The organism is Microbacterium sp. 10L49 (assembly GCF_056395125.1).
This window is the reverse complement of sequence record NZ_JBFTIW010000002.1, coordinates 1-56637: the sequence shown is the minus strand read 5'-3', so window position 1 is coordinate 56637 and position 56637 is coordinate 1. Positions and strand designations below refer to the sequence as shown.

At 70.4% G+C, this 56637-nt stretch carries 56 protein-coding genes and 1 riboswitch (1 of these 57 only partly in view); of the genes, 51 read left to right on the top strand and 5 right to left on the bottom strand.

Annotation, left to right across the window (positions count from 1 at the left end; all coding sequences use genetic code 11):
• From AC1DCT_RS04895 to AC1DCT_RS04860, 8 genes are all read left to right on the top strand, one after another.
• Positions 1-99, top strand: the end of a protein-coding gene (locus AC1DCT_RS04895; RefSeq protein WP_441976193.1) for a MarR family winged helix-turn-helix transcriptional regulator. The gene continues 351 nt to the left of window position 1, outside the view; the window shows 99 of its 450 coding nt (coding positions 352-450); its start codon lies off the left edge, out of view; the stop codon is at positions 97-99.
• Positions 100-177: 78 nt separating this feature from the next.
• Complete coding sequence (locus tag AC1DCT_RS04890; protein WP_477427811.1) at positions 178-1353, top strand: CpaF family protein; 1176 nt, start codon at positions 178-180, stop codon at positions 1351-1353.
• Entirely contained in the window at positions 1350-2204 is an 855-nt protein-coding gene (locus AC1DCT_RS04885; protein ID WP_441976191.1) for a type II secretion system F family protein, read from the top strand. The genes AC1DCT_RS04890 and AC1DCT_RS04885 overlap by 4 nt, the downstream gene beginning before the upstream one ends.
• Complete coding sequence (locus AC1DCT_RS04880; RefSeq protein WP_441976190.1) at positions 2201-3127, top strand: type II secretion system F family protein; 927 nt, start codon at positions 2201-2203, stop codon at positions 3125-3127. Before AC1DCT_RS04885 ends, AC1DCT_RS04880 begins: the two co-directional genes overlap by 4 nt.
• Before the next feature lie 38 nt (positions 3128-3165).
• A complete protein-coding gene (locus AC1DCT_RS04875; protein WP_441976189.1) occupies positions 3166-3363 on the top strand; it encodes a hypothetical protein in 198 nt (65 codons plus the stop codon).
• A 7-nt stretch (positions 3364-3370) separates the two neighbouring features.
• Positions 3371-3784, top strand: a complete 414-nt coding sequence (locus tag AC1DCT_RS04870; RefSeq protein ID WP_441976188.1) for a TadE family protein — start codon at positions 3371-3373, stop codon at positions 3782-3784.
• Positions 3785-3815: 31 nt separating this feature from the next.
• Positions 3816-4250, top strand: a complete 435-nt coding sequence (locus AC1DCT_RS04865) for a TadE family protein (RefSeq protein WP_477427810.1) — start codon at positions 3816-3818, stop codon at positions 4248-4250.
• A complete protein-coding gene (locus AC1DCT_RS04860; protein WP_477229370.1) occupies positions 4247-4747 on the top strand; it encodes a pilus assembly protein TadG-related protein in 501 nt (166 codons plus the stop codon). The genes AC1DCT_RS04865 and AC1DCT_RS04860 overlap by 4 nt, the downstream gene beginning before the upstream one ends.
• A 6-nt stretch (positions 4748-4753) precedes the next feature.
• Here the strand turns inward: AC1DCT_RS04860 and AC1DCT_RS04855 are convergent, their stop codons facing one another.
• Entirely contained in the window at positions 4754-6250 is a 1497-nt protein-coding gene (locus tag AC1DCT_RS04855; protein ID WP_477427808.1) for a bifunctional phosphatase PAP2/diacylglycerol kinase family protein, read from the bottom strand.
• 120 nt (positions 6251-6370) lie between these two features.
• On the bottom strand, positions 6371-7633 hold the full coding sequence (locus tag AC1DCT_RS04850) for an MFS transporter (RefSeq protein ID WP_477428432.1): 1263 nt from the start codon (positions 7631-7633) through the stop codon (positions 6371-6373).
• 28 nt (positions 7634-7661) lie between these two features.
• Between AC1DCT_RS04850 and prfB the strand changes: the two genes are divergently transcribed.
• The 5 genes from prfB (at position 7662) to smpB (ending at position 12209) form a co-directional block, all read left to right on the top strand.
• The gene (gene prfB / locus AC1DCT_RS04845) at positions 7662-8771 is read left to right on the top strand and encodes a peptide chain release factor 2 (protein ID WP_477427806.1); all 1110 of its coding nucleotides are present in this window, start codon (positions 7662-7664) and stop codon (positions 8769-8771) included.
• A 95-nt stretch (positions 8772-8866) separates the two neighbouring features.
• Positions 8867-9499, top strand: coding sequence for a C40 family peptidase (locus AC1DCT_RS04840; RefSeq protein WP_477427804.1), 633 nt, complete (start codon positions 8867-8869; stop codon positions 9497-9499).
• A gap of 275 nt (positions 9500-9774) precedes the next feature.
• Positions 9775-10770 (top strand): cell division ATP-binding protein FtsE, encoded by a 996-nt coding sequence (gene ftsE / locus AC1DCT_RS04835; RefSeq protein ID WP_477427803.1) that lies wholly within the window; start codon positions 9775-9777, stop codon positions 10768-10770.
• Positions 10767-11681 (top strand): permease-like cell division protein FtsX, encoded by a 915-nt coding sequence (gene ftsX, locus AC1DCT_RS04830; protein WP_440734479.1) that lies wholly within the window; start codon positions 10767-10769, stop codon positions 11679-11681. The genes ftsE and ftsX overlap by 4 nt, the downstream gene beginning before the upstream one ends.
• Positions 11682-11732: 51 nt before the next feature.
• The gene (smpB, locus tag AC1DCT_RS04825; RefSeq protein ID WP_045272294.1) at positions 11733-12209 is read left to right on the top strand and encodes an SsrA-binding protein SmpB; all 477 of its coding nucleotides are present in this window, start codon (positions 11733-11735) and stop codon (positions 12207-12209) included.
• A 26-nt stretch (positions 12210-12235) separates the two neighbouring features.
• Here smpB and AC1DCT_RS04820 read toward each other — a convergent pair whose 3' ends face one another.
• A complete protein-coding gene (locus tag AC1DCT_RS04820) occupies positions 12236-14137 on the bottom strand; it encodes a S9 family peptidase (RefSeq protein WP_477427801.1) in 1902 nt (633 codons plus the stop codon).
• A gap of 103 nt (positions 14138-14240) precedes the next feature.
• Between AC1DCT_RS04820 and AC1DCT_RS04815 the strand changes: the two genes are divergently transcribed.
• The gene (locus AC1DCT_RS04815; RefSeq protein ID WP_477427799.1) at positions 14241-15251 is read left to right on the top strand and encodes a methylenetetrahydrofolate reductase; all 1011 of its coding nucleotides are present in this window, start codon (positions 14241-14243) and stop codon (positions 15249-15251) included.
• Between the two features lie 36 nt (positions 15252-15287).
• Positions 15288-17609 (top strand): 5-methyltetrahydropteroyltriglutamate--homocysteine S-methyltransferase, encoded by a 2322-nt coding sequence (metE, locus tag AC1DCT_RS04810; protein WP_477229362.1) that lies wholly within the window; start codon positions 15288-15290, stop codon positions 17607-17609.
• A 118-nt stretch (positions 17610-17727) separates the two neighbouring features.
• On the opposite strand, the gene lexA is transcribed toward metE, so the two are convergent.
• Entirely contained in the window at positions 17728-18414 is a 687-nt protein-coding gene (lexA, locus tag AC1DCT_RS04805; RefSeq protein ID WP_477229361.1) for a transcriptional repressor LexA, read from the bottom strand.
• A 322-nt stretch (positions 18415-18736) separates the two neighbouring features.
• Between lexA and AC1DCT_RS04800 the strand changes: the two genes are divergently transcribed.
• From AC1DCT_RS04800 to AC1DCT_RS04775, 6 genes are all read left to right on the top strand, one after another.
• A complete protein-coding gene (locus AC1DCT_RS04800; RefSeq protein WP_441976177.1) occupies positions 18737-19093 on the top strand; it encodes a LysM peptidoglycan-binding domain-containing protein in 357 nt (118 codons plus the stop codon).
• Positions 19094-19265: 172 nt separating this feature from the next.
• Positions 19266-20351, top strand: a complete 1086-nt coding sequence (locus tag AC1DCT_RS04795) for a histidinol-phosphate transaminase (protein ID WP_441976176.1) — start codon at positions 19266-19268, stop codon at positions 20349-20351.
• On the top strand, positions 20348-20968 hold the full coding sequence (gene hisB / locus AC1DCT_RS04790) for an imidazoleglycerol-phosphate dehydratase HisB (RefSeq protein WP_477427797.1): 621 nt from the start codon (positions 20348-20350) through the stop codon (positions 20966-20968). The genes AC1DCT_RS04795 and hisB overlap by 4 nt, the downstream gene beginning before the upstream one ends.
• On the top strand, positions 20965-21615 hold the full coding sequence (gene hisH, locus AC1DCT_RS04785; RefSeq protein WP_440734470.1) for an imidazole glycerol phosphate synthase subunit HisH: 651 nt from the start codon (positions 20965-20967) through the stop codon (positions 21613-21615). Before hisB ends, hisH begins: the two co-directional genes overlap by 4 nt.
• A 110-nt stretch (positions 21616-21725) precedes the next feature.
• Entirely contained in the window at positions 21726-22472 is a 747-nt protein-coding gene (gene priA / locus AC1DCT_RS04780) for a bifunctional 1-(5-phosphoribosyl)-5-((5-phosphoribosylamino)methylideneamino)imidazole-4-carboxamide isomerase/phosphoribosylanthranilate isomerase PriA (protein ID WP_477428430.1), read from the top strand.
• On the top strand, positions 22456-23277 hold the full coding sequence (locus AC1DCT_RS04775) for an SseB family protein (RefSeq protein WP_477427795.1): 822 nt from the start codon (positions 22456-22458) through the stop codon (positions 23275-23277). Before priA ends, AC1DCT_RS04775 begins: the two co-directional genes overlap by 17 nt.
• An 18-nt stretch (positions 23278-23295) precedes the next feature.
• Here AC1DCT_RS04775 and AC1DCT_RS04770 read toward each other — a convergent pair whose 3' ends face one another.
• A complete protein-coding gene (locus AC1DCT_RS04770; RefSeq protein ID WP_477428428.1) occupies positions 23296-23598 on the bottom strand; it encodes a DUF1844 domain-containing protein in 303 nt (100 codons plus the stop codon).
• Between the two features lie 366 nt (positions 23599-23964).
• Between AC1DCT_RS04770 and infC the strand changes: the two genes are divergently transcribed.
• The 30 genes from infC (at position 23965) to argH (ending at position 56105) form a co-directional block, all read left to right on the top strand.
• Positions 23965-24612: a translation initiation factor IF-3 gene (gene infC / locus AC1DCT_RS04765; RefSeq protein WP_440734731.1), complete on the top strand. Its 648-nt coding sequence runs from the start codon at positions 23965-23967 to the stop codon at positions 24610-24612.
• 91 nt (positions 24613-24703) lie between these two features.
• Positions 24704-24898 carry a 50S ribosomal protein L35 gene (gene rpmI, locus AC1DCT_RS04760; protein WP_440734468.1) on the top strand — a complete coding sequence of 65 codons (195 nt, stop codon included), beginning with the start codon at positions 24704-24706 and terminating at the stop codon, positions 24896-24898.
• Between the two features lie 33 nt (positions 24899-24931).
• Entirely contained in the window at positions 24932-25318 is a 387-nt protein-coding gene (rplT, locus tag AC1DCT_RS04755; protein WP_045272308.1) for a 50S ribosomal protein L20, read from the top strand.
• A gap of 87 nt (positions 25319-25405) precedes the next feature.
• Entirely contained in the window at positions 25406-26206 is an 801-nt protein-coding gene (locus AC1DCT_RS04750) for a TrmH family RNA methyltransferase (RefSeq protein ID WP_440734467.1), read from the top strand.
• Positions 26207-26208: 2 nt separating this feature from the next.
• A complete protein-coding gene (locus AC1DCT_RS04745) occupies positions 26209-26877 on the top strand; it encodes a response regulator transcription factor (protein WP_440734466.1) in 669 nt (222 codons plus the stop codon).
• Positions 26878-26880: 3 nt separating this feature from the next.
• The gene (locus AC1DCT_RS04740) at positions 26881-28260 is read left to right on the top strand and encodes a sensor histidine kinase (protein ID WP_477427793.1); all 1380 of its coding nucleotides are present in this window, start codon (positions 26881-26883) and stop codon (positions 28258-28260) included.
• Positions 28257-29285, top strand: coding sequence for a TAXI family TRAP transporter solute-binding subunit (locus tag AC1DCT_RS04735; protein ID WP_477229357.1), 1029 nt, complete (start codon positions 28257-28259; stop codon positions 29283-29285). Before AC1DCT_RS04740 ends, AC1DCT_RS04735 begins: the two co-directional genes overlap by 4 nt.
• Before the next feature lie 174 nt (positions 29286-29459).
• Positions 29460-30224: an amino acid ABC transporter ATP-binding protein gene (locus tag AC1DCT_RS04730; protein WP_440734463.1), complete on the top strand. Its 765-nt coding sequence runs from the start codon at positions 29460-29462 to the stop codon at positions 30222-30224.
• A gap of 42 nt (positions 30225-30266) precedes the next feature.
• The gene (locus tag AC1DCT_RS04725; RefSeq protein WP_440734462.1) at positions 30267-31175 is read left to right on the top strand and encodes a glutamate ABC transporter substrate-binding protein; all 909 of its coding nucleotides are present in this window, start codon (positions 30267-30269) and stop codon (positions 31173-31175) included.
• Positions 31176-31265: 90 nt separating this feature from the next.
• Positions 31266-31922: an amino acid ABC transporter permease gene (locus AC1DCT_RS04720; RefSeq protein ID WP_440734461.1), complete on the top strand. Its 657-nt coding sequence runs from the start codon at positions 31266-31268 to the stop codon at positions 31920-31922.
• Positions 31919-32845: an amino acid ABC transporter permease gene (locus AC1DCT_RS04715; protein WP_441976170.1), complete on the top strand. Its 927-nt coding sequence runs from the start codon at positions 31919-31921 to the stop codon at positions 32843-32845. Before AC1DCT_RS04720 ends, AC1DCT_RS04715 begins: the two co-directional genes overlap by 4 nt.
• Positions 32846-32922: 77 nt before the next feature.
• Positions 32923-33561 carry a hypothetical protein gene (locus AC1DCT_RS04710; protein ID WP_477427791.1) on the top strand — a complete coding sequence of 213 codons (639 nt, stop codon included), beginning with the start codon at positions 32923-32925 and terminating at the stop codon, positions 33559-33561.
• Positions 33562-33613: 52 nt separating this feature from the next.
• Positions 33614-34684, top strand: a complete 1071-nt coding sequence (gene pheS / locus AC1DCT_RS04705) for a phenylalanine--tRNA ligase subunit alpha (protein ID WP_477427789.1) — start codon at positions 33614-33616, stop codon at positions 34682-34684.
• A complete protein-coding gene (gene pheT, locus AC1DCT_RS04700; RefSeq protein ID WP_477427787.1) occupies positions 34684-37206 on the top strand; it encodes a phenylalanine--tRNA ligase subunit beta in 2523 nt (840 codons plus the stop codon). Before pheS ends, pheT begins: the two co-directional genes overlap by 1 nt.
• Positions 37207-37236: 30 nt before the next feature.
• Positions 37237-39096, top strand: coding sequence for a substrate-binding and vWA domain-containing protein (locus AC1DCT_RS04695; RefSeq protein WP_477427785.1), 1860 nt, complete (start codon positions 37237-37239; stop codon positions 39094-39096).
• A 10-nt stretch (positions 39097-39106) separates the two neighbouring features.
• Complete coding sequence (locus AC1DCT_RS04690; protein WP_477427784.1) at positions 39107-40171, top strand: hypothetical protein; 1065 nt, start codon at positions 39107-39109, stop codon at positions 40169-40171.
• A gap of 125 nt (positions 40172-40296) precedes the next feature.
• Positions 40297-40983 (top strand): urease subunit gamma, encoded by a 687-nt coding sequence (locus AC1DCT_RS04685; RefSeq protein ID WP_477229352.1) that lies wholly within the window; start codon positions 40297-40299, stop codon positions 40981-40983.
• Positions 40983-42683 (top strand): urease subunit alpha, encoded by a 1701-nt coding sequence (locus tag AC1DCT_RS04680; RefSeq protein WP_477229351.1) that lies wholly within the window; start codon positions 40983-40985, stop codon positions 42681-42683. Before AC1DCT_RS04685 ends, AC1DCT_RS04680 begins: the two co-directional genes overlap by 1 nt.
• Before the next feature lie 2 nt (positions 42684-42685).
• Positions 42686-43387: an urease accessory protein UreF gene (locus AC1DCT_RS04675; RefSeq protein WP_441976163.1), complete on the top strand. Its 702-nt coding sequence runs from the start codon at positions 42686-42688 to the stop codon at positions 43385-43387.
• Complete coding sequence (gene ureG / locus AC1DCT_RS04670) at positions 43380-44135, top strand: urease accessory protein UreG (RefSeq protein WP_477427782.1); 756 nt, start codon at positions 43380-43382, stop codon at positions 44133-44135. The genes AC1DCT_RS04675 and ureG overlap by 8 nt, the downstream gene beginning before the upstream one ends.
• On the top strand, positions 44132-44875 hold the full coding sequence (locus AC1DCT_RS04665; RefSeq protein ID WP_477427780.1) for an urease accessory protein UreD: 744 nt from the start codon (positions 44132-44134) through the stop codon (positions 44873-44875). Before ureG ends, AC1DCT_RS04665 begins: the two co-directional genes overlap by 4 nt.
• Positions 44865-45836, top strand: a complete 972-nt coding sequence (locus AC1DCT_RS04660) for a HoxN/HupN/NixA family nickel/cobalt transporter (RefSeq protein ID WP_477427778.1) — start codon at positions 44865-44867, stop codon at positions 45834-45836. The genes AC1DCT_RS04665 and AC1DCT_RS04660 overlap by 11 nt, the downstream gene beginning before the upstream one ends.
• Positions 45837-45892: 56 nt before the next feature.
• Positions 45893-45986: riboswitch (TPP riboswitch) on the top strand.
• Positions 45977-46843: a hydroxyethylthiazole kinase gene (gene thiM / locus AC1DCT_RS04655; RefSeq protein WP_477427776.1), complete on the top strand. Its 867-nt coding sequence runs from the start codon at positions 45977-45979 to the stop codon at positions 46841-46843. It overlaps the preceding riboswitch by 10 nt.
• Positions 46840-49047 (top strand): bifunctional hydroxymethylpyrimidine kinase/phosphomethylpyrimidine kinase, encoded by a 2208-nt coding sequence (locus AC1DCT_RS04650; protein ID WP_477427775.1) that lies wholly within the window; start codon positions 46840-46842, stop codon positions 49045-49047. The genes thiM and AC1DCT_RS04650 overlap by 4 nt, the downstream gene beginning before the upstream one ends.
• Positions 49048-49375: 328 nt before the next feature.
• Positions 49376-50428, top strand: a complete 1053-nt coding sequence (gene argC / locus AC1DCT_RS04645) for an N-acetyl-gamma-glutamyl-phosphate reductase (protein ID WP_477427773.1) — start codon at positions 49376-49378, stop codon at positions 50426-50428.
• On the top strand, positions 50425-51582 hold the full coding sequence (argJ, locus tag AC1DCT_RS04640; protein ID WP_477427771.1) for a bifunctional glutamate N-acetyltransferase/amino-acid acetyltransferase ArgJ: 1158 nt from the start codon (positions 50425-50427) through the stop codon (positions 51580-51582). Before argC ends, argJ begins: the two co-directional genes overlap by 4 nt.
• A complete protein-coding gene (gene argB, locus AC1DCT_RS04635; protein ID WP_440734444.1) occupies positions 51579-52478 on the top strand; it encodes an acetylglutamate kinase in 900 nt (299 codons plus the stop codon). Before argJ ends, argB begins: the two co-directional genes overlap by 4 nt.
• Complete coding sequence (locus tag AC1DCT_RS04630) at positions 52475-53722, top strand: acetylornithine transaminase (RefSeq protein ID WP_477427769.1); 1248 nt, start codon at positions 52475-52477, stop codon at positions 53720-53722. The genes argB and AC1DCT_RS04630 overlap by 4 nt, the downstream gene beginning before the upstream one ends.
• Complete coding sequence (gene argF, locus AC1DCT_RS04625; RefSeq protein ID WP_477427767.1) at positions 53719-54669, top strand: ornithine carbamoyltransferase; 951 nt, start codon at positions 53719-53721, stop codon at positions 54667-54669. The genes AC1DCT_RS04630 and argF overlap by 4 nt, the downstream gene beginning before the upstream one ends.
• Positions 54666-56105, top strand: coding sequence for an argininosuccinate lyase (gene argH, locus AC1DCT_RS04620; protein WP_477427765.1), 1440 nt, complete (start codon positions 54666-54668; stop codon positions 56103-56105). The genes argF and argH overlap by 4 nt, the downstream gene beginning before the upstream one ends.
• The last annotated feature ends 532 nt before the right edge of the window (positions 56106-56637 follow it).

Sequence of the window (56637 nt, the reverse complement as noted above, 5' to 3'; positions counted from 1 at the left end):
CATGACGAGACGCTGGAGCGGGTGCTCGCCGATGCGGCCGAGCAGCCGGAGCTGCTGCCGATGGTGGAAGCTCTGCACGACGTCGCGCGCGTCGGCTGACATACCTCCCGCGCCGTGCAGGGGCGGGTCTGTGGATAACTTCCGAGGCCGGCCCTCGGTTCCTGCGACGATGCGGGGGTGAGCCTGTCGACCGCTGCCGTCACCGAGAGGGTGCGCGCCCGGCTGCGTGCCGAGCGGACGGATCCTTCGGTCCATCCGGATGAGGCGCGGCGGATCGCCCAGTTCGAGGTGCGCCGTCACAACGATCAGGCGCTGGCTCGCGGCACGGCCACGATCGACGACGAGGCGGCGTGCGTGAGGGACATCCTCGCGGGGGTTGCCGGATACGGTCCGCTGCAGCCGCTGCTCGAGGATGACACGATCGAGGAGATCTGGCTGAACGGCCCCTCCCGCGTTTTCATCGCCCGAGAGGGGCGCAGTGAGCGTGTGCCGATCACGCTGACCGAGGCGCAGCTGCGCGATGTCGTGGAGCGCATGCTGCACTCCACGGGCCGGCGTGTGGACATCGGGCAGCCGTTCGTGGATGCGTCCCTTCCGGACGGCTCCCGTCTGCACGTCGCGATCGCGGATGTGGTGCGGGGCTCGTGGGCGGTGAACATCAGGAAGTTCGTGCCGCGGTATCGGAGTCTGGAGTCGCTGGTCGCGCAGGGGATGGTGCCCACTCCGGTCGCGGCGATGCTCTCCGACGCCATGCGCGCAGGGCGCAGCGTCGTCGTATCGGGGCCGACGCATGCGGGTAAGACCACGCTGTTGGCGGCCCTGGTCGCCGAATGCGCCGAGCAGCGCGTGATCACGGTGGAGGAGACCTTCGAGCTGGGCGTGCAGGCACCGGATCTCGTGGCACTGCAGGGGCGTCAGGCGAGCCTCGAGGGAACGGGCGAGATCACACTGCGCCGTCTCGTCAAAGAGGCGCTGCGCATGCGGCCGGATCGGCTGGTGGTCGGCGAGGTGCGCGATGCCGAAGCGCTCGATCTCGTGCTGGCGCTGAACACCGGCATCCCCGGTGCGGCGACGGTGCATGCGAACTCGGCGGCGGAGGCGCTGGACAAGCTGACCATGCTGCCGCTGCTCGCCGGCCGCAACATCGATCGTGCGTTCATCGCGCCGGCGCTCGCGGCATCGGTCGATCTCGTCGTGCACTGCCGTCGGGAGTCCGATGGAAGCCGGCTCGTCGCCGAGGTGATCGAGCCGCTCGGCGTCGATGCGGACGGACGCATCACCCACCGGGTGCTGCATGCGGAGTCGGCCCCGTATTCCGTTTCGCGCATGGTCGCCGAAGGGGACCTCGCATGACGGTGCTGATGGGGGCGCTGCTCGCCGCGGGCATGGTTCTGGCGGCGTCACCGTGGCTGTGGCCCGCCGGGAGCCGCGTGGTGCGCACTCCTCGCACCGGAGCGGCGACCCGGCTGCTGCGCGAGGCCGGGTTCCGTGCGGATGCGCGTGTGCTCGGGGTGAGCATGGTCGCGGGTGGTCTCGTCGCGGGTTCGGTGGCGTGGCTGACGACGGCGACCGCGGCGTTCGCGCTCGTGATCGCGGTGACGGGGGCCGCGATACCGCTGGTGTTCCTGCGGTCGCGGCGACAGCGCCTGCTGCGGCTGCGGCGCGGTCTGTGGCCCGATGTGTGCGATCTCCTGATCGCGTCGATCAGGGTCGGCATGCCGCTGCCCGACGCGGTCGCCGGCTTGGAGGAGGCTGCGCCTGCTCCGCTCCGCCCGGCGTTCGCCGCCTTCGCGCGTGATCTGCATGCGACGGGGCGGTTCGATGCGGCGGCGGTGAAGCTCAAGGAGGCGCTCGCGGATCCGGTCGGGGATCGGATCGTGGAGACGCTGCGCATGGCGCGGGAGGTCGGCGGCACCGAGCTCAGCACCGTGCTGCGGGCGCTCTCGAGCTCCGTGCGGGCGGAGGCCGCGCTGCGTGCCGAGGTGGAGGCGCGGCAGTCCTGGATTCGTGGCGCGGCCGTGCTCGGCGCGATCGCGCCGTGGGTGATCCTGGCCCTGCTCCTGCTGCGTCCCGAGGGAGTCGAGGCGTACTCCAGTCCCGAGGGCGTGGCGCTCATCCTGGGCGGCGCCGCAGTGTCGTTCGTCGCCTTCCGGGTCATGCTGCGCATCGGCCGGCTGCCGGAGCCGCGGAGATGGTTCCGATGAGCGCGCTGTCGGACGTCGCCGTCGCCGTGCTGCTCGGCGGGCTGCTGGCCGCGGGTCTGCTGCTCGTCCTGGCCGCCTTCCCGCGCTGGCGCTGGGCGAACCTCAGCACCCGCATCGCCCCGCACGTCCGCGATGTCGCCGATCTCACGGATCCGGCCGAGCGCCTGCCGTGGCGGATGCCGGCCGGCGGATCCTGGGCCGCGCGTGTCAAGGGCGCGTTCGGATTGTTCGGCGGCGGCGACGCCGGAGTCGCTTTGCGGATGACGCAGGCGGGCTTGCCGGGCGGACCCGGCGCCTTCCGCAGTCGCCAGCTGGTCTGGGTTCTCGTCGGACTGGGCGTCGGTGCTGCGGCCACGGTCGCGCTCGTGATCGCCGGACGCATGTCCGCGCCGGTCGCGCTGCTGCCCGTACTCGCCGCGATCACGGCGGGCGTCGCCTGCGATGTACTGCTCGGCGCCCGGGCGAAGGCGCGCGTCGGGCGGCTCACCGAGGAGCTGCCGACGGTGCTGGAGTTCCTCGCCCTGTGTCTGTCCGCAGGGGAGGGCTTGCCGGATGCGCTGCGCCGGGTCGGGCAGGCCGGATCCGGCGAGCTCAGCGGGGAGCTGCGCGGCGTGATTCTCGCGGTGAACACCGGATCGTCTCTCGCCGATGCGCTCGGCGACTGCGCGCAGCGGCTGCAGATCCCCCCGCTGACACGCGCCGTGGATCAGATCATCGCCGCACTCGAGCGGGGAGCCCCGCTGGCGGCGGTGTTGCAGGCGCAGGCGTCGGACGCCCGCGAGGAGACCAAGCGCGGCCTGATCGAACAGGCCGGACGCAAGGAGATCCTCATGCTGCTCCCGCTGGTGTTCCTGATCCTGCCGCTCTCCGTCCTGTTCGCCGTGTTTCCCGGCGTGTTCATCCTGCGGCTCGGCATCGGCTGACCGCGCTTCCTGCTTCGGCCTCCACGAAAGGAACCCACATGTTCAGCGATCGCACCTCCGCTCGGCTCGAGCCGCCCCTCTTCGACGACCTCGACGATCCGGAACGTGGTGACGTCCCCGGCTGGGTGCTGATCACGCTCATGACGGCCGGACTGGTGGTGCTGATCTGGGCCGTCGCCGGACCCGCCCTCACGAACCTGTTCGAGCAGGCGATCGCGCGCGTGAGCGGACTCTGACGCGACCATGGGCGGCGTGCGGCGGCTGAGCGACGTGCTCGAAGACGACCGAGGGTCCAGCCCGGTCGAGTTCGTGCTCGTCGGTGCGCTGCTGACGGCGCTCACGCTCGGCGTGCTGCAGTTCGCATTGGCGGTCTATGTGCGCAACGTCGTGCACGATGCGGCTGTCGAGGGCGCGCACGTCGCGGCCCTCGCCGACACCGAGCCCGGCGAGGGCGTGCAGCGCACTGTGCTCGTGATCGGGCGTGCCGTCGGTGCCGACTACGCGAAGGACGTGACCGTGCACGAGACGGCCGCACTGGGCGTGCCGACCATGGAGATCACCGTGCAGACGACGCTGCCGCTCATCGGCCTGCTCGGGGTGCCGTCGGGGTTGGAGGTGACCGGCCGTGCTCCCGTGGAGTCGTTCACCGAGCGCTGACCGCATCGACTGTCCGGCGCCTGACGTCGGGATGTCGGGTGAGACCGGATCCGCAGCGCTCGAGTTCATCGGTCTCGGCGTGATCCTGCTGGTGCCGCTGGTCTATCTCGTGCTCGCGCTCGGCGCGATCCAGTCTCAGATGCTCGGCGTCGAGTCGGCGGCGCGGCACACGGCCCGCACGATGAGCGCGGCGATGGATGGCGCCGATGCGAGCGCCCGTGCCGACGCCGCGGTGCAGTCCGCGATCGAGGAGTACGGGATGGATCCGGCCACCGTCGACGTCGACATCCAGTGCGCGCCGCTCGGCGCGGAGTGTCCGTCGGCCGGTGCGACCGTCGTGGTCACGGTCACCGCGAAGGTCGCGCTTCCGTTCGTGCCGCCCGTGTTCGGACTCGATCGCGTCGGCAGCATGCCGGTGCAGGCGTCTTCGGCGTACAAGGTCTCGCGCACCTGGACCGGCGGATGAGCGCGATGCGGAGCAGGGGCCGAGTCGGCGAACCCGGCGAACTCCGAGGAATCGGTGGACTGGGCGAGCCCCGCGGACGGCGCACCCCGCTGCTCGACGACGAACACGGCAGCACGATGCCGCTCATCCTCGGCTACCTCGTCCTCGCGATCGCGCTGATCTACGTGTGCGTGTGCGCGACGGATCTCTACATCGCGCAGAAGCGCCTGGACTCGGTGGCCGACGCCGCGGCGCTCGCCGGAGCCGACGGCTTCCGGGTGCAGATCGACGGCGAAGCGATCCGTGCCGAGCTCGACGACGTGGAGATCGCCGACCAGGCGCGCGCCGTGATCGGGATCATCGACGACGGCACTGAGCTCGTCTCGGCCGGCAGCCCCGATGGGCTCTCGGCCCGCGTGACGGTGCGTGCGTCCTGGGCCCCTCCGCTGCTCAGCGACTTCGTGCCGAGGATGCTCACGATCCAGTCCACCGGCACCAGCCGCACCGCGCTCGAGTAGCGACCCTCAGCCGTCGGTCCGCACGCGATAGACCGTCAGCGCCCGCCGCACAGCCTTCACCCGCAGCACCTCGCTCGCCTCGCCGACCTCGCCGTCGCGGGTGATGCGCTCCGGCCCCTTCGGGAGGGTGATCTCGAGTTCGGGGGCCGCGACCTCGTGATACTGCTTCACCCGTTCCAGCTGACCGGTAAGTGTCGCGAGCAGGACCACGAAGCGCGACCAGCGGTTCGACACGTCGAGGATCCGGACGTCGAGCAGCCCGTCCTGGAGATCTTCGCGCGCACTCGGGGCGAACCCGTGCGGTTCGTACTGACCGTTGCCGATGAACAGCAGACTCGAATCCCGGGTCGTGCCGTCGACGGTGATGGAGACCGTGCGATCCTTCTTCATCGTCCGCCACCCGGCGACGAGCGCCGCCAACGGCTTCCCGATCCGCTTCTCCAGGCCCTCGCGGATGCGCACGAAGTCCGTGTAGGCACCCACGCTCGCCGTGTTGAGGAAGATCCTGTCGTTCAGGTAGGCGACGTCCACCTTGTCGGCGGTGCCCCGCCTGATCGCCTGGACGGTGCGTTTCGCCCGATCAGCGCCGATGGTCCGGGCGAAGTGGTTGAAGGTGCCGGCCGGGAACACCGCCAAGGGCACGCCCCTCTCGACGGCGGCATGCGCGGCCGCCGCCACGGTTCCGTCCCCGCCGGCGACGGCCAGCACGTCAGCCTTGGCCGCCGCTGCGCGCATCACCGCATCGACATCGTCGCTCTCATTCAGCTCGACGATCCGCATCTCCGGCAGGACCCGATGGAGACTTCTGGAGAGGGTCGCGCCGCGCCCGCTGTGCGATGCCGGATTGACGACCAGGGTCACTCCTCGGCCTCGAGGGCGAGGCGGCAGTTGGTCGAGCTCTCGCGGTTCCGACACGGCAGGCGGCGGCACGGGAGGTACGAGACGACGTCCGATCGCCGCCACCGTGCTGCCCAGGACGAGCCCGGCAGCCACATCGGACGGGTAATGCGCTCCCGTAGCGACGCGGGAGAAGCCGACGAGCCCGGCGAGCAGGTGCAGCGGGACGCTCGCTGCAGGGAGTTCGGCGGAGACACCCGCGGCGAAGGCCGCCGCACTCGCGGAATGCCCGCTGGGAAACGATGAGGAGAGCGGAGTCCTGCGGGAGAGCCTGCCGATCGGGACGAGCGCGCGGATCGGGCGCTCTCGGTGGTGCAGGCGTTTGGCGAGCTGGTTCGCGATGAGGCTCGTCGCGCCGAGCGTCACGACGCCGCGCAGCGCTCCGCGGCGGGCACGACTGCGGCCGGTCAGGTACAGCCCGCCGGCGATCAGGAGCCAGAGCGCGGCGTGGTCCGCCGCATTCGTGAGCCTCGGCATCCACCGGTCCATGACCGGGCTCGGTGTCGTCGCGACGGCGGAGAAGACGGCAGTGTCCAGGGCGTGCACCTGCTCGCGGACCTCGGAGGCCGCGGCGCGGATCCCGCTCCTGTGCATTCTGCGTGCCATCGGGCACCTCCCTCGCTCTCCACGTTAGTGATGCGACGCGGAAGCGGAGGGCGGGCTGCGTCAGGGCGGAGGACGTGATAGGGGATCGGCCGTGCCGAGCGATGATCGTCTGCGGTGGGTCTACGGCGTTGTGCGCCGCGGCACGAACCGGGGGATCCAACGCAGGAACCCGACCGCGCCCAGCACGCCGATCGCGCCCATGGCTGCGGCGCCGATCGCGAGGGAGCTGATCGCCGCGATGCCCGAGAACAGCAGGGGAGCGATCGCCCCGCCGGCGTCGGTGAGCGTGCGCCAGGAGCCGAGGAACGCCGCCGGTTCCGACTGCGGAGCCACGTCTGCTCCGAGCGTGAGCAGGATGCCGCTGGACAGCCCGTTGCCGACGCCCAGCACCGCCGCGATCATCCCGAACCAGAGCACGTTCGTGCTCCCGTCGTGCGTGAGCGAGAGCACCAGGAAGCCCGCGCCCATCAGCACCATCGCGGGCAACGCGGCCCAGAGACGGCCGAACCGGTCCATGACCTGACCGCTCGCGTAGAACAGGGCGAAGTCGATCGCGCCGGACACGCCGACCACCAGCGCGATCGACGAGGCGTCCAGCCCGATCGAGACGCCCCACAGCGGCAGCACCACCTGGCGGGCGGAGCGCACGGCCGACAGACTCGCCGCGGCGAGTCCCAGGCGCCCCAGCACGCCGCGGTTGCGCCACATCGTGCGGAACACCCCCGCGCGCTCGATGGTGGGGATCGACCCGCTGACGGCCTCGCCGGTGTCCTCGACAGCGCCCTCGTGCTCCGCCGCGGACGACTGCGCCTGCGCCTCCGGATCCGGTCCGAACAGCACGAGCAGGATCAATGCGACCAGCAGGACCGCGAAGAACCGCAGTGCCGCGTTCTCGGTGTGGAAGAGGGCGAGCAGGGCGGCTGCGAGGAATGGGCCCACGAACATCCCGGCGCGGAAGGATCCGCCGAGCAGTGAGAGCGCCCGAGCGCGGAACTCGACCGGCACCCGTGTGGTCATGAACGCGTGCCGGGCGAGCCCGAAGGCCGCGGCCGACATCCCGACCACGAACACCGCGACGGTGAACACGACAAGGCTCGGCGCCAGTGCCCCTGCGACCACGCCGATGAGGGAGAGGGCACCCGCGACCACCATCGTGACCCGCTCGCCGACCTTCGCGACCAGCCACCCCGCGGGGATGTTGCCGCACAGCTGGCCGACCACGAGCGCCGAGGCGATGAGGCCGGCGGAGGCGAGCGTCGCCCCACGGCTCGCGGCGATCACCGGGATGAGCGGCAGGACCGCGCCCTCGCCGAGCGAGAACAGCAGCGTCGGCAGGTACACCATCGGGCCGAACTTCCACAGCACAGCCGACGCTCGAACCATCACAGCTCCACGGTAGTCTGGTACCGCCATGCTCGAACTTGATCTCTCCGCCGAAATCGCGGCCCTCCGTCAGACCTTCGGTGACATCCGCGAGGTCGCCGACGTCGAGGGACTCCGCGCCGACATCGAACGCCTCAGCGAGGAAGCGGGCGCGCCCGACCTCTGGGACGACCCTGAGAAGGCGCAGAAGGTGACGAGCGCGCTCAGCCACCGCCAGTCCGAGCTCAAGCGCGTCACCGAGGTCGAGCAGCGCCTCGACGACCTCGAGGTGCTCATCGAGCTCGCCAACGAGATGGAGGACGAGGACTCGGCGGCCGAGGCGCGCACCGAGCTCGCCTCCCTCACCGAGACCGTGAATCAGCTCGAGGTGCAGACCCTGCTGGACGGCGAGTACGACGAGCGCGCCGCGATCATCACGATCCGCTCCGGCGCCGGCGGCGACGACGCCACCGACTTCGCCGAGATGCTGCTGCGCATGTACCTGCGCTACGCCGAGCGCCACAAGTTCCCCGTCAAGGTCATGGACACGTCCTACGCCGAGGGGGCGGGCATCAAGTCCACGACGTTCGAGGTCGACGCCCCCTACGCGTTCGGCACGCTCTCGGTCGAGGCCGGCACGCACCGCCTCGCCCGGATCAGCCCGTTCGGATCCGCCGACAAGCGCCAGACGTCCTTCGCGGCCGTCGAGGTCATCCCTCTCATGGAGGAGGCGACCGAGGTCGACATCCCCGAGGGCGACATCCGCGTCGACGTGTTCCGCTCGTCGGGACCCGGCGGCCAGTCGGTCAACACGACCGACTCCGCCGTGCGCATCACGCACCTCCCGACCGGCATCGTCGTCTCTATGCAGAACGAGAAGTCGCAGATCCAGAACCGCGCCGCCGCCATGCGCGTGCTGCAGACCCGCCTGCTGCTGCTGCAGAAGGAGGAGGAGGCGGCGAAGAAGAAGGAGCTCGCCGGCAACATCACCGCGAGCTGGGGTGACCAGATGCGCTCCTACTTCCTCTACGGTCAGCAGCTCGTGAAGGACCTGCGCACCGGCCACGAGTCCGGCAACCCCGCGACGGTGTTCGACGGCGACCTGGACGGCTTCATCTCCGCGGGGATCCGGTGGCGCAAGCGCAAGGACGACGACTGATCGTCCGTCGCTGGACGGCTCAGGGACTTTCCAGGGTGCCGCGGCCGTGATTGTCGTAGGGTGGTGACCCGATGACTGTGACACGGAGAATCCCGATGACTGTGACACGGAAGACGGCAGCCGGCTGCGCGATCGCGGCCCTGATCGTCCCGGTGGCGGCGACGGCTGCGTACGCCTTCTCGCCGGGAGCTGCCGCGCCCGCGGCGCACACGGTGTCGCTCGTCGTAGCCCCGCAGACCTACACGGTCGCCTCCGCAGCGCAGGAGCCCAGCGCGAGCCGAGCCGTCTTCGACGTGCTGTACACGCCGCCGGCACCGGTCGTCGCACCTGATCCGGCGCCCGCCGCCGCATCCGCAAACCCGGCCGCCGCGGCACCGCAGAACTACTCCGGCGAGGCGATCGTCGCGTACGCCCAGACGTTCGTCGGCGTCGTGCCCTACGGCTGGGGCGCGGACCCGAGCGACTCCTTCGGATGCGACGGACTCGTGCAGTACGTGTTCGGGCACTTCGGCGTCAGCCTGCCCCGCGGCGCCGACAACCAGGCTGCGCTCGGCACCGTGATCTCGGCCGACGAGGCGCGAGCGGGCGACCTGGTCTGGTGGCCCGGACGGCACATCGGCATCTGGGACGGTGCCGGCGGCATCATCGACTCGCCCGACTGGGGTCGCTACGTCGAGCACCACGCCCCGTGGGCGAGCTCCGGCCCGCCGATCTTCATCCGGCTCTGACGCGAGCTCCTGGTGGCCATCCCGCCGGCGGCGGTAGAATCGAAGGCTCTCCAGGGCGGCAGAGGAGGTGCGCAGGATGAGCGCGACCAGGGCATGGCGGGCGGTCGGTGCGACGGCGGCGGGGCTGGCGCTGCTCGGTGCGATCGTGACGTTCCTCGCCTTCGTGATCGGCAACGAACCGTCCTGACGATCCCAGCCACCTCATAGCGGGGAACCCGCCGCGGTGGGGTGTCGCTCGCGGACTGGGCGCGCCGCCCGCTTAGGCTCGATTCGCCATGATCCGATTCGAGAACGTCACCAAGCGCTATCGCGGCACCAAGCGTCCCGCGCTCTCCGGGGTCGATTTCGAGGTGCAGCGAGGCGAGTTCGTCTTCCTCGTCGGCGCGTCGGGATCCGGGAAGAGCTCCTGCCTGCAGCTGATCCTCCGCGAGGAGTCGCCCACGTCCGGCCGCGTCGCCGTGCTCGGACGCGACCTGAAGTCCATCGCGAACCGCAAGGTCCCCTATTTCCGGCGCAGCATCGGATCCGTCTTCCAGGACTTCCGCCTGCTGCCCTCCAAGACCGTCTACCAGAACGTCGCGTTCACGCTCCAGGTGACCGGCGCCTCCCGCGGCTTCATCCAGCAGGCGGTGCCCGAGGCGCTGGCCCTCGTCGGCCTGAGCGGCAAGGAGAAGCGCCTGCCGCACGAGTTGTCCGGAGGCGAGCAGCAGCGCGTGGCGATCGCCCGCGCCATCGTGAACCGTCCGCAGATCGTGCTCGCCGACGAGCCGACCGGAAACCTCGACCCCGGCACCTCGGTCGACATCATGCAGCTGCTCGCACGGATCAACGCCGGCGGCACCACCGTGGTCATGGCCACGCACGAGGCCGCGTTCGTCGACCAGATGCAGCGCCGTGTGATCGAGCTGCGCGACGGCGAGATGGTGCGCGACGAGGTCGGCGGCGGGTACGGCGACACCTCGAATGTGCCGCGCCTGACGCCCGAGGCGATCCGCGGGGCCGCGGCCACGGCCGCACTGCAGACCGTGCGCGAGGTGCATCGCGAGACCGAGGCCGCGATCGCGGATCCGGTTCCGGCCCCCTCCGAGGCCCGGGATGAGACTTCCGCATCGGCGTCCGCGCCTCAGCAGCCGACGGTCAAGCCGTCGGACGATGCGCGGCCCGCCACGCGCCCCATCACCGTCCCGACCGTCGACCTCGCCGAACTCGGCGTCGCCGACCGGCTCGGACTCGATACCGGCGACGACGAGGAAGTGGGTCCGACGTCATGAGGTTCGGACTCATCCTCGGCGAGGCGCTCACGGGCCTGCGCCGCAACGCCTCCATGGTCATCTCGGTCGTGCTGGTCACCTTCGTCTCGCTCACCTTCGTGGGTGCCGCGATCCTGATGCAGGCGCAGATCGGCACGATGCGCGCCTACTGGCAGGATCGCGCCCAGGTCGCGATCTACATGTGCTCGTCGGTGTCGACGTCGCCGGGCTGCATCGGCGGCACCGCGACCGAGGACCAGATCAAGGCCGTGCAGGCCGAGCTCGACGGTGACACGCTCAAGCCGCTGATCGCCAAGAGCAGCTTCCAGACCGCGGACGAGGCCTACCAGGAGACCCTGAAGCTCGTCGGCAAGGACTACGCCGGTGTGCTCACCGCCGACCAGGTCAACGCGGTGTTCAAGGTGAACCTGAAGGACCAGACCCAGTCCGCCGTCATCGCCGAGGCCTTCAGCGGCATCAAGGGCGTGGATGAGGTGAAGGATCAGCTGGAGTATCTGGATCCGCTCTTCAACGCGCTCACCGTCGCGACGTACATCGCCGTCGGGATCGCCGTGCTGATGCTCATCGCCGCCGTGCTGCTGATCGGCACGACGATCCGGTTGTCTGCGTATGCGAGACGGCGGGAGATCGGGATCATGCGGCTCGTCGGCGCCTCGAACAGGTTCATCCAGACGCCGTTCGTGCTCGAGGGCGTGTTCGCCGCGGTCATCGGATCGGTGCTCGCGAGCGCCGCCGTGCTGCTGGGCGTGCACTTCGGCGTGCAGGAGTACCTCACGAAGCGGGTGGCCTTCATCACGACCTGGGTCGGGTGGCAGGACGCACTGCTCGTGGTTCCGGTGCTCATCGGCATCGGAGTGATCCTCGCCGCGCTCAGCGCCGGGTTCGCGATACGTCGCTGGCTGCGAGCCTGATAGGCTGACAGGCTGCCGTGCGCCCGCACGGCACAGATCCAGGAGACAACCATGCCCAGGGAACGCGGGGAGAAGGTCATCGCGACCAATCGTCGCGCACGTCACGACTACAACCTCGAGAAGTCGTACGAGGCGGGACTCGTGCTCACCGGCACCGAGGTGAAGTCGCTGCGCCAGGGACGTGCGAACCTGACGGACGGCTATGCGTTCATCAAGGGCAACGAGGCGTTCCTCGACGCCGTGCACATCCCGGAGTACTCGCAGGGGCACTGGACGAATCACTCGGCCAAGCGGATCCGCAAGCTCCTGCTGCACAAGGAGGAGATCGCGAAGCTCTCGCACGCCGTCTCCGCGGGCGGCTACACGTTGATCCCGCTGCGGCTGTACTTCTCCGACGGACGCGCCAAGGTCGAGATCGCCCTCGCCAAGGGCAAGCGCGAGTACGACAAGCGGCAGGCCCTGCGCGAGCGTCAGGACACTCGCGAGGCGGAGCGCGCGATGCGCAGCCGCAACCGTCTGGGGGAGTAGCCGGGTTCAGGCTCGGCTGCCAGTTCTCACGGCACCGGGTCGAACCCGAACACACCGCCCAGGAATCGCAGTTCCGCCTCGGCGGCGGCGACGATCGTGTCCGCCTGCCGGAAGCCGTGCCCCTCGCCCTCGAACAGCACGTACTCGTGCGGCACTCCGCGGGCGGCGAGTGCGTCGCGGATCGCCTCGGATTGCGAAGGCGGCACGACCGCGTCTTCCGAGCCCTGCAGGATCAGCACCGGCACGTCGATGCGATCCGCGTGCGTGAGCGGGGAACGGTCGATGTAGGTCTGCTCCGCCTCCGGCAGCGGGCCGACAAGACCGTCGAGGTAGTAGCGCTCGAAGTCGTGCGTCTCCTCGGCCAGAAGCCGCAGATCCACGACGCCGTACCGGTCGAGGCCGGCGGCGAACACCCCGCCGCGCACCAGGGCCGACAGCACCGTCCATCCGCCGGCCGAACCCCCGCGGATCGCGATGCGGGTCGGATCCGCGACGCCCGCATCGGCGAGGCCCTGCGCGGCAGCCAGCACATCGTCCACGTCGACGACGCCCCATTGGCCGTCGAGGCGCTCCCGGTACGCGCGCCCGTACCCGGTCGAGCCGCCGTAGTTCACCTCGAGCACGCCGATGCCGCGGCTCGTGAAGTACGTGATCCAGCCCGCCTGCGCGCCGGACGTGTGGGCGGTGGGTCCGCCGTGCACGTGCACGACGTAGGGCGGCAGCGCGCGCGGATCCGCGTCGACATCGGGGTTCGCCGGGGCGTGGTCGAACGCGTGCACGGGGCCGTGCGGCCCGTCGAAGGTCACGGGACGCGCCCCGGGGACCCAGGCCGGATCCACGGGGTCTCCGCCGCGGATCGCGTGCACGGTGCCTGCATCGACGTCCAACTCCCACAGGCCGGGTGCGACCTGCGCGCCCTGTCCGGTGACCAGCGCGCGGGAACCGAGGGAGTCCTCCAGGCTCAGGTCGCCGCTGAACGGCACGTCGAGCTCGCGGAGGAGCGTGCCGTCGGCATCGAGCAGCACGAGCGCATCGGATCCGTTCGTGCGGACGGCGAGGATCCTGCCGTCATCGAGCACCCGGAACCAGCGCTGCCCGAGCACCCACAGGCCGCCGCCGGTGTCGGCGTCGACGAAGGGCGAGTCCTCCCTGATGGCGGGAGGCGTCGGGATCGGGGGCGCCGGCTGCACGGGGATCCGCGCGCGGTGAAGATTCCAGCGACCGCTCGCATCGTCGGCGAACAGCACCTCGTCGTCGGAGAGCCACTCGGGCTGCAGTGCGGCGCGCGCGGGAATCGTGGAGCGGGCTCCCGTCGCGAGGTCCACCGCGAAGGCGATCGCGCGCTCCCACGGCATCTTGCGCTCGTCCCAGGCGACGAACGCGAGCCGCGCACCGTCGGGGGAGAGCGCCGGGTGCGCGAAGAAGCCGTTGCCGCTGAGGACCATGGTGACGGCCGCGTCGTCGTCCGCCGCGGATCCGTCCAGCGGGATCTCCACGATCGCGCGCTGGTGCGGGTCGGGGCGCAGGTCCTCGCGCACCGCGAACAGGCGGCCCTGCTGCACCAGGAGCCCTCCGTAGCGCGGGCCCGCCGCGGTCAGCGGCACAGGCGCCGTCGCGCCGAGATCCAGGCGGTGCACACGCTGGTCCTCGCCGTCGACGAAGAGCAGGGTTCCGTCCTCGGCCACCGTCCACGCGCCGCCGCCGTATTCGTGCACGCGCGAACGGGCGTTCCACGGCGCGCGCAGCACCTCGTGCACGGCGCCAGCGGCGTCCCGGTGCATCACACGCATCCGTCCGCGCTCCTGCGGCACCGACTCGCTCCACCAGATCCCGCCCGCGGCGTACCGGGCGCCGTCGATCCTCGTGCCGGCGACGGCGAGGCCGGCGGCGGACAGCGGAGAGGGCCAGGATCCGTGCGGAGTGCTCATGGCCCGAGCCTAGAAGAGCGCGAGCCGACACATGGTGAAACACAGCATGCGTCGCATCGCGGCGCCGCCTAGCGTGGGGTGACCGCCACGACCCTGGAGAGAGATGTCCTTCGACGCGCCGCCGTTCGCCCCCGCCGGGGTCGCTCAGCCGCGCGTGCCGCTCTCCTTCGAGCTGTATCCGCCGCGCACTACCGCCCCGATCGAGGCGCTGCACGAGACGATCCAGCAGCTGGCCACGGCCGCGCCGAGGTTCATCTCCGTGACCTACGGCGCCGGCGGGTCCGTCGGGGGACGTTCGCTCGACGTGCTGCGCTACATCCGCGAGCACACCTCGGTCGAGCCGCTCGCGCATCTCACCTGCGTCGGCAACACGTATGCCGGAGCCTCGCGGCTGATCCGGGAGTTCCTCGACGCCGGGATCCTCAGTTTCCTCGCCCTGCGCGGCGACCCGCCGCTCGACGAGAGCGAGCCGTTCCTCGGGGATCTGGAGAGCTCGGCGCAGCTCGTGCAGCTCATCGACCGGGCGCAGGCCGAGCGCGCGCCGTACCAGGAGCGACCGATCCCCGGCGTTCCGCGAGCCGTGCAGGTGACGCCGCGACGCAAGGTGAGCATCGCCGTGGCCGCCTACCCCAACGGGCATCCGCGTTCGACCTATCGCAACCAGGACATCGACGCGCTGCTGGCCAAGCAGGCCGCGGGGGCGACCCTCGCGATCACGCAGCTGTTCTTCCACCCCGACGACTACTTCGCGTTCGTGGAGCGCGCACGTCGCGCCGGGGTCACGATCCCGATCCTGCCGGGCATCATGCCGATCACCTCGCCCGCGCGCCTGCGCCGTGTGCTGGAGCTCAGCGGCGAGGAGCTTCCCGCCGAACTGTCCATCGCCCTCGAGGTCGAGCCGACGGCCGAGGGCCGCACCGAGATCGGCGTCGCGCATGCGGTGTCGCTCGTGCGAGAGCTGGTGGACGGCGGCGCGCCGGGCGTGCACCTGTACGCGTTCAACCAGCACCGCACCGTGCTGGATGTGCTCGAGGGGGCCGGCGTGCTGCCCGAGCGCAGCGCCGTCTCTCCGCAGGGCATCCCGCAGTTCGCAGATTCCCGCGGCGCGCACTAGGCCGCTTCCTTCCCCCTTCCGTCAGAGAGGACCGTCATGACCGCATTCCCCGAGGGCACCATCCTGGGCTACCCGCGCATCGGCCGCCGCCGTGAGCTCAAGAAGGCCGTCGAGGCGTTCTGGGCCGGACGGATCGATGAGGCCGAGCTCGAGCGCACCACCGCTGAGCTGCGCGCGACGACGCGCGAGCGCCTCGCCGAGCAGGGCCTGGGTCGCGCCGACTCGGCGATCCCCGAGTCCTTCTCGTACTACGACCAGGTGCTCGATGCCGCCGTCACCGTGGGCGCGATCCCCGCTCGTTTCGAAGACCTTCGGTCCGCCGACGGCACGATCGGCCTGCCGGCGTACTTCACCATCGCCCGCGGCGAGGGAGAGCGTGCGCCGCTCGAGATGACCAAGTGGTTCGACACGAACTACCACTACCTCGTACCCGAGATCGGACCGGACACCGCCTTCTCGCTCTCCAGCGACCGCATCGTGCGTCAGGTGCAGGAAGCGGCGCAGGCCGGCTTCCGCACCCGCCCCGTGATCGTCGGCCCCGTCACCTTCCTCGCGCTCGCCAAGGCGGCTGACGAGGCCCCGGAGGGCTTCGACCCGCTGTCCCGCCTGGACGACCTGGTCCCGGTCTACGCCGAGCTGCTCGGTGCGCTCAAGGCCGCCGGCGCCGAGTGGCTGCAGCTGGACGAGCCCGCCCTGGTGAGCGAGTCGCTGCCGTCGTCCGTCTCCGAACTCGGCGCCGCCGCCTCGCGCGCCTACGCGGTTCTCGGCGGCCTCGCCGAGCGTCCGGCGATCTTCGTCGCCGCGCCCTACGCCGCGCTCGACGCGAACCTCGCCGTCCTCGCCGCGGCTCCGATCGAGGCCATCGGTCTCGACCTCGTGCGCGGCACCGTGCCCGCCGCTGTTCCGGGACTCGCCGACAAGGTTCTGGTCGGAGGCGTGATCGACGGGCACAACATCTGGCGGGGCGACCTGGCCGCAGCCTTCGACACGCTCGAGGCACTGCGCGACCTCGGTGCGGCCGGTGTGTCCGCGTCGACCTCCACGTCGCTGCAGCACGTGCCGCACGACGTCGAGGACGAGTCGAAGCTCGACGCCCGCCTGGTGAACTGGCTCGCCTTCGCCGACCAGAAGGTCGCGCAGGTCACCACCCTCGCGAAGGGTCTCTCCGAGGGCCGCGCCGCGATCGCCGTGGAGCTCGACGCCGCCTCCGCCGCTCTGACCGACCGGCTCGGCGCGCCCGGCGTGCGCGTGGACGCCGTCCGTGCCCGCACCGCCGCACTGACCGCCACGGACTTCGACCGCGGCGACTACGACGCCCGGGTGGCTGCGCAGTCGATCGCGCTCGATCTGCCCGCGCTTCCGCTCACCACGATCGGGTCCTTCCCGCAGACCGGCGAGATCCGCCGCGCCCGCGCGCAGTTCACCAAGGGCGAGATCACGGCGGATGAGTACGACGGCTTCCTCCGCGAGGAGATCGGCCGCGTCGTGACGCTGCAGGAGGAACTGGGCCTGGACGTGCTCGTGCACGGCGAGCCCGAGCGCAACGACATGGTGCAGTACTTCGCCGAGAACCTCGACGGCTTCGACGTCACCGAGAACGGCTGGGTGCAGTCCTACGGATCCCGTGCCACCCGCCCGTCGATCCTCTGGGGCGATGTCTCGCGGCCGGCCCCGATCACGGTCGAGTGGTCGCAGTACGCGCAGTCGCTCACGGCGAAGCCCATGAAGGGGATGCTGACGGGTCCGGTGACGATCCTGGCCTGGTCGTTCGTCCGCGACGACCAGCCGCTCGCCGAGACCGCCAACCAGGTGGCTCTTGCGCTGCGCGACGAGATCGCGGACCTGGAGGCCGCCGGCATCGGCGTCATCCAGGTCGACGAGCCGGCGCTGCGCGAGCTCCTGCCTCTCAAGCAGGCCGACCAGCCCGCGTACCTGGACTGGTCCGTCGGCTCCTTCCGCCTCTCCACCGCGGGCGCCGAGACGGCGACGCAGGTGCACACCCACCTCTGCTACTCGGAGTTCGGCGTCGTCATCGACGCGATCAAGGCGCTGGACGCCGACGTGACCTCGATCGAGGCCGCGCGCAGCCGCATGGAGGTCGTCACCGACATCGCTGCGTCGGGCTTCGACCACGGCATCGGACCGGGCGTCTACGACATCCACTCGCCGCGCATCCCCGACGCGTCCGAGGTGGAGACGCTCCTGCGCCGTGCCGTCGAGGAGATCCCCACGCGGCAGCTCTGGGTCAACCCGGACTGCGGTCTGAAGACCCGCGGCTACGAGGAGACCAACGCCTCGCTGCGCAACATCGTCGAGGCCACGCGCCGCGTCCGCGAGGACGTGTCGGTCGCGGTCTGACCTTCCCGCACCGGGCTTCATCGAGGCCCCCTCGCAAGCGCCGAGGCCCCCACCCAGATACGGATCTGAGAGGGGGCCTCGGTACGCAGAGGGGGCTTCGACGTGGAAGGGGCGGGAATCAGACCGCGCGCAGCACCGCTACGACCTTGCCGAGCACCGTCGCATCGTCGCCGAGGATCGGTTCGAATGCGCTGTTGCGGGGGAGCAGCCACACGTGGCCATCGCGACGGCGGAACGTCTTCACCGTGGCTTCGCCGTCGAGCATCGCGGCGACGATCTCGCCGTTCTCCGCCGTGCCCTGAGAGCGCACGACGACCCAGTCGCCGTCGCAGATGGCCGCGTCGATCATCGACTCGCCAGAGACCTTCAGCATGAACAGATCGCCCTTGCCGACGAGCTGACGGGGGAGCGGGAAGATCTCCTCGACCTGCTGCTCGGCGGTGATCGGCACACCGGCGGCGATCCGGCCCACGAGGGGCACGAGTGCCGCGTCGCCGACGGACGGGGCCGTATCGGCGGGATTCTCGGTGGATGTGCCGGGAAGGTCGATCAGGACCTCCATGGCCCGGGTCTTGCCGGCATCGCGACGCAGATAGCCGCTGAGCTCGAGCTGGCCGAGCTGATGCGTCACGCTGCTGAGGGACTTGAGGCCGACGGCGTCGCCGATCTCGCGCATGCTCGGCGGGTAGCCGTGCCGCGCGATCGAGGTCTGGATGACCTCGAGGATCGCCATCTGCTTCGCACTGAGGCTCTTGCGGCGCCGTGTCCGCGGGACCTCGGGGCCGGGGGTCGCACCGTCGCTCATGCCATCTCCTTCGTGTGCGTCGTGCCCTCGCGGATCGGTGGGATCGGCATGGATTCGCGGGCGGCGATTCGAATGTCGGTGGTCCGTGATGGGGTCTTCGTATCGAAACCGTATCCGAGATCGGGCCGGAATCGATAGATCTGTTCGAGCGTGTCGGCAAGTCTTCGGAACCGATATTCGAAGAAGTCTTGACAGATGTTCGAACTCGAAAGTAGTTTCGGTACGTAGGTTCGCCTCTCCAGAGGCCCGGATTCGAAGATTCTCATCAGAGGATGCGGATCCGGGGAGAGGCGGACCGACACAGACACTGAGGAGAAGCACCATGAGCAGCATCACCTTCGCCGGTCAGGTACCCGCCACGCGACTGCGGATCACCGCACGCGGCCGGCGCGTGCTCGCGGCGCTGGTCGCGCTCCCGGTGGCCGGAACGATCGCGTTCGCGGCGCTGAGCAGCGGATCCGCGCTCGCCTCCGGGGAGCAGACGACGGGCAACACCTTCGCGACCGTCACGGTGCAGCCCGGCGACACCCTGTGGTCGATCGCGGGCGAGATCGCGCCGAATGCCGACCCGCGCGACGTGGTCGCCGAGATCTCGAAGCTGAACCTCGTCGACGGAGGTGTGATCGAGGTCGGACAGCACCTGGCGATCCCGGCACGGTACGGATCGACCGGGCGCTGATCCCGTCCTTCGAAGCAGCTCGGCAACCCTGCGTCGGCGCAACTCGGCAACCGTACTTCGGCGTCGCTCAGCAACCGTACTTCGGCGTCGCTCAGCAACCGTACTTCGGCGTCGCTCAGCAACCGCGGTCATCTGTGCCACGCACCACAGCGCGGCCGCCTAGCATGGCAGGGTGACTGTCTCGCTCGACGATTTACCCCTTCGCGACGATCTCCGTGGGCTGCGGCCCTATGGCGCCCCGCAGGCTCCGCTGCCCGTGGCGCTGAACGTGAACGAGAACACGCATCCGGTGCCGGAGCAGGTCGCGAGCGACATCCTCGACGACATCGCCGTGGCGCTGCGTGACGTCAACCGCTATCCGGATCGTGAGTTCACAGAGCTCCGTGAGGCGTTCGCCGGCTACCTCGGCCATGACCTCACCGCCGCGAACATCTGGGCCGGTAACGGCTCGAACGAGGTGCTGCAGCACATCCTGCAGGCGTTCGCCGGTCCCGGTCGCACCGTGTTCGGGTTCGCCCCGACCTATTCCATGTACCCGCTGCTCACTCAGGGCACGGGGGCTTCCTGGATCGCCGGTACCCGCCACCCCGACTACGAGCTCACCGTCGACGAGGCGGTGGCACAGGTCGTGGAGCACGACCCCGACGTCATCCTGCTGTGCGCGCCGAACAACCCCACCGGCACTCCGCTCCGGCTCGACGTGATCGAGGCGGTGTACGAGGCGGCGCGCGGCATCGTGATCGTGGACGAGGCCTACCAGGAGTTCGCCCCGAAGGATTCGCCGTCGGCGCTGACGCTGCTGCAGGGACGTCCGCGGCTCGCCGTCTCCCGCACCATGAGCAAGGCCTTCGCCTTCGCCGGAGCGCGGGTCGGCTACCTCGCGGCGGATCCGGCATTCATCGACGCACTGCGTCTCGTGCGCCTGCCGTACCACCTGAGCGCCCTCACCCAGGCGGCGGCGGTCGCGGCCCTGCGCAATGCGCCGATCATGCTCGCGATGGTCGACGAGATCGTCGCGCAGCGCGATCGGATCTCGGCCACGCTCGAGGCCCTCGGCTACACGCCGCACCCGTCCTGGTCGAACTTCGTGCTGTTCGGCGGCGTCGCGGACCCGGCGGCAACGTGGCGCGCTCTGTATGACAAGGGCGTGTTGATCCGCGATGTCGGCATCCCGAACCACCTGCGCGTCACGGCCGGCACAGAGGCCGAGACCACCGCATTCCTGGACGCCCTCGCCTCGATAGGATCGGCCTCATGACCGCTGAGACCCCTGTTGCGGCCCGGACCGCGCGTCGCACCCGCTCCACGTCCGAGTCGACGATCGAGCTCGAGCTCAACCTCGACGGCACGGGTCAGAGCCACATCGACACCTCGGTCCCGTTCTTCGACCACCTGCTGACGGCGTTCGCGAAGCACTCGCTGACGGATCTTACGGTGCGCGCCTCGGGCGACATCCACATCGATGCGCACCACACGGTGGAGGACGTCGCGATCGTGCTCGGTCAGGCGATCCGCGAGGCGCTGGGCGACAAGAGCGGCATCTCCCGCTACGGCGACGCTCTCGTGCCCCTCGACGAAGCGCTCGTGCAGGCGGTCGTCGACATCTCGGGTCGGCCCTATCTCGTTCACGAGGGCGAGCCGGCGGGCTACGAGCACCACCTGATCGGCGGCCACTTCACGGGATCCCTCGTCCGTCACGTCTTCGAAGCGATCGCGTACAACGCGGCGCTCACCGTGCACGTGCGCGTGATCAGCGGTCGCGACCCGCACCACATCGCCGAAGCCGAGTTCAAGGCGTTCGCGCGCGCGTTCCGTCAGGCCAAGTCGCTGGACCCGCTGGTGGTCGGCGTGCCCTCCACCAAGGGCGCGCTGTGACCGCCCAGGCAGAGGGTCGCCGTCCGACCGTCGCGGTCTTCGACTACGGATCCGGCAATGTGCACTCCGCCGTGAAGGCGCTGATCCGCGCCGGCGCGGACGCGGAGCTCACCGGCGATCGCACCGCGGCGCTCGAGGCCGACGGGCTCGTCGTCCCGGGCGTCGGCGCGTTCGCGGCCGTCCGCGAGGCGCTGGCCGCGCACGGCGGTGACGAGATCATCGAACGGCGCCTGGCCGGCGGTCGTCCTGTTCTGGGCATCTGCGTGGGCATGCAGGTGCTGTTCGCCGGCGGTGTCGAGCGCGGCGCCGAGGTCGACGGCCTCGGGGAGTGGCCCGGCATCGTCACCGAGCTGGACGCGCCGGTGCTGCCGCACATGGGCTGGAACACTGTGGAGCCCGACCCGGACAGCGTCCTGTTCCGGGGGATCGAGCACGAACGCTTCTACTTCGTGCACTCGTTCGCCGCGCAGACGTGGGAGCTCGACGTCATGCCGCCGTTCCCGCAGCCGCGGCTCACCTGGGCCGAGCATGGCTCGCGATTCCTCGCCGCGGTCGAGAACGGACCGCTGTCCGCGACCCAGTTCCACCCGGAGAAGTCCGGCGAGGCCGGCATCCAGCTGCTGCGCAACTGGATCTCCACGCTCTGACCCCCTCCTCGGAGTGTGACGGCGGGGGATTGGTGCCCCGCACGCACCCGGACTACTCTCTTCTCGTGCCGCGCCCGAAGAGCGCAGCGCACCGTGACCCGAAGGACGACATGAACGAGTTCGCGCAGTCCCCCTCCCTGACCCTGCTCCCGGCGGTGGACGTCGCCGGCGGCCAGGCCGTGCGCCTGACGCAGGGCGAGGCCGGAAGCGAGACCAGCTACGGCGATCCGCTCGATGCCGCCGCCGAGTGGGTGGACCAGGGCGCCGAGTGGATCCACCTCGTCGACCTCGATGCCGCGTTCGGCCGCGGCAGCAACACGACGATCCTGCGCCGCGTGATCAAGCAGTTCCGCAGCGTCAACGTGGAGCTCTCCGGCGGGATCCGCGACGACGCGAGCCTCGAGGCGGCGCTGGAGTCGGGCGCGTCACGTATCAATCTCGGCACCGCGGCGCTGGAGAACCCCGAGTGGGCCGCCGACGTCATCGCGCGCTATGGCGATGCCGTGGCAGTGGGCCTGGACGTGCGCGGCACAACACTCGCCGCCCGTGGCTGGACCAAGGAGGGCGGAGACCTCTGGACGGTGCTCGACCGCCTCGAGGACGCCGGCTGCAGCCGCTACGTCGTCACCGACGTCACCAAGGACGGCACGCTCAAGGGGCCGAACCTCGACCTGCTCCGCGAGATCACCGCGCGCACCCCGAAGCCCGTGGTGGCATCCGGCGGTATCGCGAACCTCGATGACATCGCCGCGCTCCGCGAGCTCGTGCCGCTCGGCGTCGAGGGCGCGATCGTCGGCAAGGCGCTGTACGCCGGCGCGTTCACCCTGGCCGAGGCGCTGGATGTCGCCGGATCCTGACGGTGCCGTGTCTGGTACTGCCGGATGCGATCACGATCACGGCGCGCATCCCAGCACGGGCGACTCCGCAGGAGTTCCCTGGGCGGGGCGTTCGTTCGAGGAGAACACCCGCGCGGGCGATGACGGCTCTGCGGACCCGGCTCTCTGGGACGCGCTGACCCGGTTCCGCGCCGGTGCCGGGTCGCAGGCCGAGGTCGTCGACGCGTTCCGCGCCGCGCGCGTGCTCGTGCCGCTCGTCGCGGAGAAGGGCGAGGAGGGCGTGGCACCGTCGGGCCTGACGGTGGACAAGACCCAGGAGCTCTCGCTCGTCACCGTCGCCGCGCCCGACGGACGCACGGTGCAGCCGGCGTTCACGAGCGTCGACACGATGCGCGCGTGGGATCCGATCGCGCGCCCCATCCCCGTCGAGGCGGCCCGCGTGGCGCTGTCCGCCTCTTCGGGGGACGCGGAGCTCATCGTGCTGGACCCCGGATCCGAGACCGAGTTCGTGCTGCGCCGTCCCGCGGTGTGGGCGATCGCGCAGGGGCAGCAGTGGGAGCCGAGCTTCCTCTCGCCCGAGGTCTACGCGGGCCTTCTGGAGAGCGTCGGCAGCGAGCTCGCCGTGATCGATGTCGCCGTCTCCGCAGGCGACCCGGACGCGCGCCTGCGCGGCCCGGAGCTCATCGTCACGCTCGAGCTCGTCGAGGGACTGGACCGGGAGACGCTCGATGCGGTGCTCGCGCGTCTCGCTCAGCGCTGGGCCGCAGACGACCGCATCGCCGTGCTCGTCGACTCGCTCACGGTGCGGCTGCGCGCCAGCGTCTGAGGGTGCGGGCGAGCCCGGTCAGTTGACCGGGCCGGTCCACTTCTCGCCGGGCCCCTGCCCGATCGGATCCGGGATGACGGACGCCTCTCGGAACGCGAGCTGCACGGAGCGCAGCCCGTCGCGCAGCGAGCGTGCGTGCATGTCGCTGATCTCGGGGGCGGCAGCCGTGATGAGGCCGGCCAGGGCGTTGATGAGCTTGCGGGCCTCGTCCAGATCCTTCTGCGTGTCGGGGTCATCGGCCAGGCCGACCTTGACCGCGGCGGCGCTGAGCAGATGCACGGCGGCCGTGGTGATCACCTCGACGGCGGCGACGTCGGCGATGTCCCGGGCGGCGCCCGTCGCGGTGTCATCGAGCGTGGAGGTGGAGGGGGAGACGTGCTCGTGGCCGTCGGGCGCGGGAGTGCTCACAGTGCCGGCTTTCCGAAGGCCTTGCCTTCTGATAGACTTCTGCGGGCTCCGGGGCTTATGTCCCGGCACGAAAGAGGATTCACTTCCCACCCGCGCTTGCCGCTCAAGGCTACCGGGTCCAGCACTCCGCCGATTCACATCGGTAGCCGCCGTGCAGCGACAGCTGTGCAGCGGGTCAGGGTGTCGCCGGCGTCTGACTGCCGGCGGGTGGGACGATTCTGATTTCGCCCGTGATCCGTCCGGATCACGGTGGCCGAAACCATCGTCTAAGGAGTCCGCATCAGCGATCCCCGCACCAATGAGCGCATCCGCGTCCCCGAGGTCCGCCTCGTCGGCCCCGCGGGTGAGCAGATCGGCGTCGTCCGCATCGAGGCCGCACTGCGTCTTGCGCAGGAAGCCGACCTCGATCTCGTCGAGGTGGCCCCGAACTCGAAGCCTCCCGTGGTCAAGATCATGGACTACGGCAAGTTCAAGTACGAGGCCGCGCAGAAGGCGAAGGAAGCTCGCCGCAACCAGGCGAACACCATCCTGAAGGAGGTGCGCTTCCGTCTGAAGATCGAGGCGCACGACTACACGACCAAGCTCAAGCGTGCCGAGGGCTTCCTGAAGGCCGGCGACAAGGTGAAGGCGATGATCCTGTTCCGCGGTCGGGAGCAGTCCCGTCCCGAGCAGGGCGTGCGGCTCCTCCGCAAGTTCGCCGAGGACGTGGCCGAGTTCGGCACGGTGGAGTCCAACCCCACCATCGACGGACGCAACATGGTCATGGTCGTCGCCCCGCTGAAGAACAAGTCCGAGGCGAAGGCCGAGCAGAACGCGGTGCGCGACGCGCAGCGCGCGGCCAACAAGCAGGCGGCCCGCGACGCCAAGGCGCCGGGCGCGCCGGCAGAGCCCGCAGAATCGGCTGCTCCCGCCTCGACCACGGAGTGATCCGGTCGGAGCGATAAGCCCCACACAGACCTCCCGCAATGCGCGGGCAGAACCCTGTCGCCCAGCTGGGCGCCATACGAAGGAAGAGAAGATGCCGAAGCAGAAGACCCACTCGGGTGCCAAGAAGCGCTTCAAGATCACCGGCAGCGGCAAGCTGAAGAAGCAGCAGGCCGGGATGCGTCACAACCTCGAGCACAAGTCGAGCCGCCGCACCCGCCGCCTCAACCAGGACCAGGTGATGTCGAAGGCTGACACCAAGGTCGCCAAGAAGCTCCTCGGCCGCTGACGCGCCCGATCTCACGAACAGGAACACACGAAAATGGCTAGAGTCAAGCGCGCCGTCAACGCTCACAAGAAGCGTCGCGTCATCCTCGAGCGCGCCTCGGGTTACCGTGGCCAGCGCTCGCGCCTGTACCGCAAGGCGAAGGAGCAGGTCACCCACTCCCTCGTCTACGCGTACCGCGACCGTCGCAAGCGCAAGGGCGACTTCCGTCGTCTGTGGATCCAGCGCATCAACGCCGCTGCCCGCCAGAACGGCATCACGTACAACCGCTTCATCCAGGGCCTCGGTCTCGCCGGCGTCCAGGTCGACCGCCGCATGCTCGCCGAGCTCGCCGTCAACGAGCCGGCGACGTTCGCCGCGCTGGTCGAGACGGCCCGCAAGGCTCTGCCGGCGGACGTCAACGCGCCCAAGTCGGCTGCGTAAGCACGAAGTCGGCTGCGTAAGCATCTGAATCACGAAGGGGCGTCGTCCATGAGGGCGGCGCCCCTTCGGTGTCCCTAGACTGTGATCGTGCTGGAGAACCCCCGATCCCCGCGCGTGCGCGCCGTCGCCAAGCTCACCAAGCGCAGCGCCCGCACCGAGACAGGCCTGTTCCTGCTGGAGGGCCCGCAGGCGGTCCGCGAAGCGCTGTCCTATCGGCCCGAGGCCATCGTCGAGCTCTTCGCGACGCCGACCGCATGGGACAAGCACGGCGACCTGCGTCAGGCGGCGGCCGACGCGGACGTGCGCTTCGAGTACGTGACCGAGTTCGTGCTCGCGGCGATGGCCGACACCGTCACGCCGCAGGGCGTGGTCGCGGTGGCCCGGCAGACGCCCACGTCCGTGCGGGACATCTTCGCCGCCGCTCCGCGCCTCGTCGCGATCTGCGAGGAGGTGCGCGACCCCGGCAACCTCGGCACCATCATCCGCGCCGCCGACGCGACGGGCGCCGATGCGGTCGTGCTCACCGGACGCACGGTCGACCTGTACAACCCGAAGGTCGTGCGCTCGACCACCGGATCCCTCTTCCATCTGCCGGTCTCGGTCGGCGGCGATCTCGCCGATGTCATCGAGCGCGCGCACGCTGCCGGCCTGCAGGTCGTCGCCGCGGACGTGAAGGGCGATGACCTGCTCGCGGCCCGTGCCGAAGGCGTGCTCGCCCGGCCCACGGCGTGGTTGTTCGGCAACGAGGCGCACGGGCTGGAGGAGCCGGCGCTGGAGCTGGCCGATCGGGCGCTCCGGCTGCCGATCTTCGGCCGGGCCGAGTCGCTGAACCTCGCCACCGCCGCCAGTGTCTGCCTCTACGAGAGCGCGTTCGCCCAGCGCGCCTGAGTATGAAGATCCTCATCGTCGAAGACGACGAACGCGTGGCCGACGCCCTCGCCGGGTTCCTCGGCCGTGCCGGCTATGCGGTGGAGCGTGCGGGCGACGGACGGGGCGCTCTCGACATGCTCGGCACCGACACGGAGGCCGTGATCCTCGATCTCGGCCTTCCGGACATCGACGGCATCGACCTCTGCCGCCGCATCCGCGCGGTCAGCGGGGTCCCGATCCTCATCGCCACCGCGCGCAGCCAGGTGCACGAGCGCATACGGGGACTGCGCGCCGGGGCCGACGACTTCCTGGTCAAGCCCTATGACGTGCAGGAGCTGCTCGCCCGCATCGAGGCGGTCACCCGCCGCAGCCATGCGATCGCCGGCGAGGTCGGGCCGGTCGGCATCGACATCGACGGTGTGCGGATCGACCTCGTCGCGCGCCGGGTGCTCGTGGACGGCGAGCCCGTGGAGCTGACCCGCAAGGAGTTCGACATCGTCGCGGTGCTGGCCAGGTATCCGGGTGTCGCCGTGCCGCGCGAGCGACTCATCCGCGAGGTGTGGAACACCGATTGGCAGAGTTTCGCCCGCTCGCTCGAGGTGCACGTCGCCTCGATCCGGCGCAAGCTGGGGCGGCCGGCGCTCATCGAGACGGTCCGCGGCGTGGGCTACCGGCTGACGGGACTGTGACCCGTGCGGAAGCGGTTGTTCATCGTGTTCCTGGTGCCGCTCGCGGCGGTGCTGCTGCTGCTCGGCGGCGCATACGGCTGGGCGGCCTCCCGCAGCGTGCAGCAGGGCTTCTACACGCAGCAGGTCGGTGACATCGGCACGTTCGTGACGAGCGCGCGGCAGGCGCTGCTGTCCGGAAGCTCCGAAGTGCTGGACGGCGAACTGCAGCGGTACCACGATCTGTACGGCACGCGCGTGATCGTGGTCGACCGGTCCGGGCGACCCTGGTCACCGCAGCAGGGCGAGTCCCCGGTGCTCGACGACGCCACCGTGAACAAGGTGCAGCTCGCTCTCTCCGGGCGGCGCAGCGACCTGCCGGAGCCCGTCCTGCTGCCGTGGCAGTTCGCCGAGCAGTCGCTGGTGGAGCCGATCTTCGATCAGGGTGACGTCATCGGCGCCGTGGTCATGTCCGCGAGCGTGGAGGCGCCGCGTGCCGAGATCGTGCGGCAGTGGATCCTGCTCGGCGTCGTCAGCGTGGTCGCGATCGGGGTCGGCCTGCTCGTGGTGCTGGGCCTCGCGCGCTGGGTGCTCAAGCCGGTGCACCGCGTGGACGAGGCGATGGAGGCCATCGAGCGCGGTGACATGGAGGCGCGCATCGCCGACGACACCGGACCCCCGGAGCTGCACCGCATGATCCTGCTCTTCAACCGGATGGCGGAGGAGATCGAGCGCGTGGTGTCGCGTCAGCAGGAGATCGCCCTCAACGCGTCGCACGAACTGCGCAATCCGCTGAGCGCTCTGCTGCTGCGGGTGGAATCGCTCGCGACGGGCCTGGACCGCAGTTGGGACGACGAGGTCGAGGCGACGCGCGAAGAGGGCCGGCGGATGTCGAGGATCCTGGAGACCCTTCTGTCGTTCGCGCGCGGATCCGATCCCGCGCCGCTGCGCGATCCGGTCGATCTCGCCGATCTCGCCGAGCGCCGCGTGGTGGCCTGGCAGGACGCGGCGGCCGCGAAAGGCGTCGCACTGGCTCTGCACGTCCATGCACCGGTGCGCTCCACCACGGATGAGACCATCGCCGAGAGCGCGCTGGACGCCGTGATCGACAACGCCGTGAAGTTCTCGCCGGCGGGCACGGTGGTCGACATCACGGTGGCGCGCGCGGAGACCGCTTGCGAGCTGTCGGTGCGCGATCACGGTCCGGGCCTTGCGGAGGACGAGCTCGCGCATGCGACCGACCGGCACTGGCGCAGTGACCGGACGCGCGCGATCCCCGGCACGGGCCTGGGCCTCGCGATCGCCACGGATCTGCTGGCCACGGTCGATGCAGGGGTGCGTCTGGAGGCGCCGGAGGACGGTGGGCTCCGGGTAGTCCTGGTGCTCCCCGCCGCGGAGGCGCGATGACCGTGCAGAGCAGCCAGGGGCGGCCCCGGCGCACCGCGCCGAGCGGTGGCGCGACGCGGTCGGGGTGGAGGACGGCGCGGATGCTGGTCGCGCTGCTGCTCTGCGTGCTGAGCGTGTCGAGCCTCGCCTCGTGCGCACCGGAGGACCGCAGCTGGGCGGACAAGCCGCAGACGATCGCCGGCGGGGGAGCGACCGGGGTCTACTACGCCTACGGCCAGCAGTACGCCGCGGCTCTCGCCACCCGCCTCGGCGTCCGGTTCACCGCGCAGCAGACCAATGGATCCGTCGACAACCTGGAGCGGATCGGATCCGGCCGGGCGGTGCTCGGCTTCGCGCAGGGCGATGCGGTCGCGGACGCCGTGGCGGGCACGGGCGCGTTCGAAGAGGCGATCCCGATCGTCGCCGTCGCTCGGCTGTACGACGAGTACGTGCACATCGTGGTCAGGGACGGATCCGATGTGCACGACCTGCGCGACCTCGCAGGGCGCAGGGTCTCGCTGGGCGCGCGCGGCTCCGGGGTGGAACTCGTCGCCCGACGCGTGCTCGCGGCCGCCGACGTGGACGCCGCCGCGATCAGCAATCCGGAGCTGGGCCTCGAGGGGTCGATCGCGGCTCTGCGCAAGGGGGAGATCGACGCGTTCTTCTGGGTGGGCGGGTTGCCGACACCGGGCATCGCGACGCTCGCGGCCGGCACTCCGATCCGGTTGCTGTCGATTCCGCCGGCTGTCGTCGAGGCCGTCAACGCGGCGCATGCCGGTGCCTACCGGCAGGCCGACTTCCCGATCGGCGGCTATGGCATCGACAGCTCGACGGTGACGATGACGGTGCCGAACTACCTGATCGCCCGCGCCGATGCGCCGGAGGCGCTCATCCACGACGCGACGGCGGTGCTTTTCGACGAGCGCGCGACGATCGCCCGGGTTGCACCCGCGGCGGCGCTGCTCGATCGCAGGCAGGCGATCTTCACCGACCCGATCCCGTTGCACACCGGTGCCGCACGGTACTACCGGGAGACGCACGACTGAGGGTGCGGCGCATCCTGTGGAACACCGCTGTCGCGTGCGGGAAACCGCCCGGAAACGGGAGCGACGAAACCCTCAAGGAATCCTCAAGCGCAGTGCTCCGGGAGCGGGCGAACCAATAGCGTCATCGTCACCCCGCGGTTCCATCCGCCTCGCTCGTCCTCACGGAGTTCCGACATGCCCGAATCCCGCCCTGCCTCCGTCGGCGCACCCCTGGTCGTGGTCGACCACGTGCAGAAGCACTATGGCGACTTCCAGGCGCTGACCGACATCGACCTCACCGTGCACAAGGGCGAGGTGGTCGTCATCATCGGACCGTCCGGATCCGGCAAGTCGACCCTCTGCCGCACCATCAACCGTCTGGAGACCATCACCAGCGGCTCGATCACGATCGATGGCAAGGAGCTTCCTGCCGAGGGCAAGGGCCTGGCCCAGCTGCGCGCCGACGTCGGCATGGTGTTCCAGTCGTTCAACCTGTTCGCGCATCTGACGATCCTCGAGAACGTCACGCTGGGGCCGATCAAGGTGCGCGGCCTCAAGAAAGCGGATGCGGAGAAGGAGGCCATGCAGCTGCTCGAGCGCGTGGGCGTGGCCCAGCAGGCCTCCAAGCTCCCCGCACAGCTCTCCGGCGGGCAGCAGCAGCGCGTCGCGATCGCCCGGGCACTGGCGATGCACCCCAAGGTGATGCTCTTCGACGAGCCGACCAGCGCGCTGGATCCGGAGATGATCACCGAGGTCCTCGACGTCATGATCGAGCTGGCCGCGAGCGGGATGACGATGATCGTCGTCACGCACGAGATGGGCTTCGCCCGCAAGGCGGCGAACCGCGTCGTGTTCATGGCCGACGGCCGGATCCTCGAGGAGGCCGGTCCCGAGGAGTTCTTCACCAACCCGCAGTCGGACCGTGCCAAGGACTTCCTGTCCAAGCTGCTCACCCACTGACCTGATCCCGCACCACAGCACCCTGCACTGAAGGAGAAGCACATGCGAAAGTCACGGATCCTCACCGGCATCGGCATCGCCGCCGTCGCCCTGATCGCCCTCACCGGCTGCAACAGCGGCAGCCCGACCAGCCCCGGATCCACGGGGGAGGGCGTGAGCCCGACCAGCGACAAGCCGCTGTTCGAGGTCGCCAAGGACGTCAAGCTCGAAGGCAGCCCGACGTTCGACCGCATCACCAAGAACGGCAAGATCACCATCGGCGTCAAGGAGGACCAGCCTGGCCTCGGCTTCAAGGACGCGACCACGGGTGAGCGGAGCGGCTTCGACATCGACATCGCGCGCTGGATCGCGGCGTCGCTCGGCTACAGCGAGGACAAGATCGAGTTCAAGCCGATCCCGTCGGCCAACCGCGAGCAGTCCATCGTGAACGGCGACATCGACTATTACGTCGGCACCTACTCGATCACCGACAAGCGCAAGGCCGTGATCGACTTCGCCGGCCCGTACTTCGTCACCGGCCAGGGCCTGCTGGTGCGCAAGAGCGAGGACACGATCAAGAGCGAGAAGGATCTCGCCGGCAAGACGGTCTGCTCCGCGACCGGATCCACGCCCCTGCAGAACATCCAGGCGAACTTCCCCGACACCAAGACGGTCGGTCTCGACCTGTACTCCGCGTGTGTGGACCAGCTGATCAGCAAGCAGGTCGATGCCGTGACGACGGACCAGGCCATCCTGATCGGCTACGCCTCGCAGGATCCAGAAGAGCTCAAAGTCGTCGGCGAGCCCTTCACGACGGAGAAGTACGGCGTGGGCCTGGCCAAGGGCGACGCGGCACTGCAGACGTTCATCAACACGATGTTCACCGAAGGCGGCGACACCTGGAAGGCGATCTTCGAGAAGAACCTCGGCGCCAGCGGCATGAAGGTCACCCAGCCCGCGGTCGAGAAGTGATCCGGGGCGGCCGGCGGGGCTGACCCCGCCGGCCGCTTCTTCCCCGACGTCCTCGGACGTCCCCGAACCCGAACCGGAAGGAGAGAGCGCGTGGACGCACTCCTGGGCAATCTCGACCTGTGGGGGCAGGCGACCCTGAACACGGTCCTGCTCTTCCTCGGCGGCGGCGCGCTGGCGCTCGTGCTGGGCACCATCGTCGGCGCCATGCGGGTCTCGCCGGTGCCGATCGCCCGCGGCGTGGGCACGGTGTACGTGAACCTGGTGCGCAACACCCCGCTCACCCTGGTGTTCTTCTTCTTCGTCTTCGGATATCCGAAGCTCGATCTTCCGGAGATCCCGTTCATGCCGCTGGGCATCATCGCCCTCGGCATCTACACCGCGACCTATGTCGCGGAAGTCCTCCGTGCCGGCATCAACACCGTGCCCGTGGGGCAGGCCGAGGCCGCCCGCGCGATCGGCCTCACCTTCGGGCAGGTGATGACGCTTGTCGTCATGCCGCAGGCGTTCCGATCGGTGGTGCCGCCCATGATGAGCGTGTTCATCGCGCTGCTGAAGAACACGACGGTGGCGGCCGGCTTCTCCATCGCCGAGCTCGCCGCGCTGCGCGCCACCGTCGCCGATTCCGCGAACCGGCCGGGCACTGTCATGGAGATCCTGTTGTGGGTCGCCGTGGTGTTCATCGTCCTGGTGTTCCTGCTGAGCCTCGTGCAGCGGCACTTCGAGAAGAAGTGGAGGATCGTCCGATGAGCGGCGCATCCGTTCTCTACGATGTCCCCGGCCCCAAGGCCGTCCGGCGCAACCTCCTCCTCGGCATCGTGACCGTCCTGGTCGTGGTCGCCGCGGTCGGTTTCGTCGTCTATAGATTCGCGGTGACCGGCCAGTTCGACGCCGCGCGGTGGAACCTCTTCACCTACTCGCTCGTCTGGCAGGGGATGGCCCAGGCGCTGTGGGCGACCGTGAGCGCCTTCCTCGCCGCCGCGGTCGGCAGCATCCTGCTCGGCTTCGTGCTGGCGATCGGGCGGCTCTCCGACCACGCCTGGGTGCGGGTGCCGGTCACCGTCGTGATCGAATTGCTGCGCGCCGTGCCGGTGCTGGTCATGATGATGATCTTCTTCTACGGCGTGAACTCGATCCCCGGATCCACCTTCCGGATGTCGGCGTACGCGGCCGTCGTGATCGGCCTCGTGCTCTACAACGGTTCCGTGCTCGCCGAGGCGCTGCGCGCCGGTGTCGAGGCGCTGCCGAAGGGGCAGAAGGAGGCCGGTTACGCGATCGGCCTGCGCAAGTCCGGCGTCATGGTTTTCATCCTGCTGCCGCAGGCGATCCGGGCGATGCTGCCGGTCATCGTGGCTCAGCTCGTGGTGACGCTCAAGGACACGGCGCTCGGCTTCATCATCACCTACCCCGAACTCATCTACTACGCCAAGTACCTCAGCGGGCAGCCCGGCCGCCCGCTGCTGCAGGCGGGTCTCATCGTCGCGGTCATCTACATCTCCATGTGCCTGATCCTCTCCGGTATCGCGAAGTGGCTCGAGGTGCGCACCCGGCGCTCGCCGAAGGTGCTCCACCACGTCGGCAACTCCGCCGCGGACGACGAGTCGACCCTGACCGAGGTCATCGCGCTGCAGGGCCGCGCCGGCAACCTCGACGCCGGCGGCGGGCCGCGCTGACCCCGGCGCGCTCAGCGGGGGGCTTGAGCGCGCCGGTCCCCACCACGCCGACCGAGGCGCCCTGTAGCCTCGCGGTCATGGTGCACGTCGAACCGGTCTCCGCGTACCCGCCCGCATCGAGCCGCACGCTCGCACAGTGGCTCGACCCGGAGCTGGGGAAGCAGTACGCACCGGAGTTCTCCACCCGGCTGCGGGAGATCGCGGATGCGCGGGCTGCGGCGGCCGGCATGTGGGCGGCGCTTCTGAGCGTGGGCATCTCGGCCGTTCTGTTCGCAGGGGTGATGGTCGCCGTCACCGGCCGAACGCTGTCGACCATGCCATGGATGATCGTCGGCCTTGTCCTCGCGGCGGTCGGCGGATGGTTCCTGCAGCGCGTGCGGCGTTGGGTGCCGAGGCCGGAGACCTCCCTGTCCGTCCGCGGCCCGGGGAGTCTGCGGAACGGGCTGTGGGCGGCCGGAGGGATCCTGTGCGTCTTCACGGTGTTCCTCGCGATCGGCGCCCTGACGAGCGGCCGGGTGCTGGTGCCGGTGCTCGTCGAACTCGGCATGGTGCTCCTGCTCGTCTCGGTCTTCGTCGTGCCGCCCTCGATCGTCGGCCGCAGCAGGCAGATCCTGCGACGGCAGACGCAGAGGAATCCTCGCCTCGCAGCGACCCTGGAGCGCGAGCGTCTGTCGTGGGCGCCGACAGGGCGTACGGAGATGTTCGGGCCGCTCTGAGCGATCGGTGGCGGGCGGGGCGGATGCCGCCGCGCCGGTAGACTCGGTTCTCGTGTCCGACAACGCACAGACTTCCCCTCGCGCTTCCGAAGCAGCACAGATCACCCCCGAGGCGGTGGAGACCGCCGTCGAGGCCGCGCTCGCCGCGATCGGGTCCGCGGTCGACACCGCCGAGCTGAAGGCCGCACGCGCTGCGCACGTCGCCGAGGGGTCGCCGCTCGCGATCCTCAACGCGTCCATGCGCCAGGTCGCTCCCGAGCACAAGGCCGCCTTCGGAAAACTCATCGGCCAGGGCCGCGGGCGCGTCACGCAGGCGCTCGCCGCCAAGGAGGCGGAGCTGGCCGAGGCCGAGACCGCCGCGCGGCTCGAGGCCGAGCGCGTCGACATCACCGCGGTCGCCTCGCGCACCCGAGTCGGCGCCCGGCACCCGCTCACGTTGCTGCAGGAGCAGATCAGCGACGTGTTCGTCGGCATGGGCTGGGAGATCGCCGAAGGCCCCGAGCTCGAGCACGAGTGGTTCAACTTCGACGCGCTGAACTTCGACGTCGACCACCCCGCACGTCAGGAGCAGGACACGTTCTACGTGGATCCGCCCTCGCGTCACCTCGTGATGCGCACGCACACCAGCCCCGTGCAGGTGCGCTCGATGCTCGACCGCGAAGTGCCCATCTACGTGCTGTGCCCCGGGCGCGTCTACCGCACCGACGAGTTCGACGCCACCCACCTGCCGGTGTTCACCCAGTTCGAGGGCCTCGTCGTCGACAAGGGCATCTCGATGGCGCACCTCAAGGGCACGCTCGACCACGTCGCGCGTCAGCTCTTCGGCCCGGAGGCGAAGACCCGCTTCCGCACGAACTTCTTCCCCTTCACGGAGCCCTCCGCCGAACTCGACCTGTGGCACCCGACCTTCAAGGGCGGCGCGCGGTGGATCGAGTGGGGCGGCTGCGGCATGGTCAACCCCAACGTGCTGCGCGCGGCGGGGATCGACCCCGATGTGTACAGCGGCTTCGCGTTCGGCATGGGCGTCGAGCGCGCCTTGATGTTCCGCAGCGATGTGCAGGACATGCGTGACATGGCCGAGGGCGATGTCCGTTTCAGCGAGCAGTTCGGGATGGTGGTGTGATGCGCGTCCCGCTTTCGTGGCTGCGTGAGTACGTGGATGTGGCCGAGACGGTCACGCCGGACGACGTCTTCGCGGCGCTCGTCTCCGTGGGCTTCGAGGAGGAGGAGCTGCACGGCTTCGACATCTCCGGCCCGGTCGTCGTCGGGCAGGTGCTCTCCTTCGAGGAGGAGCCGCAGTCCAACGGCAAGACCATCCGCTGGTGCCAGGTCGACGTGGGCGAGGCGAACGGCGGCGTCCGCGGCATCGTCTGCGGCGCGAGCAACTTCGCAGTGGGGGACAAGGTCGTCGTGACCCTGCCCGGCGCCGTGCTGCCCGGGCCGTTCCCGATCGCCGCGCGCAAGACCTACGGGCATGTCTCCGACGGCATGATCGCCTCGGCCCGCGAGCTCGGTCTCGGCGATGAGCACAACGGGATCCTGATCCTCTCCGAACTCGGCATCGACGCCCCTGTCGGCACCGACGCGATCGCCCTCCTCGGACTCGACGACGTCGCCGTCGACGTGAACGTCACGCCCGACCGCGGCTACGCGTTCTCGCTCCGCGGCATCGCCCGCGAGTACGCGCACGCGACCGGAGCCGCCTTCCGCGACCCCGCCGACCGCGACTTCGCCGAGCTGCAGCCCGGCAGCGGCCGCACCGCGGTCGTCGAGGACGCGGCTCCCATTCGCGGCGCCACCGGCGCGACCGAGTTCGTCACCCGCGTGGTGCGCGGCGTGGATCCGTCCCGTCCCACTCCGCCGTGGATGATCGCGCGCCTCACCCTCGCGGGCATGCGCTCGCTCGGCGTGCTCATCGACATCACCAACTACGTGATGCTCGAGCTCGGCAACCCCGTGCACGGCTACGACCTGGACAAGCTCGACGGGAACATCGTGGTCCGCCGTGCTGCGCAGGGCGAGACCATGGTCACGCTCGACGGCCAGAAGCGGATCCTGCACGCCGAGGACCTCCTGATCACCGACGGCTCGGGTCCGATCGGCCTCGCCGGCGTCATGGGCGGCGGCACGACCGAGATGAGCGGCACCACGCGCAACGTGCTCATCGAGGCGGCGACGTTCGACCCCATCACGATCGCGCGCTCCGCCCGCCGGCACAAGCTGCCCAGCGAGGCGTCCAAGCGCTTCGAGCGCGGAGTGGATCCGCTCATCCCGTTCGCTGCCGCGCGTCGCGTCGCCGATCTCATGGTCGAACTCGCCGGCGGCACCCTGACGGAGGAGGGCGGCGCGCTCTTCGCCGAGGTCTACATCGAGGGCATCGACCTTCCGGCCGGCTTCGTGCAGGGCCTGATCGGGGTGGACTACACCGACGACGAGGTCACGGGCGCGCTCGAGACGATCGGCGCCGAGGTCACGGCGGACGACCCTTCGACAGGCTCAGCGACCGGGTGGGTAGTGATCCCGCCGAGCTGGCGCCCCGACCTCACCGACAAATGGTCGCTGGCCGAAGAGGTCGCGCGCATCCACGGACTGGACCGGATCCCGTCCGTGCTGCCGACCCCGCCGTCCGGTCGCGGACTGACCGACTTGCAGCAGGGCCGGCGCCGCGTCGCGAACGCCCTGGCCGCCGCAGGACTCGTGGAGACCCCGGCGTTCCCGTTCACCACTCAGGAGCAGAACGACCTGCACGGCTCCGCCTCCGGGGAGAGCCTTCCCGGTGTGCGCCTCGCGAACCCGCTCGACGGGCAGACGCCGTTCCTGCGGCGCTCCCTGCTCCCCGGGCTGCTGCAGATCGCGCATCGCAACATCGCGCGCGGCCTCGTGGATCTGGCGATCTTCGAGACCGGCGTCGTGTTCCTGCCGGAGCCGGGCGTGGTCTACGGCACCGACGAGGTGCCGCCGCTGGGTGTCCGGCCCTCGGACGAGAAGCTCGCCGAGCTGGACGCCTCGATCCCGCCGCAGGCCCGCCTCGTCGCCGCCCTGTTCACCGGGCACGTCACCCCGCGCCAGCCGGGGCGTGCGGCCGAGGAATACGGCCTCAGCGAGGCGCTCGACGCCGTGCGCGTGATCGCGGATGCCGCGGGCGTCGAGATCGACGTCGTGCAGGGCAGCCGTGCGTCCCTTCACCCGGGACGCGCCGGTGTGCTGCAGGTGCGCGGCACCGAGGTCGGCTACGTCGGCGAGCTGCACCCCCAGGTGTCGGCCGACGCAGACCTGCCCGGACGCGCGGTGGTGCTCGAGCTCGACCTCGACGGCGTGCTGGCGCTGGCGGGGGAGCGCGTGGTCGCGGCATCGCTGTCGACCTACCCCGCCGCGACGCAGGACGTGTCGCTCGTGCTCGACGCCGGGATCCCCGCCGCCGATGTGAGCGCCGCCCTGTCCGAGGGCGCAGGCGCGCTGCTCGAGTCGGTCCGCCTCGTCGACGACTACCGTGGCGAGGGCGTTCCGGACGGATCCAAGAGCCTGACCTTCGCGCTGCGCTTCCGAGCCGACGATCGCACGCTGACCGCCGCAGAGGCGACGGAGGCGAAGCTCGCCGGCGTCGCCGTCGCGACCGAGCGGTTCGGAGCTCAGATCCGCGACTGACGCGGACACGCGCTCGGTTAGTGTGGGCGCATGGACACAGCACGAGGGGGACGTTCCGGCGGGACCGCCCGCAGGAGACGGGCGGTGGCCGTCGTGGCGACGGTGGGCGCAGCGATCGTGGCGCTGATCGTGAGCGCGTGCACGCCGACCGCGGACCACGGCGGCAGCGGAAGCACCAGCGGATCCTCCTTCGAGAACGACGGGTGCACGCACGTCGCGGTCGCGACGTCGTCGGAGAAGGTCAACATGCTGGACGCACTGGCCGCTGCGTTCAAGGACTCCGTCGAGAGCAAGGGCCTGAAGACGTGCGCGACGGTGCGCCCGGTCAACGTGTCATCGGGCAACGCTGCGGCATATCTCACCCAGGGCGGAGACTGGCCGACCAAGGATCGCGACCTGTGGCCGACGCTCTGGTCACCGGCGTCGACGGTGTGGACCGATCGCGTCGCTGCGGCGTCCTCGGCCTCTCTCGTGGGAGAGCCGGCGTCGTTCGCGCGCACGCCGATCGTGTTCGGCATGCCGGAGACGATGGCCAAGGCGCTGGGCTGGCCGGACAAGAAGCTGGGCATCGCCGATCTCGCGAACCTGTGCAAGAACCCGGATGGCTGGGGCAGCGTCGGCAAGCCGATCTGGGGATCCTTCAAGATCTCCAAGACCAACCCGAACACGTCCACGACCGGTCTCTCCACGATCCTGATGCAGGCCTACGCCGCGAGCGGGAAGTCGAGCGACCTGACACCCGCGGACGTGGACGCCGCCGCCGACTTCTCCCGGGTGTTCGAGGAGTGCGTGATCCACTACGGCGACACCACCGGCAATGTGCTGTCCCGCCTGTACGACGAGACGCAGCACGGTGCGAAGGGCTCGGGTTACGTCTCGGCCGTGGCGCTGGAGGAGACCTCGCTGATCAACTACAACCTGGGAAACCCCGACTCGCACACCGTGCAGCCGGGGGAGAAGCTCACCCCGCCCAAGGACAAGCTCGTGGCGATCTACCCGTCCGGTGGATCGCTGTGGTCCGACGACCCGATCACCGTGCTCGGAGCGGACTGGGTCACCGACGCCCAGCGCGCGGCGGGGACGGCGTTCGCCGCGTTCCTGCAGACACCCGCGGCGCAGAAGCTGCTGCCGGCCTACGGCTTCCGCCCGCTGGACGAGAAGGCCGACCTCGGCGACCTGTTCACGAGGCAGAACGGCATCGATCCTGCCCAGCCCGCTATCTCGCTGCCCAAGCCGGACGTGAGCACGATCTCTGCGGCTCTGGACCAGTGGGCACAGGTGCGAAAGCCGTCCTCGGTGATGGAGCTCATCGACATCTCCGGATCCATGGACGACTCGATCGGCGATGGAAGAAGTCGTCTGGACGGCGCGATCGACGGCGCGCAGCAGAACCTGCAGCATTTCCGCGGCACGGACGAGGTGGGGGTGTGGGCGTTCACCACGGAGGTGCAGTCGTCGGCCGGTAAGAACGTGCTCGCCGTGCGCGACATCTCGCCGCTCGGCTCCGACCGGGAGTCGTTGAGCGGCTCCCTCAACGATCTGCATTACGCGCACCGCGCCGGCACGCCGTTGTACGACGCCGTGCTCACGGCGTACAAGGCGATGAGCGCGCGCGCCGAACCCGGCCGCATCAATGCGATCGTGCTGCTCTCCGATGGTCAGGACACCGACTCCGACACCTCGCTGGACTCTCTGGTGGCGCAGCTCGGCAAGGACGCGAAGGAGGGCGGTGACCAGTCCCTGGTGCGCGTGTTCGCGATCGCGTACGGCGCGGACGCGGACAAGACCGCCCTGAAGCGGATCGCCGAGGCGACCGGCGGGCAGATGTTCGACGCCTCGGATCCGCAGCGCATCGATCTCGTGTTCGCCTCGGTGATCAACAACTTCTAGTGAGGCGCGCATGACCGAGCACACGGGCGCCGGAGCGGCCGCGGATCCGTCCGGCGGCTGGTTGGACGACGCTGCGAGCCATCTGCAGCAGGGGGCCGTCTACGTCTCGCCGGATGTCGCGAATGCGAGCGGACTGCAGACGCAGCTGGCGAAACTGGTGCCGTCCGACGGCTCCATCGCGGTGGTCGTGCTGCCCGACCAGGCGCACTTGGACTCGGCGCCGTACACGACGTACCTGCTCAACAAGCTCTTCGACGGAACGCACTATGGATCCCTCGTGGTCGCGATGGGCACCGACCTGCAGGCCACGTCGCGCACGATCCCGAAGGATGAGGCGATGTCGATCGCGAACGAGGCGGAGGGCAGCGCGAACGGGAACACCGCGAACGCGCTCACCGCGGCGGTGCAGCGAATCGAGGCGTCGGTGCCGGAAAGCGAATCGACCCCGGGAGCCGCGGGCCCGGCGGTGGCATGGTTGCTGCCTGTGGGGATCGTCGCAGCCCTCGTCGCTGCGGGAATCGTGACGGCGATCACCGTGCTGCGTCGACGCCGCGAACGCCGAGCGGAACCCGCCGCGATCCCGTCGTCCGTCAATGACAGGCTCACCCGATTGAGCGCCCTGCAGCAGGACTATGCGCGACTGGGCGCCGGGGACGCGATCGCCGCGCGGACGGCGACCACGATCGGCTCCCTCGTCGGCACCGTGTCGCAGCTGTTCCCACGGCTGGATGCGAGAGCCGCGGATGATCAGCGCGGTCTCGCCGAGGTCGAGTACACCGACAAGCTCGGCCGCCTGGTTGCGGCGCTGGATCGCGACTACCTGCTGGACATCTTGCAGAATCCGCAGCTGTGGGAGGACCCGGACGAGCGGATCCAGGAGGTGCAGGAGGCCCTGGATGCCGTGTCCCAGCAGGCGCTGGACAACGTCAAGCAGGTGAATGCTCGCAAAGCCCTTCATTTCCAAGTCTCACTGGACTCACTGGTCGGCCGCGATGAGCTGCGCGATTGGGAGCGCGAATTCGAGCGCAACTCGAAGCCGACCGACTCGGGCGAGGACCAGACGGACCGCAAGTGACGGGCGCGCCGGCGGAGGGACCGGGAACCGGGCCGAATCCGTAACACCGCGGAAACACGTTCGACCTCGAGCCGATACCCCGGGAGGCTTAGAGTCTCGATGTTCCCTGACATCGGAGGCCCTGCATGCACGTGAGTCCGGCTGAGACCGAGAAGCTCCTGCTCGCCGTCGCGGGCATGGTGGCGAGGGACCGCCTGGCGCGCGGAGTGCGGCTCAACTACCCGGAGACCGTGGCGCTGCTCAGCACATGGGTGATCGAGCGGGCGCGCGAGGGAGCACTCGTCGAAGATCTCATGCAGCAGGGGCGCGAGGTGCTGACCGCCGACGACGTTCTGCCCGGGGTCGCGACGATGCTGCACGACGTGCAGATCGAGGCCACGTTCCCGGATGGGCGCAAGCTGGTGACGGTGCACCACCCGATTCAGGAGCCGCTCGCCGCGCGGTCGGAGGAACAGTCCGTGCCCGCAGAGGCGCCCGGCGCATACCGCATCGTGCCGGGATCGATCGAACTGAACGCGCGCAGCTCGGCGGATGCGGCGAAGAGCCTGGTGTTCCTGAACACCGGCGATCGTCCCATCCAGGTCGGCTCCCACGTGCACCTGCCGGACGTCAACACCGCCCTCGCTTTCGACCGTGCCGCGGCGCATGGCTTCCGACTGGACATCCCGTCGGGCACGTCGCAGCGGTTCGAGCCGGGGGCGTCTCGCGAACTGGCGATCGTCGCCCTCGCGGGGATGCGCCGAGTGCCAGGTCTGCAACGGGGGAACACGGACGAACCGGCGCTCGACGCCGAGACGGGGAGGGGGGCCTGATGCGTCTGGACCGCGAGCGCTATGCGTCCATCTACGGCCCCACCGCGGGCGATCAGGTGCGCCTCGGCGACACCGATCTGTGGATCGAGATCGAGCGTGATCTCACTGTCGGCGGCGAGGAGGCCGTGTTCGGGGGTGGCAAGTCGATCCGCGAATCCATGGCGCAGTCGACCGCCACCCGGGCCGAGGGCGCGCTGGACACCGTGATCACCAACGCGATCGTGCTCGACTGGTGGGGCATCGTGCGCGCCGACGTCGGCCTGCGCGACGGCCGGATCGTCGCGCTGGGGCGCTCGGGCAACCCGGACATCGCCGATGGCGTGCATCCCGATCTCGTGATCGGCCCCTCGACCGACGTGATCTCGGGCGAAGGAAGGATCCTCACCGCCGGCGGGATCGACTCGCACGTGCACCTGCTCTCGCCGTCGCAGATCCACGAAGCTCTCGCAGCGGGGATCACCACGATCGTCGGCGGCGGGACCGGCCCCTCCGAGGGATCCAAGGCGACGACCGTCACCCCGGGCGCGTGGCACCTCGAGACGATGCACCGGTCGCTGGACCGCTTCCCGGTCAATGTGCTGCTGCTCGGCAAGGGCAGCACGGTCTCCCAGGAGGCGCTGCGCGAGCAGGCGCTCGCCGGTGCCGCCGGATACAAGATCCATGAGGACTGGGGTGCCACTCCGGCAGCGATCGACGCGGCGCTGACGGCCGCCGAGGAGTGGGGCCTGCAGGTCGCGCTGCACTCCGACTCGCTCAACGAGACGGGCTATGTGCAGTCCACCATCGACGCCATCGGCGGGCGCGGCATCCATGCGTTTCACGTCGAGGGCGCCGGCGGCGGTCATGCTCCGGACATCCTCGCGATCGCGTCGCTGCCCAACGTGCTGCCCGGATCGACCAACCCGACGCTGCCGCACACCGTGAACACCGTGGCCGAGCACCTCGACATGCTCATGGTGTGCCACCATCTCAATCCGGCCGTGCCGGAGGATCTGGCGTTTGCGGAATCCCGGATCCGGGCCACGACGATCGCCGCCGAGGACATCCTGCACGATATGGGGGCGCTCTCGGTCACGTCCTCCGACGCCCAGGCGATGGGGCGGATCGGCGAGGTCATCACCCGCACCTGGCAGGTCGCGCACGTCATGAAGCACCGTCGCGGGCGGCTGAGCGAGAGCCTGCCCGCCGACAACGAGCGGGCCCGGCGATACGTCGCCAAGTACACGATCAACCCGGCCATCGGGCACGGGATCGATCACGAGGTCGGATCCGTCGAGGTCGGCAAGCTCGCCGATCTCGTGCTGTGGGATCCGCGCTTCTTCGGCGTGCGCCCCGAGGTCGTCATCAAGGGCGGCGGCCTGGTCTGGGGCGCGCTGGGGGATCCGAACGCGTCCATCCCGACGCCGCAGCCGGTCCTGATGCGCCCCGCGTTCCTGGACGCGATCGGCGCCGACCTGTCGGTGTCGTTCGTCTCGCCCGCCGCGCTCGCCGACGGTCTCCAGGAGCGTCTGGGCCTGCGCCGCCGGCTCGCCGCTGTGCGGAGCACCCGGGCGGTCACGAAGGCGGATCTGAAGAACAACGACGCCCTCCCGCGGATCGACATCCGTCCCGACACGTTCGCGATCTCGATCGACGGCGAGTCCGTGGTACCCGCCCCTGTGGATCGGCTTCCGCTCGCCCAGCTGTACGCGATGTTCTGATCATGACCGCTCCGGCACTCCTGTCGACGCGCCCCGCGTCGCTCACCGTCGCGATGCTGCTCGCCGACGGCCGGCTGCCGTCGGGCGGGCACGCGCATTCGGCCGGTCTCGAGCCCGCACTTCTCGCGGGCATGTCCGCGGAGGAGGTACCGGCGTACCTCGTCGGGCGGGCGCGGACCACGAGCCTCCTGGAAGCCGGGACGGCGGTCGTCGCACGGCACCGGCTGCGTGACGCCTCGTCTGATCCGGGGCTCGACGAGATCGTCGATCACTGGGCGGCGCGCACCCCCAGCGCGGCGCAGCGTGAGGCGTCCCGGCTCCTCGGACGAGGTGTCCTGCGCCTGGCTGCACGGCTCTGGCCCGATGCCGAGGCCGTGCGGGCATGCGTCGAGCTGACAGCCCCGCCGAGGCCGGTGGTCGTCGGCGCGATCGCCGCGGTGACCGACATGGATCCGCGTGACCTGGTCCGGGTCTTCGTCTACGAGGACGCGCAGACCGCCGCAGCGGCTCTGCTCAAGCTCGCCCCAACCGACCCCGCGGTGCCCGTCGGCTGGGTCCTCGCTGCGTGCACCGCAGTCGAGGAGTTCGTCGACGCCGTCGCCGAACTGACCGATCCCGCCGGCATCCCCGCCGGCAGTGCCCCTCACTCCGAGGGCTGGGCGGAAGCCCACGCCCTCACGAACCGGAGGTTGTTCCGTGCCTGATTCCCTCGTTCCCCGTGCCCTCCGCCTCGGCATCGCCGGCCCCGTCGGGGTGGGCAAGTCCACCCTCATCGCAACGGCCTGCCGCGCTCTCGCGGATGAGATCGCGCTCGCCGTGATCACGAACGACATCTACACCGATGAGGATGCGCGCTTCCTCCGCTCCGCCGGCGTGCTGGATCCGGACCGGATCCGCGCGGTGGAGACCGGAGCATGCCCGCACACGGCGATCCGCGACGACGTGACGGCGAACCTGCTCGCCGTCGAGGACGTCGAGCAGGACTTCGCGCCGCTGGATGTCGTGATCATCGAGTCCGGCGGTGACAACCTGACGGCGACCTTCTCGCCGGCGCTCGTGGATGCGCAGATCTTCGTGCTCGACGTCGCCGGCGGCGGGGATGTCGCGCGCAAGGGCGGGCCGGGGATCGCGCGCGCCGACCTGCTCGTGGTGAACAAGACCGACCTCGCCCCGTATGTCGGCGTCGACGTGGCGCAGATGGTGCATGACGCGTCGGACGCCCGGGATGGCAGAGAGGTGCTCGCGCTCTCGCGCACCGACCCGGACTCCGTGGCGCGGCTCAAGGGCTGGGTCCTGGATATGCTCGCCGCGTACCGCTCCGGCGCGCATGAGCCCCAGGATCCGGGTCCGATGGCGCCGCATTTCCACGCCGACGACAGCGAGGCCGGCGGGTACGTGCACAGCCACGATGACGGTGCGGTGCACGTGCACGCGCACGCGGAATCCCGGTGACGGACGCCGTCACCGCATCGATCACGGTCGTCCAGGTCGCAGCCGGTGCCGATCGTGCCCGCGTCGTGCTGCGCTCCGGTGCGATCGCCGCACGCATCCTGGAACGCCGGCCGCGCTACGCCCGCGTCGGGCTCGTCGCCGCGGGAGCGCTCCTGCTCGGGGGCGATGCCGTCGACCTGCGCATCTCGGTCGGCGCGGACTGCACGCTCGAGCTGGAGGACATCGGCGGCACCGTCGCCTATGACGGTGAGGGCAGACGCGCCTCGTGGACGGCGCGCATCGAGATCGGCGACCGCGGGATCTGCACGTGGCACGGCCAGCCCTTCGTCATCGCCGACGGCGCCGACGTCGACCGTCGCACGGACGCGGAACTCGGCGACGGTGCGGCGCTGCTGCTGCGCGAGACGCTCGTCCTGGGCCGTGTCGGGGAGCGCGGGGGCGCGATCCGGGCGCGCACCGGGGTCACCGTGCAGGGCACGCCCGCGCTGATCGAACACTTGGACGTGGATGGGCGGTCTCCGATCCCCGGGGTCCTCGGCTCCGATCGCGTGCTCGACAGCGTGGTCCTGATCGGGCGTGAGTCCGCGGAGCAGGATCCCCCCTGGCGCACGAGCGGGATGGCTGTGCTGCGCCCCGAGCGCGGTGGGCTGGTGGTGCGATCGGTCGTCGACGCTGCCCATCTCGGCGATCTCGCGACCGGGTGGGGCGCGCTGCGGGAGGAGCTGATCCATGAGGCCTAGCCCGGCCGCGTACGTCGTCGGTGCGCTGCACGTTCTCGGATGGGGTGCGCTGCTGCTGTCCGCGGGATCTCCGCTCGGCATCGGGCTGGGGGTCACCGCGTATCTGCTCGGACTCCGGCATGCGTTCGACGCCGACCACATCGCTGCGATCGACAACACGACGCGGCAGCTCCTCGGGCGCGGGCGTCCGGCGCGAGGCGTGGGTCTGTGGTTCTCCCTCGGTCACGCGAGCGTCGTCTCGGTCCTCTGCGTGCTGCTGGCGTTCGGTGTCGGCGCGCTCGCCGCGGGAATCTCGGATCCGGGCTCGCCGCTGCAGGTCTGGACGGGAGTCATCGGTCCGGTCGTGTCGGGCGTCTTCCTGCTCGTCATCGCGGGGGCGAACATCCTCGCCCTGCGCCGCCGTCGCCGGCCCGGCGATCATCGGCACGGCGGTCCCGCATGGGCGCTGGTGGGCCGGCTCGACGCGGTGATCGACCGGCCGTCGCGGATGTATGTCGTGGGGCTGCTGTTCGGTCTGGGCTTCGACACGGCGACGGAGATCGGTCTGCTGGCCCTGGCGGGCTCCGCAGCGTCCCGTGCCGTGCCGTGGTGGATGATCCTGATCCTCCCGGTGCTGTTCGCCGCGGGCATGTCGCTGCTGGACTCCGCTCAGGGGGCGATGTCGCGGCGCGCATACTCGTGGGGCTCGACCGGACGCGAGCGGGCGATGCGGCGCTACGACCTGCTGGTGACGGGCGTGTCGATCGTCGTGGCGCTCGTGATCGGCGTCGCCGAGCTCGCGGGGGTGGCGCTGCGGAGCCTGCCGCACCCGAGTGGCTTCGCGCGCGCCGTGGGCGAGCTCGATCTGAACGCGCTCGGGTTCGTCCTGACCGGGCTGCTGATCGTCTTCTGGGCGGCCGCCGCAGCGTGGGCCGGGGTCGTGAACGGACAGCGGTCCGCAGAGCGGTCCCCGCTGGACTGACCGCGCCTTCGCCGCGCGCGAGGCGTGCGAGGCGAAGGCGCCTGGCTAGACTGGCCCGCAGTGACACGGGGTGCCGCATCCGCGGCTGAGATCACACCCGTCGAACCTGATCTAGGTCGTACTAGCGAAGGGATGTCGCGATGAACGCGCGTCTGGAATTGTCGTCCGAGTCCACGGTGGAATCCGCCGCGGACCTTCTCACGCAGCTGTGGGCGGAGCCCCCGCTCGTGCAGTGCATCACGAATTCGGTCGTGACCGGCTTCACGGCGAACGTGCTGCTCGCGCTCGGCGCGGCTCCCGCGATGGTGGACATCACGGGCGAGGCCGGCATGTTCGCCGCGATCTCGTCCGGGCTCCTGGTCAACCTCGGCACGCCCACGCCCGAGCAGCGCTCGGCGAGCCTCGAGGCCGTCGGCGGTGCGCGCACGGCGGGGACGCCGTGGGTGCTGGATCCGGTCGCGGTCGGCGTGCTGCCGGTGCGCACCGCGCTGGCGCAGGACCTGCTCGCGCTGCGTCCCACCCTCATCCGCGGCAACGCGTCGGAGATCCTCGCCCTCGCCGGCCGCAGCCTGGGCGGACGCGGCGTGGATGCACTGGACGGCACCGAGGCGGCGGGTGGCGCAGCCCGCGAACTGGCCCGGAGCACCGGCGGGGCGGTGGCCGTATCGGGCCCCGTCGACCTCCTCGTCGACGCCGAGCACGAGATCCGGATCGCGAACGGCGATGCCCTGCTCACCCGTGTCACAGGGGGCGGCTGCGCGCTGGGCGCGGTGATGGCCGCCTTCCTCGGGGCTGCGCGGCAGACCGGCGACAGCCCTCTGGTCGCCGCCTCCGCGGCCACCCTCGTCTACACGCTGGCCGCCGAGGACGCCGCCTCCCGATCCGACGGTCCCGGATCCTTCGCCGTCGCCCTGCTCGACGCGCTCGCGGCGATCCGGCCGGAGTCCCTCGCGGCGCGCGCACACGTCGAGGCCGTGGCGATCGAGACGGCGGAGGCCACGGCATGACGCTCGCAGACGTCGCCACCGCGCCGCGCCCCGCCGGCACCCGCGAGGCGGCCTCGCGGCGAAGGCTGACGGCGGAAGACCTTGCGCTCTACCTCGTCACGGACCCCGTGCTGAGCGGTGCACGCGGAGTGCCCGCCGTGGTCGACGCCGCCGTGGCGGGCGGTGTCCGGATCGTGCAGCTGCGCGACAAGGACGCCGATGACGCCGCGATCGTGGAGCAGCTCGTCGAGCTCTCCGAGGTCATCGCGGGGCGGGCGCTGCTCGTCGTCGATGATCGGCTCGACGCCGTCGTGGAGGCGCGGCGCCGCGGCGCGCGCGTGGACGGCATCCACATCGGCCAGTCGGACGTGTCGCCCCTCGTCGCCCGTTCGGTGCTCGGCCCCGATGCGATCGTCGGCCTCACGGCGAACCAGCCGGCGCACCTCGAAGCCGCGACGGCGCTGCCGGCCGGCACCGTCGACTACCTGGGTGTGGGAGTGATCCACCCCACGACCACCAAGCGCAACCACCCGCCGGAGCTGGGCGTGGCCGGATTCGCCGCGTTCGCCGTGGCCAGCTCGTTGCCGTGCGTTGCGATCGGCGGCATCGGCCGTGAGGATGTGGCCGCCCTGCGTGCGGCGGGCGCGGCCGGCGTCGCCGTGGTGTCCGCATTGTGCGCGGCCCCGGATCCTCGGGACGCGGCGCGCACGCTGCTGCGGGCCTGGGGTGCGGGCGGCGTGCCGCGGGTGCTCTCGATCGCCGGCAGCGACCCCTCCGGGGGCGCGGGAATCCAGGCGGATCTCAAGGCGATCGCCGCGAACGGCGGTTACGGCATGGCCGCGATCACCGCTCTGACCGCGCAGAACACCCGCGGCGTCCGGGCCGTGCACGTCCCGCCCGCCGCGTTCCTGCGCGCCCAGCTCGACGCGATCGGCGACGACGTGCGGGTCGACGCCGTGAAGATCGGAATGCTCGCAGAGGCCGCGGTCATCGCGGAGGTCGAATCGTGGCTGCGAGCGCACCGCCCGCCCACGGTCGTGCTGGATCCGGTCATGGTCGCCACCAGCGGGGACCGGCTGCTGGACACCGAAGCGGAGCAGGCCCTGCGCGCGCTGCTGCCGCTGGCCGACCTCCTCACTCCGAACCTCCCCGAACTGGCCGTCCTCGTACGGGAGCCTGCGGCGACGAGCTGGACGGGCGCCCTCGGCCAGGCGCAGCGGCTCGCGGCGGCGACCGGTGCGCTGGTGCTCGTGAAGGGCGGGCATCTCGGCGGCGACGAGGCGCCCGACGCGCTCGTCGGTCCCTCGGGGCCGGTACGCGAGTATCCCGGCTCCCGCATTCGCACCGCGAGCACCCACGGCACAGGATGCTCGCTCTCCGCCGGGCTCGCGACCCGCCGGGCTGCCGATCTGGACTGGCGCGATGCGGTGGCCGAGGTGCGGTCGTGGCTGCGCGAATCGATCGCCGCCGGCGCCGGGTTGCAGGTCGGATCCGGTCACGGTCCGATCAGCCACTTCGCCGGGCTGTGGCGGCGCGGGGGACTGGCCGCCGTCCCGGAGGCGGAGACCGTCGCCTCGGACTGGTGGGAGGCGATCGCGCCCATCCGGGACGCGATCGACGAGCTGCCGTTCCTGCGCCGGATGGTGGACGGATCCCTCTCGGCGGCCGCGTTCCGCTGGTATCTGGCGCAGGACGCGTTGTACCTGCGCGAGTACGCGCGCACCCTGGCCGAGGCGGCCCGCCTCGCGCCGACTCCTGAGGAGCAGGCGTTCTGGGCGCACTCGGCAGAGCAGGCGGTGATCGTGGAGCTGGAGCTGCACGCGAGCAGGATCTCTCCCGACGGGGTGGGGGCCGACACGTTCCGGGCCGAGCCCGCCCCGGCGACCGTCGCCTATCTCGACCACCTCCGCGGTGCCGCGTTCGATGCCGACTACGGCGTGCTGATCGCGGCCCTGCTGCCCTGCTTCTGGCTGTACTCCGACGTGGGCGCCAGACTGCACGCCGCCGCCAGCAGCGACCCGTCGCGCCCCTTCGCCGAGCACCCCTTCAAGGACTGGCTCGACGAGTATGCGGATCCGGGGTTCGCCGACGCGACCGCGCGGGCGATCCGGTTCGTCACCGCGCGCGCGGCCGCCGCGGATGCGGCCACGCGCGAGCGGATGCGGGTCGCGTTCGTGCGCTCGAGCGAGCACGAGCGGGCCTTCTTCGCCGCGGCCGCTCTCTGAGCGAGCGCAGCGCGACGGGTGGCGGCGGCCGGGTGTCGCCGCCACCCGCGACCGGGCTCGATGACGCACGAAGGCGCCCTCGATTTGGAGGAGAGCGCCACCCCGCGCTATCGTCGCCGCATGCTTCCGGCTCCGCACACGACCACCCTCACGGGTGCGGTCGTGGTGCGTCGACGCCGTTCGGGCGACCGCCGACTCTAGGCGACCCCGCGCTCCCGCGTCGTTCGCGGTCGAGTGCCGGCGTCGCCGCCTCCGGCCCCGCATCGCACTCCTGTCCCGCGCCGTCTTCTTGGGCGTCGCCGGCAGACCCGACCGTTAAGGTGGAAGCATGACGTATTCCGTCGCCGTCTCCGGCGCATCCGGTTATGCGGGCGGCGAGATCCTTCGCCTGCTCGCGAACCATCCCGACGTCGAGATCCGCACCGTCACGGCGCACTCGAACGCCGGACAGAAGCTCTCCGAGCATCAGCCGCATCTGCGCTCGCTCGCGCACCTCACCCTGCAGGACACGACGCCGGAGATCCTCGCCGGCCACGACATCGTGTTCCTCGCCCTGCCGCACGGCCAGTCCGGTCAGTACACCGACGCCCTCGGCGAGGTCCCGCTCGTGATCGATGCGGGAGCCGACCACAGACTCACCTCCGAGGCCGCGTGGGACGCGTTCTACGGCGGGGACTTCCACGAGCCGTGGGCCTACGGCGTCCCCGAGTTGCCGGTGAACGGCGTCAAGCAGCGCGAGCACCTCCGCGGCGCCACCCGGATCGCGGCCCCCGGCTGCAACGCATCCACGGTGAGCCTGAGCCTCGCCCCCGGCGTCGCGTCGGGCGTGATCGACCCGTCCGACATCGTGACGGTGCTCGCCGTCGGCCCATCCGGCGCCGGAAAGAGCCTCAAGACCCACCTCCTGGGCAGCGAGATCCTCGGATCCGCCAATCCGTACGCCGTCGGCGGCACGCACCGGCACATCCCCGAGATCCGTCAGGCTCTCGCCGCCGCGTCGGGCGTGGCGCCCGAGGGGATCCGGATCTCGTTCACCCCGGTCATCGTGCCGATGGCCCGCGGGATCCTCGCGACCTCGACGGCCCCGATCGTCCCAGGCACCACCGACGCGCAGATCCGCGAGGCCTGGCAGAGCGCCTATGGCGACGAGGTCTTCGTGCAGCTGCTGCCGGAGGGATCCGTCCCTCGCACCGCCGACGTGCTCGGCGCCAACACGGCGCTCATCGGCCTCGCGATCGATCGCGCCGCGAACCGCGTCGTCGTCGTCACCGCCGTCGACAACCTCGTCAAGGGCACGGCGGGAGCCGCCATCCAGTCCATGAACATCGCGCTCGGTCTCGCCGAGACCACGGCGCTCAGCATCAACGGAGTCGCCCCATGAGCGTGACCGCACCCCAGGGATTCGAGGCGGCCGGCGTCGTCGCAGGTCTCAAGTCCACCGGAAAGCCCGATGTGGCCCTCGTCGTGAACCGCGGCCCGCGGAAGGTCGGCGCCGCGGTGTTCACCAGCAACCGCGCCAAGGCGAACCCGATCATCTGGTCGCAGGAGGTGGTGAAGGACGGCATCGTCGAGGCCGTCGTGCTGAACTCCGGTGGTGCGAACTGCTTCACGGGCCCGTTCGGGTTCCAGACCAGCCATCTCACGGCGGAGCGCACCGCAGAGCTGCTGGGGGTGAGCGCCGGCGACGTGGTGGTCTGCTCCACCGGGCTGATCGGCACCGGGGACGAGGTCTTCCGCGGCAAGGTGCTCGCGGGCGTCGAGGCCGGCGTCGCGCAGCTGAGCGCCGACGGCGGACAGGCCGCCGCCGAGGCGATCATGACCACCGACACCGTCGCCAAGACGGTCGCGGTGAGCCGAGACGGCTGGACCATCGGCGGCATGGCGAAGGGCGCGGGCATGCTCGCTCCGGGTCTCGCGACGATGCTCGTGGTGCTCACGACCGATGCGGAGCTCGATGCGGCCGAGGCTCACGCCCTTCTGCGTCGCGCGACCGGCACCACCTTCGACCGGCTCGACTCCGACGGGTGCATGTCCACGAACGATCAGGTGACGCTGCTCGCCAACGGCGCGAGCGGGATCCGGCCCGACCTGGACGACTTCGCGGCCGCGCTCACCGAGGTCTCGGACGAGCTGGCCCGCAAGCTGCAGGACGACGCCGAGGGCGCCAGTCACGCGATCTCGATCGAGGTCGTGCATGCCGCGAGCGAGCAGGACGCGGTCGAGGTGGGTCGCGCGGTCGCGCGCAACAACCTGTTCAAGGCGGCGATCTTCGGCAACGACCCGAACTGGGGGCGCGTGCTGGCCGCGATCGGCACCACCCGGGCCGCATTCGATCCCTACGACGTGGACGTCTGGATGAACGGGGTGCGGGTGTGCACCGCCGGCGGTCCCGACCGTCCGCGCGAGGAGGTCGATCTGGCCCCGCGCGCGACGCACGTACTGATCGATCTCAAGGTCGGCGAGGCCGCGGCGACGATCCGCACCAACGACCTCACGCACGACTACGTGCACGAGAACAGCGCGTACTCCTCATGAGCGATCTTCAGGACACCGCGCCCGAGGAAGCCGCGATCAAGGCGCAGACGCTGATCGAGTCGCTGCCCTGGCTGAAGAGGTACCGCGATCAGATCGTCGTCGTGAAGTACGGCGGCAACGCGATGATCAGCGATGAGCTGCAGGAGGCGTTCGCGCAGGACATCGCCTACCTCCGCTACGTCGGCGTGCAGCCGGTCGTCGTGCACGGCGGCGGACCGCAGATCTCCGACATGCTGGAGCGGCTCGAGATCCCCAGCGAGTTCAAGGGCGGCTACCGGGTCACCAACACCGAGGCGATCAGCGTCGTGCGGATGGTGCTCACGGGCCAGGTCAACCCTCAGCTCGTCTCGAAGATCAACTCGCACGGACCGATCGCCACGGGTCTGAGCGGAGAGGACGCCGGGCTCTTCGGCGGACGTCGCCGCGGCGTGATCATCGACGGCGAAGAGGTCGACCTCGGCCGCGTCGGCGACGTCGTGCAGGTGGATCCGACGCCGGTCCATGACCATCTGGCCGCGGGACGGGTGCCGGTCGTCTCCAGCATCGCCCCGGATCTGGACCATCCTGGTCAGTCGCTGAACGTGAACGCGGACGCGGCGGCGGCGGCGCTGGCGACCGCGCTCGGCGCGGTCAAGCTCGTGATCCTCACCGACGTCGCTGGACTCTACGCCGACTGGCCGAACCGCGACTCGCTCGTCTCGCACCTGACCACGACGGAGCTGAAGACCATGCTCCCGTCGCTCGAGTCGGGCATGATCCCGAAGATGACCGCGTGCCTGGAGGCCGTGGAGTCGGGCGTGCATGCGGCGGCCATCATCGACGGACGGGTCCCGCACTCGGTGCTCGTCGAACTGTTCACCAGCAAGGGAATCGGAACGGAGGTGGTGGCGGGATGACCTCGCACGCCGCACAGACATCGGCACAGGCCTGGCAGGGCGCGGCCGACCGCGACCTGATCCTGAACGCGGGCCCGCGGTTCGAGCTGCTCGTCCGCGGCGAGGGGTCGCACCTGTGGGACGGCGAGGGGCGACGCTACCTCGACTTCCTCGCGGGGATCGCGGTCACCGCCCTCGGGCACGCCCACCCCGTCTTCGTCGAGGCGGTCTCGCGCCAGGCCGCCACCCTCGCGCACGTGTCGAACTACTTCGCCACTCCTCCGCAACTCGAGCTCGCGGCTCGGCTGAAGCGTCTCGCCGGTACCGGCGACGCGGGGCGGGTGTTCTTCGGGAACTCCGGCACGGAGGCCAACGAGGCGGCGTTCAAGCTCGCGCGCCTGCACGGGTTGTCTTCGGACCGGGCCACCGAGCGCCCGCGGATCCTGTCTCTCGACAACGCGTTCCACGGCCGCACGATCGGCGCGCTCGCGCTGACCGCGAAGGCGTCCATGCGTGACCCGTTCCAGCCGCTGCCCGGGGGAGTGGAGCACATCCCCGCCACGATCGAGGCGCTCGAGGCGGCGATGGACGATCGCGTCGCGGCACTGTTCGTCGAGCCGATCCAGGGCGAGGCCGGCGTGCTCGAGCTGCCGGAGGGCTACCTCCGTGCTGCGCGCGAGCTCACCGCGAAGCACGGCGCGCTGCTCATCGTGGACGAGATCCAGACCGGCGCCGGCCGCACGGGCGACTGGTTCGCGTTCCAGCACGAGGGGATCGTGCCCGACGCGATCACCCTCGCGAAGGGGATCGGCGGCGGCTTCCCGATCGGCGCGCTCGTGGCGTTCGGGGACGCGGCGGCTCTGCTGCAGCCGGGCTCGCACGGCTCCACCTTCGGCGGCAACCCGCTCGCCACCGCGGTCAGCAACGCCGTACTCGAGGAGATCGAGCAGGCGGGCCTCGTGCAGAACGCGCGCGAACGCGGTGCCCAGCTGCGCGAGGTCGTCGAGGGGATCGGATCCCCGCTCGTCGCCGGTGTGCGCGGCCGCGGTCTGCTCATCGGCGTGGCACTGGCCGCTCCCGTCGCGGGCGACGTCGTCGCCGCGGCGCAGCGTCTCGGGCTCGTCATCAACGCCGCGAACCCGTCCTCAGTGCGGATCGCTCCGGCGCTCACGATCGGCGACGCCGAGATCGACGAGTTCACCGACCTGTTCACCGCCGCCCTCGCCGAGGTCGCGGCCACCGCTCTCACGGAGACGAACGCATGACCCGCCACCTGCTGCGCGACGACGACCTGACCACGGCCGAGCAGACCGAGATCCTCGATCTCGCCCTCGAGCTGAAGAAGGATCGCTGGGCCGACAAGACGCTCGCCGGTCCGCAGACGGTCGCGGTGATCTTCGACAAGTCCTCGACCCGCACGCGTGTGTCGTTCGCGGTCGGCATCGCGGATCTGGGCGGATCCCCGCTGATCATCTCGACCGCGAACAGCCAGCTCGGCGGCAAGGAGACTCCGGCGGACACGGCCAGGGTGCTCGAGCGTCAGGTCGCCGCGATCGTGTGGCGCACCTACGCGCAGGCGGGTCTCGAGGAGATGGCCGCGGGCACCAGGGTGCCGGTGATCAACGCGCTTTCCGACGACTTCCACCCGTGCCAGCTGCTCGCCGACCTGCTCACGATCCGCGAGCACAAGGGCGACTTGAAGGGTCTCACCCTCTCGTTCTTCGGTGACGGACGCAGCAACATGGCGCACTCCTACGTGCTGGCCGGCGTCACCGCGGGCATGCACGTGCGGGTGGCCTCTCCCGAGGCGTATGCACCCCGTGCGGACGTCGTCGCCGACGCTCACCGCCGCGCCGCGGAGACCGGCGGATCCCTGACCCTTCTCACGGATCCGGACCAGGCTGCTGCCGGTGCCGATGTGATCGTCACCGACACCTGGGTGTCGATGGGCAAGGAGGAGGAGAAGGCGCAGCGCCTGCGTGACCTCGGTGGCTACAAGGTCACGAGCGCGACCATGGCTCTCGCGACGCCCGAGGCGATCTTCATCCACTGCCTGCCCGCCGACCGCGGCTACGAGGTCGACTCCGAGGTCATCGACGGCCCGCAGAGCGTGGTCTGGGACGAGGCGGAGAACCGCCTGCACGCGCAGAAGGCGCTGCTGGTGTGGCTCATCGGGAAGTCTTCGGGGTCGTTGAGCGAGGGAACGAAGTGACGGAGACGAAACGCACCGCCGCGCACGGCACGAACCAGGGCGCGCTCTGGGGCGGCCGCTTCGCCGGAGGTCCCAGTCCCGAACTCGCCGAGCTCAGCCGGTCGACGCATTTCGACTGGATCCTCGCGCCCTATGACATCGCCGGCTCGCACGCCCACGCGACCGCGCTCGAGGCCGCCGGATACCTGGAGGCCGACGAGGCCGCGCGCATGCACGCGGGTCTCGACGCCCTCGCGACGAGGATCGCGGATGGCACACTGCTCCCGCAGCCCGGGGATGAGGACGTGCACGGCGCGCTCGAGGCGGCGCTCATCGCCGAGGTCGGCGCGGATCTGGGCGGGCGTCTGCGTGCCGGGCGCAGCCGCAACGACCAGATCGCGACGCTTGTGCGCATGTATCTGATCGACCACGCCCGTCTCATCGCGCGCGAGGTGCTCGGCCTCGTCGACGCGCTCGTCGCGCAGGCGCAGGCGCATGGCAGTGCGATCCTGCCGGGGCGCACGCATCTGCAGCACGCGCAGCCCGTGCTCCTCGCGCACCACCTGCAGGCGCACGCCTGGCCGCTGGTGCGGGATCTCGAGCGGCTCGTCGACTGGCGCACGCGCGCCGGCGTGTCGCCGTACGGCGGGGGCGCGCTGGCCGGATCGACTCTGGGCCTGGACCCGGCGCTGGTCGCCCGTGAGCTCGGCCTCGACCGTCCTGCGGAGAACTCGCTGGACGGAACCGCTTCCCGCGACGTCGTCGCGGAGTTCGCGTTCATCACGGCGATGATCGGCGTCAACCTGTCCCGCATCTCCGAGGAGATCATCCTCTGGAACACCCGCGAGTTCGGCTTCGTCACGCTCGACGACGGATACTCCACGGGATCCAGCATCATGCCGCAGAAGAAGAACCCGGACATCGCCGAGCTCGCGCGCGGCAAGTCCGGGCGCCTCATCGGCAACCTGTCCGGGCTCATGGCGACGCTCAAGGGTCTGCCGCTCGCGTACAACCGCGATCTGCAGGAGGACAAGGAGCCGGTGTTCGACTCGGTCCGCACGCTCGAGGTCGTGCTGCCGGCGTTCACCGGGATGGTGGCGACGCTGCGGTTCGACACCGAGCGCATGGCCGAGCTCGCTCCCCAGGGATTCTCGCTCGCGACCGACGTCGCTGAGTGGCTGGTGAAGAGCCGGGTGCCGTTCCGGGAGGCTCACGAGATCTCCGGATCCCTGGTGCGGGCGTGCGAGCAGCGCGGCATCGGTCTCGAGGATGCGGATGACGCGCTCCTCGCCGAGGTGTCGCCGCACCTGACCCCTGGGGTGCGCGAGGTGCTCACGATCGAGGGATCCGTCGCGAGCCGCGATGGCGTCGGCGGCACCGCTCCGGTGCGCGTCGCCGAGCAGCGCATCGAGCTCGTCGCCCGGGCGCAGTCCGCCGCCCACGCGCTCGGGATGTGACCTCTGCGGATGTCCATCGGCAGCCGCCCCGGACCCTTGAAACCCCCCTCTCGGCCCTCGCCGGGAGGGGGGTTTTCCCGTTCATCAGGTATTTCGCCGGTTGGATACCAGGTAGCGGGGGTGTGCGACACGCCCGGGCTGCGAGCCCGATTTGCCGGAACCCGGGGATCCGCGTAACTTATTACTTGTTCGCCCCAAGCGGTAGAGCGAAGGGCCGGAAGGCCTGACTCCCCAAGCGGCGAACAAGCCCCGATCTCAACGAAGAACTTCCCTCGTGGAAGATCTTCTACTATGATTGGGAACTCCCACCTCAGGTTCGCCGCAAGGCGCAGCGAGGGGGAGTGAGATCTAGCCCTATTTGTGATGCCGCGAGGCTGAGCTGTAGGAGCATCCGATCCTTGAGAACTCAACAGCGTGCACTTGTCAAATGCCAATTTATTCCTCGTCCAGTCCTTTTTGGGCTGGTTGAGAAATTCCTTTGGATCAAAGACCAACCCTTTGGGGTTGGCATTCGGATGAAGTCAGCAATGAT

Coding starts and splice junctions, on each gene's coding strand:
- AC1DCT_RS04730 (WP_440734463.1), top strand. CDS start 29,460: ATGCCCGAATCCCGCCCTGCCTCCGTCGGCGCACCCCTGGTCGTGGTC.
- AC1DCT_RS04690 (WP_477427784.1), top strand. CDS start 39,107: ATGACCGAGCACACGGGCGCCGGAGCGGCCGCGGATCCGTCCGGCGGC.
- argJ (WP_477427771.1), top strand. CDS start 50,425: ATGAGCGTGACCGCACCCCAGGGATTCGAGGCGGCCGGCGTCGTCGCA.
- smpB (WP_045272294.1), top strand. CDS start 11,733: ATGCCCAGGGAACGCGGGGAGAAGGTCATCGCGACCAATCGTCGCGCA.
- AC1DCT_RS04880 (WP_441976190.1), top strand. CDS start 2,201: ATGAGCGCGCTGTCGGACGTCGCCGTCGCCGTGCTGCTCGGCGGGCTG.
- prfB (WP_477427806.1), top strand. CDS start 7,662: ATGCTCGAACTTGATCTCTCCGCCGAAATCGCGGCCCTCCGTCAGACC.
- AC1DCT_RS04630 (WP_477427769.1), top strand. CDS start 52,475: ATGACCTCGCACGCCGCACAGACATCGGCACAGGCCTGGCAGGGCGCG.
- ftsX (WP_440734479.1), top strand. CDS start 10,767: ATGAGGTTCGGACTCATCCTCGGCGAGGCGCTCACGGGCCTGCGCCGC.
- AC1DCT_RS04860 (WP_477229370.1), top strand. CDS start 4,247: ATGAGCGCGATGCGGAGCAGGGGCCGAGTCGGCGAACCCGGCGAACTC.
- AC1DCT_RS04660 (WP_477427778.1), top strand. CDS start 44,865: ATGAGGCCTAGCCCGGCCGCGTACGTCGTCGGTGCGCTGCACGTTCTC.
- AC1DCT_RS04875 (WP_441976189.1), top strand. CDS start 3,166: ATGTTCAGCGATCGCACCTCCGCTCGGCTCGAGCCGCCCCTCTTCGAC.
- priA (WP_477428430.1), top strand. CDS start 21,726: ATGAACGAGTTCGCGCAGTCCCCCTCCCTGACCCTGCTCCCGGCGGTG.
- AC1DCT_RS04885 (WP_441976191.1), top strand. CDS start 1,350: ATGACGGTGCTGATGGGGGCGCTGCTCGCCGCGGGCATGGTTCTGGCG.
- rpmI (WP_440734468.1), top strand. CDS start 24,704: ATGCCGAAGCAGAAGACCCACTCGGGTGCCAAGAAGCGCTTCAAGATC.
- AC1DCT_RS04710 (WP_477427791.1), top strand. CDS start 32,923: ATGGTGCACGTCGAACCGGTCTCCGCGTACCCGCCCGCATCGAGCCGC.
- AC1DCT_RS04650 (WP_477427775.1), top strand. CDS start 46,840: ATGACGCTCGCAGACGTCGCCACCGCGCCGCGCCCCGCCGGCACCCGC.
- AC1DCT_RS04800 (WP_441976177.1), top strand. CDS start 18,737: ATGAGCAGCATCACCTTCGCCGGTCAGGTACCCGCCACGCGACTGCGG.
- AC1DCT_RS04725 (WP_440734462.1), top strand. CDS start 30,267: ATGCGAAAGTCACGGATCCTCACCGGCATCGGCATCGCCGCCGTCGCC.
- AC1DCT_RS04855 (WP_477427808.1), bottom strand. CDS start 6,250: ATGGCACGCAGAATGCACAGGAGCGGGATCCGCGCCGCGGCCTCCGAG.
- metE (WP_477229362.1), top strand. CDS start 15,288: ATGACCGCATTCCCCGAGGGCACCATCCTGGGCTACCCGCGCATCGGC.
- rplT (WP_045272308.1), top strand. CDS start 24,932: ATGGCTAGAGTCAAGCGCGCCGTCAACGCTCACAAGAAGCGTCGCGTC.
- AC1DCT_RS04685 (WP_477229352.1), top strand. CDS start 40,297: ATGCACGTGAGTCCGGCTGAGACCGAGAAGCTCCTGCTCGCCGTCGCG.
- argB (WP_440734444.1), top strand. CDS start 51,579: ATGAGCGATCTTCAGGACACCGCGCCCGAGGAAGCCGCGATCAAGGCG.
- pheT (WP_477427787.1), top strand. CDS start 34,684: ATGCGCGTCCCGCTTTCGTGGCTGCGTGAGTACGTGGATGTGGCCGAG.
- AC1DCT_RS04820 (WP_477427801.1), bottom strand. CDS start 14,137: ATGAGCACTCCGCACGGATCCTGGCCCTCTCCGCTGTCCGCCGCCGGC.
- AC1DCT_RS04775 (WP_477427795.1), top strand. CDS start 22,456: ATGTCGCCGGATCCTGACGGTGCCGTGTCTGGTACTGCCGGATGCGAT.
- AC1DCT_RS04840 (WP_477427804.1), top strand. CDS start 8,867: ATGACTGTGACACGGAAGACGGCAGCCGGCTGCGCGATCGCGGCCCTG.
- hisB (WP_477427797.1), top strand. CDS start 20,348: ATGACCGCTGAGACCCCTGTTGCGGCCCGGACCGCGCGTCGCACCCGC.
- ftsE (WP_477427803.1), top strand. CDS start 9,775: ATGATCCGATTCGAGAACGTCACCAAGCGCTATCGCGGCACCAAGCGT.
- AC1DCT_RS04735 (WP_477229357.1), top strand. CDS start 28,257: ATGACCGTGCAGAGCAGCCAGGGGCGGCCCCGGCGCACCGCGCCGAGC.
- AC1DCT_RS04815 (WP_477427799.1), top strand. CDS start 14,241: ATGTCCTTCGACGCGCCGCCGTTCGCCCCCGCCGGGGTCGCTCAGCCG.
- AC1DCT_RS04715 (WP_441976170.1), top strand. CDS start 31,919: ATGAGCGGCGCATCCGTTCTCTACGATGTCCCCGGCCCCAAGGCCGTC.
- thiM (WP_477427776.1), top strand. CDS start 45,977: ATGAACGCGCGTCTGGAATTGTCGTCCGAGTCCACGGTGGAATCCGCC.
- AC1DCT_RS04870 (WP_441976188.1), top strand. CDS start 3,371: ATGGGCGGCGTGCGGCGGCTGAGCGACGTGCTCGAAGACGACCGAGGG.
- AC1DCT_RS04850 (WP_477428432.1), bottom strand. CDS start 7,633: ATGGTTCGAGCGTCGGCTGTGCTGTGGAAGTTCGGCCCGATGGTGTAC.
- AC1DCT_RS04865 (WP_477427810.1), top strand. CDS start 3,816: ATGTCGGGTGAGACCGGATCCGCAGCGCTCGAGTTCATCGGTCTCGGC.
- AC1DCT_RS04695 (WP_477427785.1), top strand. CDS start 37,237: ATGGACACAGCACGAGGGGGACGTTCCGGCGGGACCGCCCGCAGGAGA.
- AC1DCT_RS04680 (WP_477229351.1), top strand. CDS start 40,983: ATGCGTCTGGACCGCGAGCGCTATGCGTCCATCTACGGCCCCACCGCG.
- AC1DCT_RS04675 (WP_441976163.1), top strand. CDS start 42,686: ATGACCGCTCCGGCACTCCTGTCGACGCGCCCCGCGTCGCTCACCGTC.
- argF (WP_477427767.1), top strand. CDS start 53,719: ATGACCCGCCACCTGCTGCGCGACGACGACCTGACCACGGCCGAGCAG.
- AC1DCT_RS04745 (WP_440734466.1), top strand. CDS start 26,209: ATGAAGATCCTCATCGTCGAAGACGACGAACGCGTGGCCGACGCCCTC.
- argC (WP_477427773.1), top strand. CDS start 49,376: ATGACGTATTCCGTCGCCGTCTCCGGCGCATCCGGTTATGCGGGCGGC.
- lexA (WP_477229361.1), bottom strand. CDS start 18,414: ATGAGCGACGGTGCGACCCCCGGCCCCGAGGTCCCGCGGACACGGCGC.